This is a genomic window from Streptomyces sp. NPDC045968 (assembly GCF_056430475.1).
The window spans coordinates 1-54,816 of record NZ_JBWKLF010000017.1; the positions used below are offsets into that span (position 1 = coordinate 1).

The 54,816-nt window shown below is 70.8% G+C and carries 60 protein-coding genes and 1 riboswitch (1 of these 61 only partly in view); of the genes, 29 read left to right on the forward strand and 31 right to left on the reverse strand.

Translation table 11 applies throughout. From position 1 onward, the window contains the following. A partial coding sequence (locus tag AC07FA_RS32615) for an ABC transporter permease (protein ID WP_479079954.1) occupies nt 1–418 on the forward strand: 418 nt, incomplete at its 5' end. Nucleotides 419–524: 106 nt separating this feature from the next. Here AC07FA_RS32615 and AC07FA_RS32620 read toward each other — a convergent pair. From AC07FA_RS32620 to AC07FA_RS32635, 4 genes are all read right to left on the reverse strand, one after another. Continuing rightward, nucleotides 525–1,802 carry an LAETG motif-containing sortase-dependent surface protein gene (locus AC07FA_RS32620; RefSeq protein WP_479079955.1) on the reverse strand — a complete coding sequence of 426 codons (1,278 nt, stop codon included), beginning with the start codon at nt 1,800–1,802 and terminating at the stop codon, nt 525–527. Nucleotides 1,803–2,020: 218 nt separating this feature from the next. Next, the gene (locus AC07FA_RS32625; RefSeq protein ID WP_479079956.1) at nt 2,021–2,881 is read right to left on the reverse strand and encodes a 5-oxoprolinase subunit C family protein; all 861 of its coding nucleotides are present in this window, start codon (nt 2,879–2,881) and stop codon (nt 2,021–2,023) included. Nucleotides 2,882–2,913: 32 nt separating this feature from the next. Next, complete coding sequence (locus AC07FA_RS32630) at nt 2,914–3,585, reverse strand: 5-oxoprolinase subunit B family protein (protein WP_479079957.1); 672 nt, start codon at nt 3,583–3,585, stop codon at nt 2,914–2,916. After that, nucleotides 3,582–4,331 carry a LamB/YcsF family protein gene (locus tag AC07FA_RS32635; RefSeq protein ID WP_479080025.1) on the reverse strand — a complete coding sequence of 250 codons (750 nt, stop codon included), beginning with the start codon at nt 4,329–4,331 and terminating at the stop codon, nt 3,582–3,584. The genes AC07FA_RS32630 and AC07FA_RS32635 overlap by 4 nt, the downstream gene beginning before the upstream one ends. Before the next feature lie 93 nt (nt 4,332–4,424). On the opposite strand from AC07FA_RS32635, the gene AC07FA_RS32640 reads away from it, so the two are divergent. Continuing rightward, on the forward strand, nt 4,425–5,078 hold the full coding sequence (locus AC07FA_RS32640; RefSeq protein WP_479079958.1) for an HD domain-containing protein: 654 nt from the start codon (nt 4,425–4,427) through the stop codon (nt 5,076–5,078). 66 nt (nt 5,079–5,144) lie between these two features. Next, nucleotides 5,145–6,404: a Cmx/CmrA family chloramphenicol efflux MFS transporter gene (locus tag AC07FA_RS32645; RefSeq protein WP_479079959.1), complete on the forward strand. Its 1,260-nt coding sequence runs from the start codon at nt 5,145–5,147 to the stop codon at nt 6,402–6,404. A gap of 37 nt (nt 6,405–6,441) precedes the next feature. Here AC07FA_RS32645 and AC07FA_RS32650 read toward each other — a convergent pair whose 3' ends face one another. Together AC07FA_RS32650 and AC07FA_RS32655 are read right to left on the reverse strand one after the other, a co-directional pair. Further along, nucleotides 6,442–6,714 (reverse strand): DUF4031 domain-containing protein, encoded by a 273-nt coding sequence (locus AC07FA_RS32650; protein WP_479079960.1) that lies wholly within the window; start codon nt 6,712–6,714, stop codon nt 6,442–6,444. Next, on the reverse strand, nt 6,711–7,079 hold the full coding sequence (locus AC07FA_RS32655; RefSeq protein ID WP_479079961.1) for a hypothetical protein: 369 nt from the start codon (nt 7,077–7,079) through the stop codon (nt 6,711–6,713). Before AC07FA_RS32655 ends, AC07FA_RS32650 begins: the two co-directional genes overlap by 4 nt. A gap of 75 nt (nt 7,080–7,154) precedes the next feature. Between AC07FA_RS32655 and AC07FA_RS32660 the strand changes: the two genes are divergently transcribed. From AC07FA_RS32660 to AC07FA_RS32675, 4 genes are all read left to right on the forward strand, one after another. Further along, on the forward strand, nt 7,155–8,072 hold the full coding sequence (locus AC07FA_RS32660; protein WP_479079962.1) for a MurR/RpiR family transcriptional regulator: 918 nt from the start codon (nt 7,155–7,157) through the stop codon (nt 8,070–8,072). A gap of 79 nt (nt 8,073–8,151) precedes the next feature. Continuing rightward, nucleotides 8,152–9,132, forward strand: a complete 981-nt coding sequence (gene murQ / locus AC07FA_RS32665; protein ID WP_479079963.1) for an N-acetylmuramic acid 6-phosphate etherase — start codon at nt 8,152–8,154, stop codon at nt 9,130–9,132. Between the two features lie 49 nt (nt 9,133–9,181). Beyond that, entirely contained in the window at nt 9,182–10,687 is a 1,506-nt protein-coding gene (locus tag AC07FA_RS32670; RefSeq protein ID WP_479079964.1) for a PTS transporter subunit EIIC, read from the forward strand. 118 nt (nt 10,688–10,805) lie between these two features. Continuing rightward, complete coding sequence (locus tag AC07FA_RS32675) at nt 10,806–11,159, forward strand: PRC-barrel domain-containing protein (RefSeq protein WP_479079965.1); 354 nt, start codon at nt 10,806–10,808, stop codon at nt 11,157–11,159. 90 nt (nt 11,160–11,249) lie between these two features. Here the strand turns inward: AC07FA_RS32675 and AC07FA_RS32680 are convergent, their stop codons facing one another. From AC07FA_RS32680 to AC07FA_RS32690, 3 genes are read right to left on the reverse strand one after another with little or no spacing between them, the layout of a single operon-like run. Continuing rightward, nucleotides 11,250–12,212, reverse strand: a complete 963-nt coding sequence (locus tag AC07FA_RS32680) for a WGR domain-containing protein (RefSeq protein ID WP_479079966.1) — start codon at nt 12,210–12,212, stop codon at nt 11,250–11,252. Beyond that, nucleotides 12,209–12,445: a hypothetical protein gene (locus tag AC07FA_RS32685; RefSeq protein WP_479079967.1), complete on the reverse strand. Its 237-nt coding sequence runs from the start codon at nt 12,443–12,445 to the stop codon at nt 12,209–12,211. Before AC07FA_RS32685 ends, AC07FA_RS32680 begins: the two co-directional genes overlap by 4 nt. Continuing rightward, nucleotides 12,442–12,678, reverse strand: a complete 237-nt coding sequence (locus tag AC07FA_RS32690) for a hypothetical protein (protein WP_479079968.1) — start codon at nt 12,676–12,678, stop codon at nt 12,442–12,444. Before AC07FA_RS32690 ends, AC07FA_RS32685 begins: the two co-directional genes overlap by 4 nt. Nucleotides 12,679–12,792: 114 nt before the next feature. Here AC07FA_RS32690 and AC07FA_RS32695 point away from each other — a divergent pair, with 114 nt between their 5' ends. Both AC07FA_RS32695 and AC07FA_RS32700 read left to right on the forward strand, forming a co-directional pair. Next, nucleotides 12,793–13,635, forward strand: coding sequence for a helix-turn-helix domain-containing protein (locus AC07FA_RS32695; RefSeq protein ID WP_479079969.1), 843 nt, complete (start codon nt 12,793–12,795; stop codon nt 13,633–13,635). Then, nucleotides 13,616–13,882 carry a DUF397 domain-containing protein gene (locus tag AC07FA_RS32700; RefSeq protein WP_479079970.1) on the forward strand — a complete coding sequence of 89 codons (267 nt, stop codon included), beginning with the start codon at nt 13,616–13,618 and terminating at the stop codon, nt 13,880–13,882. Before AC07FA_RS32695 ends, AC07FA_RS32700 begins: the two co-directional genes overlap by 20 nt. Before the next feature lie 55 nt (nt 13,883–13,937). Here AC07FA_RS32700 and AC07FA_RS32705 read toward each other — a convergent pair whose 3' ends face one another. The 5 genes from AC07FA_RS32705 to AC07FA_RS32725 all read right to left on the reverse strand — a co-directional run bounded on the left by AC07FA_RS32705 (nt 13,938) and on the right by AC07FA_RS32725 (nt 19,322). Beyond that, nucleotides 13,938–15,116 carry a hypothetical protein gene (locus tag AC07FA_RS32705; protein ID WP_479079971.1) on the reverse strand — a complete coding sequence of 393 codons (1,179 nt, stop codon included), beginning with the start codon at nt 15,114–15,116 and terminating at the stop codon, nt 13,938–13,940. 81 nt (nt 15,117–15,197) lie between these two features. Continuing rightward, entirely contained in the window at nt 15,198–15,641 is a 444-nt protein-coding gene (locus AC07FA_RS32710; protein WP_479079972.1) for an AMIN-like domain-containing (lipo)protein, read from the reverse strand. 253 nt (nt 15,642–15,894) lie between these two features. After that, nucleotides 15,895–18,048 carry an RNA polymerase recycling motor ATPase HelR gene (gene helR / locus AC07FA_RS32715; protein ID WP_479079973.1) on the reverse strand — a complete coding sequence of 718 codons (2,154 nt, stop codon included), beginning with the start codon at nt 18,046–18,048 and terminating at the stop codon, nt 15,895–15,897. A gap of 132 nt (nt 18,049–18,180) precedes the next feature. Beyond that, complete coding sequence (locus AC07FA_RS32720) at nt 18,181–18,534, reverse strand: DUF1330 domain-containing protein (RefSeq protein WP_479079974.1); 354 nt, start codon at nt 18,532–18,534, stop codon at nt 18,181–18,183. Nucleotides 18,535–18,776: 242 nt separating this feature from the next. Beyond that, nucleotides 18,777–19,322 (reverse strand): MarR family winged helix-turn-helix transcriptional regulator, encoded by a 546-nt coding sequence (locus AC07FA_RS32725; protein WP_479079975.1) that lies wholly within the window; start codon nt 19,320–19,322, stop codon nt 18,777–18,779. A gap of 129 nt (nt 19,323–19,451) precedes the next feature. Here AC07FA_RS32725 and AC07FA_RS32730 point away from each other — a divergent pair, with 129 nt between their 5' ends. Both AC07FA_RS32730 and AC07FA_RS32735 read left to right on the forward strand, forming a co-directional pair. Beyond that, nucleotides 19,452–20,438, forward strand: coding sequence for an EamA family transporter (locus AC07FA_RS32730; RefSeq protein WP_479079976.1), 987 nt, complete (start codon nt 19,452–19,454; stop codon nt 20,436–20,438). Nucleotides 20,439–20,487: 49 nt separating this feature from the next. Further along, a complete protein-coding gene (locus tag AC07FA_RS32735) occupies nt 20,488–21,132 on the forward strand; it encodes an NAD(P)-dependent oxidoreductase (protein WP_479079977.1) in 645 nt (214 codons plus the stop codon). 13 nt (nt 21,133–21,145) lie between these two features. Here the strand turns inward: AC07FA_RS32735 and AC07FA_RS32740 are convergent, their stop codons facing one another. Then, entirely contained in the window at nt 21,146–22,024 is an 879-nt protein-coding gene (locus tag AC07FA_RS32740; protein WP_479079978.1) for an NAD(P)-dependent oxidoreductase, read from the reverse strand. An 84-nt stretch (nt 22,025–22,108) separates the two neighbouring features. Here AC07FA_RS32740 and AC07FA_RS32745 point away from each other — a divergent pair, with 84 nt between their 5' ends. From AC07FA_RS32745 to AC07FA_RS32755, 3 genes are all read left to right on the forward strand, one after another. Continuing rightward, nucleotides 22,109–22,744, forward strand: a complete 636-nt coding sequence (locus AC07FA_RS32745; RefSeq protein WP_479079979.1) for a TetR/AcrR family transcriptional regulator — start codon at nt 22,109–22,111, stop codon at nt 22,742–22,744. Nucleotides 22,745–23,001: 257 nt separating this feature from the next. Continuing rightward, nucleotides 23,002–23,823: a hypothetical protein gene (locus AC07FA_RS32750; RefSeq protein ID WP_479079980.1), complete on the forward strand. Its 822-nt coding sequence runs from the start codon at nt 23,002–23,004 to the stop codon at nt 23,821–23,823. A gap of 74 nt (nt 23,824–23,897) precedes the next feature. Next, nucleotides 23,898–25,166, forward strand: a complete 1,269-nt coding sequence (locus tag AC07FA_RS32755) for a hypothetical protein (protein ID WP_479079981.1) — start codon at nt 23,898–23,900, stop codon at nt 25,164–25,166. A gap of 30 nt (nt 25,167–25,196) precedes the next feature. Here AC07FA_RS32755 and groL read toward each other — a convergent pair whose 3' ends face one another. From groL to thrC, 4 genes are all read right to left on the reverse strand, one after another. Next, nucleotides 25,197–26,819: a chaperonin GroEL gene (gene groL / locus AC07FA_RS32760; protein ID WP_328905074.1), complete on the reverse strand. Its 1,623-nt coding sequence runs from the start codon at nt 26,817–26,819 to the stop codon at nt 25,197–25,199. 367 nt (nt 26,820–27,186) lie between these two features. After that, complete coding sequence (locus AC07FA_RS32765; RefSeq protein ID WP_003967346.1) at nt 27,187–27,393, reverse strand: cold-shock protein; 207 nt, start codon at nt 27,391–27,393, stop codon at nt 27,187–27,189. 409 nt (nt 27,394–27,802) lie between these two features. Next, on the reverse strand, nt 27,803–28,081 hold the full coding sequence (locus AC07FA_RS32770) for a MoaD/ThiS family protein (protein WP_479079982.1): 279 nt from the start codon (nt 28,079–28,081) through the stop codon (nt 27,803–27,805). 32 nt (nt 28,082–28,113) lie between these two features. Beyond that, nucleotides 28,114–29,406 carry a threonine synthase gene (thrC, locus tag AC07FA_RS32775; RefSeq protein WP_479079983.1) on the reverse strand — a complete coding sequence of 431 codons (1,293 nt, stop codon included), beginning with the start codon at nt 29,404–29,406 and terminating at the stop codon, nt 28,114–28,116. An 18-nt stretch (nt 29,407–29,424) separates the two neighbouring features. After that, a riboswitch (SAM riboswitch) is annotated at nt 29,425–29,552 on the reverse strand. Between the two features lie 153 nt (nt 29,553–29,705). Here thrC and AC07FA_RS32780 point away from each other — a divergent pair. The 3 genes from AC07FA_RS32780 to AC07FA_RS32790 all read left to right on the forward strand — a co-directional run bounded on the left by AC07FA_RS32780 (nt 29,706) and on the right by AC07FA_RS32790 (nt 32,367). Then, complete coding sequence (locus tag AC07FA_RS32780; RefSeq protein WP_479079984.1) at nt 29,706–30,656, forward strand: glucosyl-3-phosphoglycerate synthase; 951 nt, start codon at nt 29,706–29,708, stop codon at nt 30,654–30,656. Nucleotides 30,657–30,693: 37 nt separating this feature from the next. Continuing rightward, a complete protein-coding gene (locus AC07FA_RS32785) occupies nt 30,694–30,921 on the forward strand; it encodes a hypothetical protein (RefSeq protein WP_479079985.1) in 228 nt (75 codons plus the stop codon). A 66-nt stretch (nt 30,922–30,987) separates the two neighbouring features. Continuing rightward, entirely contained in the window at nt 30,988–32,367 is a 1,380-nt protein-coding gene (locus AC07FA_RS32790; protein WP_479079986.1) for an alpha,alpha-trehalose-phosphate synthase (UDP-forming), read from the forward strand. Here AC07FA_RS32790 and otsB read toward each other — a convergent pair. The 3 genes from otsB to AC07FA_RS32805 all read right to left on the reverse strand — a co-directional run bounded on the left by otsB (nt 32,344) and on the right by AC07FA_RS32805 (nt 35,079). Further along, nucleotides 32,344–33,195, reverse strand: coding sequence for a trehalose-phosphatase (gene otsB, locus AC07FA_RS32795; RefSeq protein ID WP_479079987.1), 852 nt, complete (start codon nt 33,193–33,195; stop codon nt 32,344–32,346). The genes AC07FA_RS32790 and otsB overlap by 24 nt on opposite strands. Before the next feature lie 330 nt (nt 33,196–33,525). Further along, a complete protein-coding gene (locus tag AC07FA_RS32800; protein WP_479079988.1) occupies nt 33,526–33,762 on the reverse strand; it encodes a DUF3263 domain-containing protein in 237 nt (78 codons plus the stop codon). A gap of 39 nt (nt 33,763–33,801) precedes the next feature. Further along, a complete protein-coding gene (locus AC07FA_RS32805; RefSeq protein WP_479080026.1) occupies nt 33,802–35,079 on the reverse strand; it encodes an ABC transporter substrate-binding protein in 1,278 nt (425 codons plus the stop codon). Nucleotides 35,080–35,275: 196 nt separating this feature from the next. Here AC07FA_RS32805 and AC07FA_RS32810 point away from each other — a divergent pair, with 196 nt between their 5' ends. The 3 genes from AC07FA_RS32810 (at nt 35,276) to AC07FA_RS32820 (ending at nt 38,463) form a co-directional block, all read left to right on the forward strand. Then, a complete protein-coding gene (locus AC07FA_RS32810) occupies nt 35,276–36,208 on the forward strand; it encodes an ROK family protein (RefSeq protein WP_479079989.1) in 933 nt (310 codons plus the stop codon). Continuing rightward, on the forward strand, nt 36,208–37,362 hold the full coding sequence (gene nagA, locus AC07FA_RS32815) for an N-acetylglucosamine-6-phosphate deacetylase (protein WP_479079990.1): 1,155 nt from the start codon (nt 36,208–36,210) through the stop codon (nt 37,360–37,362). The genes AC07FA_RS32810 and nagA overlap by 1 nt, the downstream gene beginning before the upstream one ends. A gap of 180 nt (nt 37,363–37,542) precedes the next feature. Beyond that, nucleotides 37,543–38,463, forward strand: coding sequence for a 1-phosphofructokinase family hexose kinase (locus AC07FA_RS32820; RefSeq protein WP_479079991.1), 921 nt, complete (start codon nt 37,543–37,545; stop codon nt 38,461–38,463). 83 nt (nt 38,464–38,546) lie between these two features. Here AC07FA_RS32820 and AC07FA_RS32825 read toward each other — a convergent pair whose 3' ends face one another. Together AC07FA_RS32825 and cdgB are read right to left on the reverse strand one after the other, a co-directional pair. Then, entirely contained in the window at nt 38,547–39,509 is a 963-nt protein-coding gene (locus tag AC07FA_RS32825; RefSeq protein WP_479079992.1) for a carbohydrate-binding protein, read from the reverse strand. 144 nt (nt 39,510–39,653) lie between these two features. Next, on the reverse strand, nt 39,654–41,309 hold the full coding sequence (gene cdgB / locus AC07FA_RS32830; RefSeq protein WP_479079993.1) for a diguanylate cyclase CdgB: 1,656 nt from the start codon (nt 41,307–41,309) through the stop codon (nt 39,654–39,656). Between the two features lie 393 nt (nt 41,310–41,702). Here cdgB and AC07FA_RS32835 point away from each other — a divergent pair, with 393 nt between their 5' ends. Further along, nucleotides 41,703–42,209, forward strand: a complete 507-nt coding sequence (locus tag AC07FA_RS32835; RefSeq protein ID WP_479079994.1) for a flavin reductase family protein — start codon at nt 41,703–41,705, stop codon at nt 42,207–42,209. An 88-nt stretch (nt 42,210–42,297) separates the two neighbouring features. On the opposite strand, the gene arfB is transcribed toward AC07FA_RS32835, so the two are convergent. Then, entirely contained in the window at nt 42,298–42,732 is a 435-nt protein-coding gene (gene arfB / locus AC07FA_RS32840; RefSeq protein WP_328905061.1) for an alternative ribosome rescue aminoacyl-tRNA hydrolase ArfB, read from the reverse strand. Between the two features lie 218 nt (nt 42,733–42,950). Here arfB and AC07FA_RS32845 point away from each other — a divergent pair, with 218 nt between their 5' ends. Together AC07FA_RS32845 and AC07FA_RS32850 are read left to right on the forward strand one after the other, a co-directional pair. Beyond that, nucleotides 42,951–43,526 (forward strand): TerD family protein, encoded by a 576-nt coding sequence (locus AC07FA_RS32845; protein ID WP_328905060.1) that lies wholly within the window; start codon nt 42,951–42,953, stop codon nt 43,524–43,526. 151 nt (nt 43,527–43,677) lie between these two features. Continuing rightward, nucleotides 43,678–44,196: a GNAT family N-acetyltransferase gene (locus AC07FA_RS32850; RefSeq protein WP_479079995.1), complete on the forward strand. Its 519-nt coding sequence runs from the start codon at nt 43,678–43,680 to the stop codon at nt 44,194–44,196. On the opposite strand, the gene AC07FA_RS32855 is transcribed toward AC07FA_RS32850, so the two are convergent. The 4 genes from AC07FA_RS32855 to AC07FA_RS32870 form a co-directional block, all read right to left on the reverse strand. Continuing rightward, nucleotides 44,186–45,625 carry a M1 family metallopeptidase gene (locus AC07FA_RS32855; RefSeq protein WP_479079996.1) on the reverse strand — a complete coding sequence of 480 codons (1,440 nt, stop codon included), beginning with the start codon at nt 45,623–45,625 and terminating at the stop codon, nt 44,186–44,188. The genes AC07FA_RS32850 and AC07FA_RS32855 overlap by 11 nt on opposite strands. A gap of 184 nt (nt 45,626–45,809) precedes the next feature. Further along, nucleotides 45,810–46,931, reverse strand: a complete 1,122-nt coding sequence (locus AC07FA_RS32860) for a YncE family protein (RefSeq protein ID WP_479079997.1) — start codon at nt 46,929–46,931, stop codon at nt 45,810–45,812. Beyond that, on the reverse strand, nt 46,928–47,539 hold the full coding sequence (locus AC07FA_RS32865; protein WP_479079998.1) for an ankyrin repeat domain-containing protein: 612 nt from the start codon (nt 47,537–47,539) through the stop codon (nt 46,928–46,930). Before AC07FA_RS32865 ends, AC07FA_RS32860 begins: the two co-directional genes overlap by 4 nt. A 45-nt stretch (nt 47,540–47,584) precedes the next feature. Then, nucleotides 47,585–48,142, reverse strand: coding sequence for a GlcG/HbpS family heme-binding protein (locus AC07FA_RS32870; RefSeq protein ID WP_479079999.1), 558 nt, complete (start codon nt 48,140–48,142; stop codon nt 47,585–47,587). Nucleotides 48,143–48,398: 256 nt separating this feature from the next. Here AC07FA_RS32870 and AC07FA_RS32875 point away from each other — a divergent pair, with 256 nt between their 5' ends. The 3 genes from AC07FA_RS32875 to AC07FA_RS32885 are packed head-to-tail and all read left to right on the forward strand — an operon-like array spanning nt 48,399 to nt 50,896. Continuing rightward, entirely contained in the window at nt 48,399–49,685 is a 1,287-nt protein-coding gene (locus AC07FA_RS32875) for a sensor histidine kinase (RefSeq protein WP_479080000.1), read from the forward strand. A gap of 19 nt (nt 49,686–49,704) precedes the next feature. Continuing rightward, nucleotides 49,705–50,343 (forward strand): response regulator, encoded by a 639-nt coding sequence (locus AC07FA_RS32880; RefSeq protein WP_479080001.1) that lies wholly within the window; start codon nt 49,705–49,707, stop codon nt 50,341–50,343. 52 nt (nt 50,344–50,395) lie between these two features. Further along, nucleotides 50,396–50,896, forward strand: a complete 501-nt coding sequence (locus AC07FA_RS32885) for a hypothetical protein (RefSeq protein ID WP_479080002.1) — start codon at nt 50,396–50,398, stop codon at nt 50,894–50,896. 27 nt (nt 50,897–50,923) lie between these two features. On the opposite strand, the gene AC07FA_RS32890 is transcribed toward AC07FA_RS32885, so the two are convergent. After that, on the reverse strand, nt 50,924–51,631 hold the full coding sequence (locus tag AC07FA_RS32890; RefSeq protein ID WP_479080003.1) for a pentapeptide repeat-containing protein: 708 nt from the start codon (nt 51,629–51,631) through the stop codon (nt 50,924–50,926). Between the two features lie 118 nt (nt 51,632–51,749). On the opposite strand from AC07FA_RS32890, the gene AC07FA_RS32895 reads away from it, so the two are divergent. Further along, nucleotides 51,750–52,943 carry an NAD(P)-binding protein gene (locus AC07FA_RS32895; protein ID WP_479080004.1) on the forward strand — a complete coding sequence of 398 codons (1,194 nt, stop codon included), beginning with the start codon at nt 51,750–51,752 and terminating at the stop codon, nt 52,941–52,943. 70 nt (nt 52,944–53,013) lie between these two features. Then, nucleotides 53,014–54,015, forward strand: coding sequence for a zinc-binding dehydrogenase (locus tag AC07FA_RS32900; protein ID WP_479080005.1), 1,002 nt, complete (start codon nt 53,014–53,016; stop codon nt 54,013–54,015). Between the two features lie 12 nt (nt 54,016–54,027). Here the strand turns inward: AC07FA_RS32900 and AC07FA_RS32905 are convergent, their stop codons facing one another. After that, the gene (locus AC07FA_RS32905; protein ID WP_479080006.1) at nt 54,028–54,504 is read right to left on the reverse strand and encodes an N-acetyltransferase family protein; all 477 of its coding nucleotides are present in this window, start codon (nt 54,502–54,504) and stop codon (nt 54,028–54,030) included. 167 nt (nt 54,505–54,671) lie between these two features. On the opposite strand from AC07FA_RS32905, the gene AC07FA_RS32910 reads away from it, so the two are divergent. Beyond that, a protein-coding gene (locus tag AC07FA_RS32910; protein ID WP_479080007.1) for a rhomboid-like protein crosses the window boundary here: on the forward strand, nt 54,672–54,816 show its beginning. 509 nt of this gene lie beyond the right edge of the window; 145 of the gene's 654 nt are visible here — the first part of the coding sequence; its start codon is at nt 54,672–54,674; the stop codon falls past the right edge of the window.

Below are 54,816 nucleotides of genomic sequence, written 5' to 3' on the forward strand. Positions count from 1 at the left end.
CAGCGTCGTCCTGGTCGCAGCCGTCGGCGTGGCCATCGGCTTCCGCTCCACCGACGCCACCGTCCTGGAATGGCTGGCCGCCTTCGGACTCCTCGCGCTCTTCGCCACGGCCCTCACCTGGATCGCGGTCGGCATGGGCCTCATCAGCCCGAACGCCGAAGCCGCCAGCAACAACGCCCTGCCGATGATCCTGCTGCCCCTCTTCTCCAGCGCCTTCATCCCGGTCGACACGATGCCCGGCTGGTTCCAGCCGATCGCCCAGTACCAGCCCTTCACCCCCGCCATCGAAACCCTGCGCGGCCTGCTCCTCGGCACCGAGATCGGCCACAACGGCTGGCTCGCCACCGCCTGGTGCCTCGGCCTCGCGGTCCTCGGCTACTTCTGGTCGACCTCGAAGTTCAACCACGACCCGAAGTGACCGCCATGACACCGGCACAGCAACGGGCCCGACACCACGTGGTGTCGGGCCCGTTGGGCTGTCGGCGCGGGGGCCGGGATGCCTGGCCGGCACCCCGCCTCACGCGTCAGGCGTGGGAGCCGGCCTTGCGACGGCGTACGACGAACACCGCGCCCGCACCGATCACCACGGCCGCGCCGCTCGCGAGGGCGAGCTGCGACGTGGCGGAGGACGAACCCGTGGCGGCGAGGGTGCCGTTCACGGGACTGGCCGACGCGCCGCTCTGCGGCTTGAGGTCCGGGGTCGGCTCGGTCGTGCTGGGCGTGGCGTCGACGACCTTGCCGGGCTTGGTGCCCGCGGCGGCGATCATGAACTCGTAACCCTCCAGGTCCGGGTTCCCGCCGCAGGTGCCGTTGTCGTTGAAGTAGTCACCGGCGACGAAGGTGACGCCGTTGCCCGCGGGGGCCGAGGCGTCGACCACGAGGCGCATCTTGACGTCGGCGTGGGCGCCGGCCTTCAGCGGGCTGATGGCGTCCATGTAGTGCTTGTTGTCGACGGTCTTCCACTTCGAGGACGAGGCGGACGACCACTGCAGGTGCACCAGGTCGTCGATGTCCTTGAGCCCGCTCTTGTCGGTCGCGTGGACGTAGGCGAACGGAAGCACCTCGTCCATCGTCTTGTCGGTGCCGTTGGTGACCCGGAGGTCGAAGGTGACCTTGGTGCCGGCGACGACTACCGACGGCAGACCCGTGACGATCGTGGTGAGCTTGGCCTCGGGGACGCAGTCCTCGTCGTCCTCACCCTCCTCGGCCTCCTCCTCCTTCGCCTTGGCCAGCGCCTCGTCGGCGGCGGTCTTGTCGGCGAGTGCCGCCTCCACGGCCTTCTTCGCCACACCCAGCGCCCGGGCCGCGGCGACCCGCGCGTCGCTCCACGCGTCCCCGGCCTCCACGAGGGCGGCATCGGCGGCGACCTTGGCCTCGGCGGCGGTCGCGGCGGCGGCCTGTGCCTCGGTGAGAGCCGTCGTCGCGGCGGCCTTCTCCTCCTCGGTGGCCGTCTCCGGGAGGCCGTCGACCACTGCCTGCGCGTCGACGACCGCCTGGTCGGCGTCGGTCTTCGCGGTGGCCGCGTCGGTCGCGGCGGCCTTCGCGGCCTTGTATGCCACGGCCAGGGCGGAGTCGGACTCGAGCGCTTCGAGAACCGCGCGGGCGGCACTCTGGGCCGCTACCGCGTCGTCGTACGCCTCCTGCGCCGCGGCGGCGGCCTTTTCCAGCTCCGCGATGGACGGCTTCTTCTGCGTCTGCGCTGCCGGCTTGTCGTCGGCGAACGCGGGGGTCACCGACAGCAGCAGGACGGGCGTGGTCACGGCGGCGGCAACAGCGGTGGCAAGAATCCGGCGAATCTTCACAAGAGCCCTTCGGGGTCCGAAAAAGGAGAAGGGGTCGCAGCGGAATGGGGCACGCATGTGCGACCGGAGGTGATCGTATGGCCGGGAAATCGGTCGGCCGTCACGAATTCTTCACGTGCTCCGGCCCCTACCGCGGCACCGGGACAGACAGAGAAGACGAATGGGTGCAGTTGCCCTCACTACCTGCCCTTTCGCTGTGAGGAATGCCACAGGACCCCTCACCCCCCGACGAACCGCACCCGCGTTCCCGGCACCGCCTGCGCCGCCGCCGCGAGCGCACGCTCCGGCACGACGCCGACCACCGGGTAACCCCCGGTCGTCGGATGGTCGTTGAGGAACACCACAGGCCGCCCGTCCGGCGGCACCTGGATCGCGCCGAGCACCATGCCCTCGCTGGGCAGCTCGCCCTCCCGTGCGCGGTGCAGGGCGGGGCCCTCCGTGCGCAGGCCGATGCGGTTGCTGTGCGCCGAGACCGTGTACGGGGCCGTGGTGAGCGTGCGCAGCGCGGTGTCCGTGAACCAGGTGTGGCGGGGACCGAGGCGTACGGGGAGGACGAGTTCGGCGGGCGCCCCCGGCCAGGGCACCGGGTCGGGGGCGGCCGGACGGACGCCCTCCGGCCTACCGAGCGGCAACACGTCACCGTCCCGCAGAGGCGCCGGTCCCAGCCCCGAGAGCAGGTCCGCCGACCGGCTGCCGAGCACCGCCTCCGGCACCAGACCGCCCGCGAACGCCAGATAGCCGCGCACCCCCCGCACCGCGGGCCCCGCCTCCAGAACCGCCCCTTCCGGTACGCGGACGGGGGCGCCCCACGCCACCGGCCGGCCGTCGACGGTCACCCGGCACACCGCGCCGCCCACCACGGCGACCACGGACCGGCCGGGCCGGACCGCGCAGCCGGTGACCGTGGTCTCCAGCACCGCCGCGGTCACCGGGTTGCCGACGAGCCGGTTGGCGAGGCGGTGCGCGGGGGCGTCCAGGGCCCCGGACCGCCCCACCCCCAGATGCGCCCAGCCGGTCCGGCCCTCGTCCTGCACCGTGGTCAGGGCCCCGGCCCGCACCACTTCGAGCCCCCCGCTCACGCCCGCACCTCGGCTCACGCCCGCATCACCGCTCACGCCCGCACCTCCACGAAACGGACCCGCGTGCCCGGAACCAGGAGCGCGGCCGGTTCGCGTGCCGGGTTCCACAGCTCGCCGGGCTCGGGCATCCGCCCGATGAGCTGCCAGCCGCCGGGCGACGCCCGCGGGTACACACCGGTGTACGGCCCGGCGAGGGCCACCGCGCCCGCGGGGACGCGCGTACGGGGCGTCGAACGCCGCGGTACGCGCAGAGGCGCGGGGAGCCCGGTGAGGTAGCCGAAGCCGGGGGCGAAGCCGCAGAAGGCCACGCGGAACGCCGTCCCCGCGTGCGTCCGCGCCACCTCGGCGACGCCCACACCCCACGCCTCGGCCACATCCGCGAGGTCCGGGCCGTCGTACACGACGGGCAGCTCGACGGCGGGACCGTCCTCCCGGCGCAGCTCGGGTACGCGCCAGGACGCCAGCTCCGCCGCGAACCGGTCCCGTTCGCGCGCCCCCTCCCCACCCGCGTACGTGATGCCGTCGAGCAGCACGGTCCGCGCCCCGGGAACGACATCGCGCACGGCGGGCAGCTCCCCCCGCGCGCGCCGCCGCAGCAGCTCGGCGTGCAGGGCCTCCGTCTCCTCGCCGGACGCGCACTCGATCAGCAGGGCGTCGGACCCGACGGGCAGCACCCGCATCCCGGAGGCGGCCGGCGTACTCATGCGAAGGGCCGCACGCTGACGCCCGCGTCCTCCAGCGCCGTTCTGATCCGGCGGGCGAGCGCCGCCGCGCCCGGGGTGTCTCCGTGGACGCACAGGGATCGGGCGGCGACCGGGACGCGCGTACCGTCGGCGGCCGTGACGCTCCGGGCGACGGCCATCCCGAGGCTGCGGGCCACGACCTCGTCCGGTTCGTCCACGACCGCCCCGGGCTCGCCGCGCGGGACGAGCGTGCCCCGCGGGGTGTACGCCCGGTCGGCGAACGCTTCCTCGACCGGGGTGAGCCCGGCGGCCTCGGCGTGGGCGAGCAGCCGGGACCCGGGCAGACCGAGCACCGCGAGCCTGCCGCCCGCCAGCAGGACGCCCGCGACGACGGCGGCCGCCTGCTCGTCGTCCCAGACGGCCCGGTTGTAGAGGGCGCCGTGCGGCTTCACGTACGAGACCGCCGATCCGGCGGCTTCCGCGAAGACCCGCAGGGCCCCGATCTGGTAGGCGACCTCGGCGGTGAGTTCGGCGGCCGGCACGTCCATCGAGCGGCGCCCGAACCCGGCCAGGTCGCGGTAGGAGACCTGCGCCCCGATCCGTACGCCCCCGGCGGCGGCGGAATCGCAGACGCGCCGCATGACGGAGGCGTCGCCCGCGTGGAATCCGCAGGCCACGTTGGCACTGGTGACGGTCGCGAGCAGCGCGTCGTCATCGGTGAGCGTCCACTGACCGAAGCCCTCACCGAGGTCGGCGTTGAGATCGATGTCTGTCACCACCGCAAGCTAGCGACTGACCAACCGCGCGACAAGGACACACTCCAGCGAGAAGGCGGGAAGGACAGACCCTAGAGTCGCCCCATGACCGACAGCGCCCAGAGCCGCCTCCGTGACCGCTGGCAGGAAACCCTCACCGCAGTCCGGCGCGGCGCCGACGGCCCCGACCCGCTGCCGTACGCCGACAACCTCCTGGCGCGCTGGGCCGAGCCCCAGCGGCGCTACCACACCACCGCCCACCTGGTCGCGGTCCTGGACCGCGTCGACACGCTCGCCGACCACGCGGCGGACCCGGACGCGGTGCGGCTCGCCGCCTGGTTCCACGACGCGGTCTACCGCCCCGACCGCTCCGAGAACGAGGAGCGCAGCGCCGTGCTGGCCGAGCGCGCCCTGTCCGAGGCCGGTGTCCCGGACAGCTCCACCGCCGAGGTGGCCCGCCTGGTGCGCCTCACCGTCACCCACGATCCGGCGGACGGCGACACCAACGGGGAAGTGCTGTGCGACGCGGATCTGGCGGTCCTGGCGTCCGGCCCGAAGGAGTACGCGGAGTACGCGGCGCAGGTGCGCGAGGAGTACGCCTTCGTCCCCGACGAGGCGTTCCGGGAGGGCCGGGCTGCGGTGCTGCGGCAGCTCATCGGACTGCCCCGGTTGTTTCGTACACCGCACGGGATCGCGGAGTGGGAACCGAGGGCGCGGCAGAACCTGACGACCGAGCTGGAGCTGCTCACGGGAATGTGAGCAGCCGGACGGGTGTTGCCGAGTGTCATGCCCGACTCCGTTTCCAGCCGTCCCCGTCGCGCCCCCATGCCCCTGGCCGTATACATCCTGGGTCTCTCGGTCTTCGCCCTCGGTACCAGCGAATTCATGCTGTCCGGGCTGCTGCCACCGATCGCCGAGGACATGGACGTGTCCATTCCGCAGGCGGGACTCCTCATATCCGCCTTCGCGATCGGCATGGTGATCGGCGCCCCGCTGCTCGCCGTGGCCACGCTGCGACTGCCGAGGCGTACGACGCTGATCGCGCTGATCTCGGTGTTCGGGCTCGGCCAGATCGCGGGTGCGCTGGCTCCGACGTACGAGGTGCTGTTCGTTTCGCGTGTGGTCAGCGCCTTCGCCTGTGCGGGTTTCTGGGCCGTCGGCGCGGCCGTCGCCATCGCGATGGTGCCGGTGAACGCGCGGGCGCGGGCGATGGCCGTGATGATCGGCGGGCTCTCGATCGCCAACGTGCTGGGGGTGCCGCTGGGCGCCTTCCTCGGTGAGCACCTGGGCTGGCGGTCGGCGTTCTGGGCGGTGGGGGCGGCGTCCGCCGTGGCGCTGGCCGGGGTGTCGACGCTCATCCCCCGTATCCCCCTCCCCGACAAGAAGCCGCAGCTCAAGCGGGAGATGTCGATCTACCGGGACCGGCAGGTCTGGCTCTCCGTCGTGATCACGGCACTCGCGGCGGGCGGTGTCTTCTGCGCGTTCAGCTATCTCGCGCCGCTGCTGACGGATGTGGCGGGTCTTGGCTCGGGCTGGGTGCCGTGGGTGCTCGGGCTGTTCGGGATCGGTGCGCTGATCGGTACAACGATCGGCGGCCGGGTCGCGGACGCGCACCTCTTCGGGGTGCTGCTGAGCGGGATCACGGCCTCCACGGTCTTCCTGGTGGCGCTGGCCCTGTTCGCCTCCAGCCAGGTCGCCGTGGTCGCGCTGGCCTTCCTGCTGGGCCTCTCGGCGTTCTTCACGGCGCCCGCGCTCAACGCCCGTATGTTCAACGTGGCGGGCGCGGCCCCGACCCTGGCCGGTGCGACGACGACGGCCGCGTTCAACCTGGGCAACACGAGTGGCCCGTGGCTCGGCGGCACGGTGATCGACGCGGACTTCGGTTTCGCGGCGACGGCGTGGGCGGGGGCCTCGATGACGGTGCTGGCGCTGGTGGCGGTGTTCTTCTCGCTCCGGCTGCACCGGGGGTCGGGCACCCCGTCCCGCCTGGTCGCGACGGCGAGGTCCACGGAGAAGTCCCCGGGGAAGGGCCCGTCCGGAACGGACCTCGACCCCGCCGCGCTCGGCGCTTCCGACAGGATCTGACGGCCGGCGGCCGCCGGACCCCCGCTGCCCCTCGTCGCTACCCCGGCGCGGGGCGCCCCTTCGGCCTGCGCAGGCCGGCGGCCGTGAGCCGGCGCACGAGCTCCTTCGACCCGACCTCCCGCGCCCCGGCGCTCACCGCCTGCGCGTAGCGCGCCGCCGGTACGTCGTAGTGGTCGCGTTCGAAGGCACGCGGAGGGCAGCCGATCGAGGCCGCGAAGGCGTGCAGCTCGTCGAACGAGACATCGCTCACCAGGTGCGACCAGAACAGGCCGTGCCCCGGCCAGTCCGGCGGGTCGATGTAGAGCGTCAACGGCCCAGCACTCCGCTCAGCGCACCCACCCGGGCCACCCGCACGGTCGCCTTCGTGCAGACCCAGTGCGGGTCGGGGCCGAGCTCCGGCTCGACGTCGAGCGCGTGCGGGCCCTCCTCGACGCAGACCGGGCACAGGGGCCAGCGGCCGTACTTCTCCAGCAGCGCGTCCTGTACGTCCTGGGCGATCAGACCGACGACGAAGTCCGCGCCCTCGGGCCACTGCTCGACCCACCAGCGCCGGTGCGTCACAGCGTCCTCGACCAGCGAGACGATCTCGGCCTCGGCGACGTCGCCCGCGACAAGATCGGCCATGACGAGTGCCCGGGCCGTGTGCAGCGCCTGTTCCAAGGGGTTCATCTCCATGCAGCCATTGTCCCTCGAAGGAATGGGGACCAAAGGGGGGTTGACGACCCACCCCATTGAAAATATCTTTCAAATGTGACCAATGAAGTGAAGGAAAGTTTCAAGGGCGATTCGCCGCCCGCCCCTGCCGCGCTGGCCGCCAAGGTCCGGACCCTCGCACCGTCCATGACCCGCTCGATGCAGCGGGTCGCCGAAGCCGTCGCGGGGGACCCTGCCGGGTGCGCCGCCCTCACCGTCACCGGTCTCGCCGAGCTCACCGGCACCAGCGAGGCCACCGTGGTCCGCACCGCCCGCCTCCTCGGCTATCCCGGCTACCGCGACCTGCGCCTCGCGCTCGCCGGTCTCGCCGCCCACCAGCTGTCCGGCCGGGCACCGGCCGTCACCGCCGACATCACGGTCGACGACCCGATCGCCGACGTGGTCGCCAAGCTCGCCTACGACGAACAGCAGACCCTCGCCGACACCGCGTCCGGACTCGACACCGTGCAGCTCGGCGCCGCCGTCGCCGCCGCGTCGACCGCCCGCCGCATCGACATCTACGGCGCCGGCGCCTCCTCCCTCGTCGGCCAGGACCTGGCGCAGAAGCTGCTCCGTATCGGCCTGATCGCCCACGCCCACACGGACCCGCACCTCGCCGTCACCAACGCCGTGCAGCTCCGCTCCGGCGATGTGGCCATCGCGATCACCCACTCCGGCTCCACGGGCGACGTCATCGAGCCGCTGCGGGTCGCCTTCGACCGGGGTGCGACGACCGTCGCGATCACCGGCCGCCCCGACGGCCCGGTCTCGCAGTACGCCGACCACGTCCTGACCACGTCCACCGCCCGCGAGAGCGAGCTGCGGCCCGCCGCCATGTCGAGCCGCACGAGCCAACTCCTCGTCGTGGACTGCCTGTTCATAGGCATCGCGCAGCGCACGTACGAGACGGCCGCCCCGGCCCTCGCCGCGTCGTACGAGGCGCTCGCCCACCGCCACAACCCGCGCACCCGCTGACCACCGGCCCGCGCGCCCCCGCACCACCGCACTGCCGAACCGCTGAACGTACGAGATCGAGAAAGCAGAGCCGCTCTCCATGACCTCATCCGCTGACACCGACACCACCTCCGGCGCCGGAGCCACCACCCCCGCCGGATACGGGGAACTGCGCGCCGAACTCGCCACGCTCACCACAGAGGCCTTCCGGCCGGAGCTCGCCGACATCGACCGGCTGGCCACGCAGGAGATCGCCCGGATCATGAACGGCGAGGACACCACCGTTCCCGCCGCCGTCGCCGAGCAGCTGCCGCAGATCTCCGCCGCGATCGACGCCACCGCCGAGCGCATGGCGCGCGGCGGCCGGCTGATCTACGCGGGCGCGGGCACGGCGGGCCGCCTCGGCGTCCTCGACGCCAGCGAGTGCCCGCCCACCTTCAACACCGACCCGTCCGAGGTCGTCGGCCTCATCGCGGGCGGCCCGACCGCCATGGTCAAGGCGGTGGAGGGCGCCGAGGACAGCAAGGAGCTGGCCGCCGCCGACCTCAACGCCCTCGGCCTCACCGAGAACGACACCGTGGTCGGCATCTCCGCCTCCGGCCGCACGCCGTACGCGATCGGCGCCGTCGAGCACGCCCGCGCCCACGGCGCGCTCACCATCGGTCTGTCCTGCAACGCGGACTCCGCGCTCGCCGCCGCCGCCGAGCACGGCCTCGAAGTCGTCGTCGGCCCGGAACTGCTCACCGGCTCCACCCGCCTCAAGGCCGGTACGGCACAGAAGCTCGTCCTCAACATGATCTCGACGATCACGATGATCCGGCTCGGCAAGACGTACGGGAATCTGATGGTCGACGTCCGCGCCTCCAACGAGAAGCTGCGGGCCCGCTCCCGCCGCATCGTCTCGCTGGCCACCGGCGCGTCCGACCAGGAGATCGAGGCGGCGCTCGCCGCCACCGACGGCGAGGTGAAGAACGCGATCCTGACCATCCTCGGCCAGGTCGACGGCCCCACCGCCGCCACGCTCCTCGGCACGTCGGGCGGCCACCTCCGCGCCGCCCTCGCCGCCGTACGCACCACCTGACCCACCCGCACCACGCCCGCACCCCCCGCACAGCAAGGCACCACGCCCCATGGCTACTGAAGACAAGAACCGCGCCACCGCCGCCGCGATCCTTCCGCTCGTCGGTGGTGCCTCGAACGTCAGCTCCATCGCCCACTGCATGACCCGGCTCCGCCTCGGCCTGCACGACCGCTCGCTGGTCGACGACGAAGCGCTCAAGGCGATCCCCGCCGTCATGGGCGTGGTCGAGGACGACACGTATCAGATCGTCCTCGGGCCGGGCACCGTCGCCCGGGTCACCCCGGAGTTCGAGCGCCTGGTCGAGGAGGAGCGGGCGGCCTCCCCCGCCGTCCACACCTCCGAGGAGCTGGCCGCGCAGGGCGCGGCGCTCAGGGCGCGGCAGAAGGCGAAGAACGCCACCCCGTTCAAGCTGTTCCTGCGCAAAATCGCCAACATCTTCGTCCCGCTGATCCCGGCCCTCATCGGCTGCGGCATCATCGCCGGCCTCAACGGCCTGCTGGTCAACCTGGAGTGGCTGCCCGCCGTCACCCCCGCCCTCGCCGCGATGGCCTCCGGGTTCATGGCGCTGATCGCGGTCTTCGTCGGCTACAACACGGCGAAGGAGTTCGGCGGTACGCCGATCCTGGGCGGTGCGGTCGCCGCGATCATCGTCTTCCCGGGCGTCGCCAACATCGAGGCGTTCGGCCGGCATCTCTCCCCCGGCCAGGGCGGTGTGCTCGGCGCGCTGGGCGCGGCTGTCCTCGCGGTGTACGTGGAGAAGTGGTGCCGCCGCTGGGTCCCCGAGGCCCTGGACGTGCTGGTCACCCCGACCCTCACGGTCCTGGTCTCCGGCCTGGTGACGATCTTCGGCCTGATGTACGTGGCGGGGGAGATCTCCTCCGCGATCGGTACGTTCGCCGACTGGCTGCTGTCCAACGGCGGCGCGGGCGCGGGCTTCGTCCTGGGCGGCTTCTTCCTCCCGCTGGTGATGCTGGGCCTGCACCAGGCCCTCATCCCCATCCACACCACGCTCATCGAGCAGCAGGGCTTCACCGTCCTGCTCCCGATCCTCGCGATGGCCGGTGCTGGCCAGGTCGGCGCGGCCGTGGCCGTCTACTTCCGCCTCCCCCGCAACGAGTCGATCCGCCGCACCATCAAGTCGGCCCTCCCGGCGGGGCTGCTGGGCGTCGGTGAGCCCCTGATCTACGGGGTCTCGCTGCCGCTGGGCCGCCCGTTCATCACGGCGTGCGTCGGTGGCGCGTTCGGCGGCGGCTTCGTCGGACTCTTCAACCAGCTCGGCGACACGGTCGGCTCCACGGCCATCGGCCCGTCCGGCTGGGCGCTGTTCCCCCTCCTGGACGGCAACCGCGGCCTGGGCTCGACGATCGCCATCTACGCGGGCGGCCTGGTGGCCGGATATGTCGCCGGCTTCGTCGCGACGTATTTCTTCGGCTTCGGCAAGGAACTCCTGGCGGAGTTCAACGTCTCCCAGGAACAGGCCGTTCCAGCGGTCGCGGCCGCCGGCCCTAACGACCCCACCCCCGGCACCCCCACCAAGGAGCCGGCGGCGGTCTGATCGACGGACGCAGGTATGAAGCCCCGATATCCGGGCACGCGATAGAGCGAGCGGCTCCCGCCACCCTTTCGGTGGGGGTCCACATGCCGAATTGCGTCTTCTGGAAAGGAGCCAAAAAATGAGCGACAACCTGTGGGGTTACCAGCCTTCGAGCGGCCACACCGCGGGCGCCGATCTGACCGGATATTCGGTCGAGGCGACTGACGGAAGCATCGGCAAGGTCGACAAGCACTCCGACGAGGTCGGCTCGGCCTACCTGGTCGTCGACACCGGAGTGTGGATCTTCGGGAAGGAAGTCCTGCTGCCTGCGGGCACGGTCCGTGGCATCGACACGGAAAACCGCACGGTATTCGTCGACCTGACGAAGGACCAGATCAAGGACTCCCCGGAGTTCGACAAGCACAAGCACACGGATGACCCGGGCTTTCACGAGCAGATCGCCGGCTACTACGGCAGCTACCGGCTCATGTGACCTGGCGCGCACCCGAGAGGCGGCGGGCCCGACCCTGAAGAAGGGCCGGCCCCGCCGTCCGGCTGTGCGGAGACGAGATCCCGACTCGTCTCAGCCGAGGAGGAACGCGGTCAATTCAGCGACGGACATCGCGCTGTCAGGGGTGAATCGCCTGATCTCACCCCGGAACGACCGGGCTTCCAGCCAACTCTGCGGTGTCGCATCCGGCAGTACGGCCATAAGCCTTTCGACATCAGTGGACCGGTAGACCTTGAACGTCTTCTCCCGCCGGTATTCGGAAGGTTCAATGTCGAACCGGAGGTCGACGACCGGCCGCGGCTCACGGCCCCAGTCGCTGTAAGGCAAAGCGCCGTGACCATGAATGCGGGCGTCAACGAGAACCTCCGGGTCCGCGTCACCGATCTCGCAGTCGAATATCGGGAAGGCTGTCGCGACGCGGGCCGAGATGGCGGGATACGCCTGGCATGCCTGGCCGAGCGACGGCGCGCAGAACAACGCGTGGCTGAATCGTCCGACCGGCCCCGGCATGGGCACCTTGTGGTGCGATCGCCCGTCGAAGGCCAGGTCACGCCGGGCACACACGAAGTCCAGGAAGGCGGATACCGCGCCGGCATCATGGCTCTTCCCCCGTACGACGAAACGTACGGCGCTACGCCCCTGCTCGCGCAGGATGACGTACTCGTGAAAGCCCATCACATGACCAGGATGGGCCCGGCAGTACACCTCGTCGAAGCCATCGACCGGCAGATACTCGGAGCCCGATCCGGCTGCTGGGGCACCGCCTCGGAGCACGTCGAGGACAAGCGACTCCTGATCGAGTTCCGCATCGTCACACAGCGGGGCGACCTCGGTGAAGCCCTTCCTGAGCAACGCGTTGATCTTGCGCGCGGCATGACGCCTCGCGTGCTCCTCATCATCGAGCGTCGACGTGCTGGCCTTGCCGTTCCCACCGACGGAACCCCACCGGATGAAACAGCGGATCCCTTCCTGGCGGATCTCCCGGTACTCGGACGTACCCTCCGCCAAGAGCTCGAACCGCCGCCATCCCGTCATCTCGGCAACTGCCCTTCTTTGTTGATCTCCGTCACCCGGGCCCGCAGCACCACCCCCGGCGGCGCCGACCGGACGAGGGCCGGCGGACAGTCCCACTCGGCACCCCCACCCGGCGGCCGCAACTGTACGTACGGTCCGACGCGCCCCATCACGCGACCCACTCGCCCGTCCCTGGCGTCCACGGCGTACGAACCCGGCTCCGGCGTACACGGCTCAAGCACCTCACCGGTCACGGACAGGCTCCCTTCTCCGCCAGGACCTCGCACAGCCGCTGCGCCGTGTCGAGGTTGCAACAGCCGAGGTCGACCAGCGGCGAGGGCTCGTTCCCCGCACACGACACGGGGTCGATCCGCAGCGAGGGAAGCTTCAGACCGACCCCCGCGAAGCCCTCCCTCAACCGCTCCACCGCGTCCTCCGCCATCCGCACCCTGTCCGCCGCCGCCCGGCGCCGCTCGGTCGCTGTCATGCCGTTCCACCTTCCACGCTGAGTAATGGGAATGCCTACCCAGAGTGTCCAACGCGCGGCTAGCCTGGAAGAGGCGCAGTTCCAACAACCGCACGTGTGTCACAGGGAGTTGCCATGCCAGGTCCCCGGAAGCTCGACCCCTCCTCGTCGCCCCGCGCACTTCTCGGCGCGGAACTCCGTCACAGACGGGAGCGAGCGGGTCTCTCGCAGGACGATCTCGGGGCCCCGCTCTTCGTCAGCGGCTCGTTCATCGGGCAGTTGGAGATAGGGGTACGGCGGATGCAGCTGGACCAGGCGGAGAAGCTCGACGAAGTCCTGCGGGCTGACGGCTTCTTCGTACGGAACTGTGCGGCGCTGAAGAAGTCCAAGTATCCGGACCACTTCGCCGAAGCCGCTGACGCGGAAGCCCTCGCGGAGTCCATCAAGGAGTACGCGCCGCTGCTCATCCCGGGGCTGTTGCAGACGGAGGGGTATGCGCGGGCAGTGTTCCGGGCTGGCCTGCCAACAGCGGTCGACAGCGCGATCGACGATCTGGTGGCCGCGCGACTGGAGCGGACGCAGCTCCTCGACGATCCAACCAAGCCCATGTTGTGGGCAGTTCTCGATGAGGCAGTGTTACGCCGGGTGGTAGGCGGACGGGTGGTGACCGCAGAGGCCCTGCACCACATCGCCAGGCTGATCAGACAGCACCGCATCATTGTGCAGGTGCTGCCGTTCTCAGAAGGCGGGCACGCAGCCATGGGCGGCGGCCTCAAGCTGATGGCCTTCCCGGACGCACCGCCGCTCGCCTATCTGGACAGCCTCGGTTCGGGCCAACTTCTGGACGATCCGCTCACGGTCCGGAAATACGAGCTGACCTACAATCTCCTTGTGGCCAGCGCAATCTCGCGGGAGGCGTCCCTGGCCTTGATCGAGGCCGTGGCGGAGGATTACGACCATGAAGCTCAGCAGCTCTGACTACGACCTGTCCACGGCGATCTGGCACAAGTCCTCGTACAGCGACGGAAGCGGCGGCAACTGCCTCGAAGTCGCGACCTGGCGCAAGTCCACGTACAGCGATGCAAGTGGTGGCAACTGCCTCGAAGTCCTCGACGGGCTCCCCGACGCCGTCCCCGTCCGGGACTCCAAGATGACCGACGGCCCGGCGCTCGTGTTCCGGACCGAGGCGTGGACGACCTTCGTCGGCGGCCTCAAGCGCGACTGACGCACCCGCCCGCGGCGACCGGGAGCCACCCGGTGCCGCGGGCGGGCGTGAGGCGTCACCGGTCCCGTCCGCTCCCGGCCTGCGTCCTGGACGGCGCCCCCACGGGCAGGGACGACTGGTGCTGGGACGACGACTGCTGCGAGACCGTGCCGGGGCTTCCCTGCCGGAGGCTCGCCGCCGCGGCGACGGTGAAGGCCGGCGGGGAAACGCTGCGGGACGAACGGTCCGAAACCGGGCTGGTCGGAGTCGTCGGAATGGGCCCCGCCTCCATCACGTTGACCCCGGCGGCATCCATCAGATGCCTGTCGTTTCCGATGTTCCTCATCTGCTCGGCAGGCGAGCGGGGCACGATCGCCTTCTTGTAGTACACGAACGGATACTCGGTGTTCCGGGCCGCGTGACTGGTGAAGGCATCCACCTCCCCGGCGTATCCGTACTGGGTGACCTGTTGCCCCCGGTCGCTCTTCGTCCAGAACCGCACGCCGTCGCCCTTGTTGTAGACGGCGTCCGTGGAGATCCGCGCGTTGGGGAATTCGCGCTGCATGTTCTCCGCGAACTCCTGAAACCGGCACTTGCAGCCGTTGCACGGGCCGATGTTGCTGACGAACTCAACCTCGATACGGCTCGTCGTGTCCGACGTGTAGTTCTGGCTCAGGTACTTGTGCACCGCGTCGAGAGCGCCGACCTCCGCGTCCCTGTGCGATACCCGCATCTCGTCCCCCAGCGCGGCCACCTCCACATCGGCGTAGGAAGTCCCGTCGCCCTTACCGCCCCCGTTGCGGCCCGAGCCGAAGACCGCCCCGTCGGCGACCGTGATGTGCCGGTCGTCCACCAGGAGGATCGGTTGGACGTGGACACCCCTCCCCGGCTGGAACACGGCGTTCATGGCATGCATCCGCAGTTCGCTGAGGCTCGGCCGCTGCGGTGCGGCCTGGGGCGCGTGGTCCGGGGGCGGAGCGGCCTGCTGGTCCTGGCCGAGGTCGGTGGCATAGGGCGCTGCCCACACCACCTCCCCCTGCGCATTGGTCGTGTAGCACGGTCGCTGGGAGTCGCTCTCGTGATACCAGGTGATGTGCTGCTCGTCGGCCTGCACACCGGCCATGCGGTGGACGGCGTCCCAGTGGTAGTACGTCCCCTGCGACTCCTGCCAGCCGACCATCGTCTCGCCGGAGTAGTAACAGGTCCGCTGGGCCTGCTCGTCCCAATGGGCCACGACATCATTCGGAGTGGTCACTGCAATGCCCCCTAGGCACTGTGGATGTGGGCAGTTCCCACAACGCGGCCCATGGGGACAGGGTTCAGCCGACCGGCACGGCTACCGGTAGACGTCGACGACGACCCGGTCCGGCTGGGTCAGGTGGAAGACCTTGTAGCTGGTCGAGGGGCCGAGAGAAATGCCGAACTGGGCCCGGGCCGCGTGAAAGCTCGTCAGCTGGACGCCCTTGATGGTGGGAAGGCCCAGAGCCTTGTTCAGGACCACATCAGAAGCCGGGTGGATGGGGTCCATCGTGAGGTAGAGGTACGAGGTGCCCTTGACGTCCAGGTAATGGGTCTGGCCGTCCATCGGGACGAATTCGCCTGTCGTGTTCGTGTACGTGTTGGTGACCTGGGTGCCGGCCGTGAGGTCGAAGACGAGCCGGTCGTGGTCGGCATGTGTCGCGGCACGGATTCCCGTGAGGCAGGGGTCGTCGTAGCAGGTGACAGCCGCGGCGGCGGTGCCTGCCTCTGCCGAGTTCGCGGCGGAGGCCGCCGGCGCCATGAAGAGGGAGAAGAGAGCGGTGGCAGCAAGAGGCGTGACGATTCGAGCCCACCTACGTCGTGATGCACGCACGATATTAAAACCCTTCACAAATGGAATTTCCGTCGGGGTGAAACGGAATGCGTTCACTCGCTTTATAGGGCGCGAGTCTCGCTCGACAAAAGCGATCGAACAATACATCGACCATTAAAAGGCGGGCGGGCCGTGGCTTGAATTAATGGAGAGATTGGCCGGAAGGTGACCAATGGCGACATCAGGAGCTGGTGAGAATCACGAGTTGCTGGGTTGCCCGGGTCATCGCGACATAGCGGTCGACCGCTCCTTCGATGCCCTTGCCGAAGCCCTCCGGGTCGATGAGGACGACCAGGTCGAATTCGAGCCCCTTCGAGAGCCCCGGGGTGAGTGACCGGACGCGCGACGACGTCGTACGGAAGGTGGGAGCGCCGATGACGCAGGCGGTCCCGTCGGCGTGAGCGGCGAGCCAGGTGTCGAGGACCTGGTCGAGGTCCGAGGCAGGTCCGTGCACGACGGGGACGCCGTTGCTGCGGATGGAGGTCGGCACGTTGGCGTCCGGGAGCGCGGTCCGGATGACCGGCTCGGCTTCCGTCATGATCTCTTCCGGCGTCCGGTAGTTGATGCTCAGGGAGGCCAGGCTGATCCGGTCGAGCCCGACCCGCTCCAGCCGTTCCTGCCACGACTCCGTGAAGCCGTGCCTGGCCTGGGCGCGGTCCCCGACGATGGTGAAGCTCCGCGACGGGCACCGGATCAGCAGCATCTGCCACTCCGCGTCGGTCAGTTCCTGGGCCTCGTCCACGACGACGTGCGCGAACGGACCGGCCAGCAGGTCCCGTTCGGTGTCGGACGAGGACGCGGTCCCGTCGATCAGGGTGTCCTTCAGGTCCTGGCCGCGCAGCATCGTCAGCGCGCCTTCGCCGTCCTGATCGGTTTCGATCAGGACGTCGATGACCTTGGCCATCTGCTCGCGTTCGGCGGCGACGGTGGCGTTGTGCCGACGTCTGCGGCGCGAGGTGTCCGGGTCGCCGAGCCGCTGCCGTGCCGCGTCCAGGAGCGGCAGGTCGGACACGGTCCAGGCCTGGGCGTCCTCCCGCTGGAGTCGCGACACGTCGTCGCGGCCGAGCCAGGGGGCGCACTTGCGCAGGTAGGCGGGTACGGACCACAGGTCCCCGACGAGGTCGGCCGCTTCGAGCAGCGGCCACGCGTTGTCGAAGACCGCGAGCAGTTCCCTGTTCTTATGAAGCGACTTGCGGAGCTGCTCGGCGGTGTCCTCGTCGTCGTGCTTGTCCACCAGGATCGTGAGCAGTTCCTCCCAGATCTGGTCGCGCGCCTCGTTGTGCGGGATTCCGGGTGCCGCGTCGAACGCCACGGCCCAGTCGGCGGCGGTCAGCCGGATGTCGGACCAGTGGGTGGTGACGGTCATGCCCTGGGTGGGCGGCTCCTCGTAGAACCTGACGGCCGCCTCGATCGCCTTCACCAGGTCGGCGGACGACTTCAGACGGGCCACCTCCGGGTCGGCCTCGGCCCCTGCCGCGGCCCCTTCGGTGACGAGGTCCCGCAGGGTGCAGGTCTGTACGCCCTCCTCTCCGAGGCTGGGGAGGACATCGGCGACGTACCCCAGGTACGGCTGGTGCGGACCGACGAACAGGACGCCGCCCCGGCGGTGTCCGAGCCGCGGGTCGGAGTAGAGGAGGTAGGCGGAGCGGTGCAGGGCGACGACGGTCTTGCCGGTGCCCGGGCCGCCGTCGACGACGAGAGCGCCGCGCGAACCCGCGCGGATGATGGCGTCCTGGTCGGCCTGGATGGTGCCGAGCACATCGCGCATCCGGGGCGAGCGGTTGCTGCCCAGGCTGGCGATGAAGGCGGACTGGTCGTCGAGCGCGGCATGCCCGTCGAACCCGTCCGAGGTGAACACCTCGTCCCAGTAGTCGCTGATCCGGCCACGCGTCCAGCGGTACCTGCGGCGGCTCGTCAGACCCATCGGGTTGCCGTGGGTCGCTCCGAAGAACGGCTCGGCGGCGGGCGAACGCCAGTCGAGCAGCAGCCGACGGCCGGCGCTGTCCGTGAGACCGAGCCGTCCGACGTACACGGGCTCGGAGTCGTCCGCACCGACCATGTGCCCGAGGCACAGGTCGAGCCCGAAGCGACGCAGTGCGCGCAGGCGAGCGGTCAGCCGGTGGATCTCCATGTCCCGGTCCATCGCCTGCTGGCCCAGGCCGCCGGGGGCCTTGCGTGCGGCGGTGAGGCGGTCGGAGAGCTCGGCGATCGACTGGTCCAGGCACTCCGCGATGGCAGCGAAGTGCTGCTCGTCACCGGCGATGAGCGTCGGATCGGCCTTGGAGGAGAGACGCTCGGGAAGGTCGAAGGCGCTGGTGGTCAGTGAAACACGCACTGAGTGAATCTCCCGTTTCCGCAGGTTCTTCTGGCTACAGCGAGTGATTCTGAGGGATGACCGGGGCCTTGCCGCAAGCCCCCCTGTGCGCTATAAGTTGAGAGTGGAAAGAGGTGGGTACTCCCTCTTCCTTCAGCTCCGCTCCGCAGGCAGGGCCTCTCGCACCGCCTGTGCGGTGGCTCGCGCGTCGTAACCCTCCGGGACACCCGCCACCAGAATGATGTCGCCCTTGATGTGCCGTGAGCGCAGCGGGGCGATCTCCTGGTACGCGGGCGAGTCCCACCAGGCCCGCGCCTCGGCGATCCCGGGGAACCCGATCATCACGACGGCCCCGGGCCAGCTGCCCTCCAACACCTCGTGCGGCGTGACGTGCACGAGGAAGTGTCCTCCGTACGGCTCGAAGGTGGCGGGGATGCGCTCCATGTACTCGGCGATCTCCGGGTGCGGGGCGGCGTCCTGGAGATGAGCGATGGCGTAGGCGGGCACGATGGTCCTTCCGGTCGGTGAGGTCGGTCTCCGTACGCCGAGCTTGGCATCGCACCGCACCGGGGTCGATTACCTCGCGGGTCATGACCCACCCGCCCGGCAACCGGGCGCCGCGACGTGCTCGGCGTTGTTCAGCATGAGCGTGGCGACCCGCGGGTCGCACCGGCGCACGCGGGGCACCAGGTGCGGCTCCGGCCCGGCCCGGACCTGGACGCGCGTTCACCGCACGGCCTGACGGGCCCTCAGCCCAGATGCCGGTCCCCCAGTGACACCAACAGCCGCCGCAGCGCGCCGTCGAGCGCCTGGCGGTCCTCGGGCGTCAGAGCCTCCAGCATCCGTTCCTCGTTGGCCACGTGGTCGACCACCGCCCGGTCGACGAGTTCCAGGCCGGCCTGCGTCAGGCGGACGCGGATGGCCCTGCGGTCGGCGGGGTCGGGGTGGCGTTCGATCAGGCCCTTGCGTTCCAGCTTGTCGAGACGGTTGGTGATCGCACCGGAGGTCACCATCGCCGACTTCAGGAGTCCGCCCGCGGTGAGTTCGTGCGGGGCGCCGACCCGGCGCAGGGTGGCGAGCACGTCGAACTCCGCGAACTCCAGACCGTGTTCGGCGAAGACCGGCTTCATGCCCTTGCTCAACAGGTGATCGGCACGCTTGATGCGGCCCACCAGGGCCATCGCGTCCAGTCCGGCGAGGCTCATGTCCGGGCGCTCGCGACGCCACTGGCCGCGCAGCTCGTCTATGGCATCGGAGTCCGTGCCGGGCTGCCGCTCCGCCTCGCGCTCACTCATTGCCGCGTTCCTCCCTCACCTGAGCCAGATCTCTCAACGTTCAGATACTTGACGTTCGCAGACCCCGTGGCTCACACTTATCTCAACGTTGAGAATAACAGCGTTGAGGGGAAATCCAAGGGGAGCGCCATGTCCATCACCAGCACCACACCCGCCGCGGGCACCACACCCACCACGCCCCACAGCAGCGGCACCCGACGCCCGGCCGCCCCGGGGCCCCGCACCTCCACCTCCCCCAAGGCGGCCCTGGGCATCGCCGCACTCGCCGCGATCGGGCCCGCCACCTGGGGCACCACCTACGTCACGACCACCGAACTCCTGCCCCCGGACCGCCCCCTGCTCGCCGCGGCCCTGCGCGCTCTGCCCGCCGGGCTCATCCTGCTCGCCCTCACCCGGCGCCTGCCGCGCGGCGACTGGTGGTGGAAGGCATCCGTGCTCGGGCTGCTGAACTTCGGGGCGTTCTTCCCGCTGCTGTTCTTCGGCGCCTACCACCTGCCAGGCGGCGTCGCCTCGACGGTCAGCGCGCTCATGCCGCTACTGGTGGCCGGATTCGGGGCCGGCGTGCTCAAGGTCCGGCCCACGCGCCGTACGTTGACCGCCGGACTCGTCGGGTTCGTGGGCGTCGGACTGCTCGTCCTGCGCGGGAGCGCCGAGGTCGACCTCGCGGGCATCACGGCCATGCTGACGGCCACCGTACTCATGGCGCTCGCCGTCGTGCTGAGCAAGCGGTGGGGGCGCCCCGAAGGCGTATCGCTGCTCGCCCTCACCGGCTGGCAGCTGACCGTCGGGGGCCTGGTGCTGGCACCCATCGCCCTCACGGCCGAGGGCCTGCCCGACCACTTCACCGGCGCGAACGTCGCCGGCTACGCCTACCTCGGCCTGATCGGCACAGCGGTCGCGTACGCCCTGTGGTTCCGCGGCATCGAACGCCTCCCGGCCTCCTCCGTGTCGTTCCTCGGCCTGACGAACCCGATCGTCGCCACGCTCGCCGGACTGCTGTTCCTCGGACAGACCCTGACCGCCTGGCAGATCGGCGGTCTGGCCCTGGTGGTCGCGAGCGTCGCACTCGGCCAGAACCTCCGCCCGGCCCGGCGCCGCACCACCCCGGCCGCCTGAACCGCACCCGCACCCACGCCCACACCCACACCCACAAGGAGCCGATCCCATGCGCATCACCGTCTTCGGAGCAGCCGGAAACGTCGGCAGCCGCGTCGTCACCGAGGCACTCACCCGGGGCCACGAGGTCACCGCCGTCGTCCGCGACCGGGCCCGCTTCACCGCGCTGCACCCCGACGCCACCCACCGCACGGGGGACGCCGGAATCCCGGACCAGGTGGCGGAGCTGAGCGCCGGACAGGACCTCGTGGTCAACGCCACCCGCCCCGCCCCCGGCCACGAGGACGAGCACGCCGCCATCAGCCGGGCGTTACTGTCCGGCCTCGCCCGCACCGGCGTCCGGCTGATCATGGTCGGCGGGGCGGGCAGTCTCACCGTGCCCGGCACCCGGGGCGTCCTCGCGAGCGACGACCCGGCCTACGTCCCCGCCGCCTGGCGGCACATCGCCCTGGCCTCCAACGCCCAGTTCGACGCGATCCGCACCGCCGGGACGGAGGTCGACTGGGCGTATCTGAGCCCGTCCGCCCTCCTGGAGCCGGGCCGCCGCACCGGCACCTTCAGGCTCGGCACCGACGAGCTCCTGGTCGACGCCGAGGGCAACTCGGCCATCTCCATGGAGGACTTGGCGGTGGCACTCCTGGACGAGGCGGAACACCCCAAGCACCACCGCACCCGCTTCACCGCCGGATACTGACGGCCCCGCTCCCTCAGCGGACCGCCGGGTTCCTGATCACTTCGAACAGGCTGGTGAAGCTGTCGTCACCATGACCGGCCGCCATACCGCGCTCGAAGTGCTTCAGGACCGCGGCGGGCAGCGCGGTGTCGATGCCCGAGTCCTTCACCGTGTGGACGACGTGGTCCATGCTCGCCACACCCATGGCCAGCCGGTCCACTTCGCCCCGGTGGTCCCCCGCGTCGATCCGCGGCGTGTAGTACGCCAGGAAGTCCGGCATCGTGGCCATCGTCGACGAGGCGTACGGCAGGATCTCCGCGGCGGTGATGCCGTTGGCCTCCGCCAGCGCCACGGCGTGCAGCCAACTCAGTGCGGACGTCCAGAACATGTCCATCTGGATCTGGTAGAACAGCGCGGCGAGCCCCGGGTCCTCGCCGCGGTAGTCGGTGCCGGTGAGGGTCTCCAGCGTTTCCCGGTGCGCCTCGAAGACCTCTTTCGGGCCGCTGTAGAAGGTGGAGGAGTCGCTCCGCCCGATACCCGCGGGTGACACCCGCACTCCACCGGTCAGGTGCTGGGCGCCGTGCCCGGCGGCCCACTTCGCCGCCTCCCGGGCCTTTTCCGGCGTGTCCGAGCTGAGGTTGACCAGGACGCGCCCGGACAGCGCGTCGGCGGCCGGTTCGAGAATCGCGTACATCGCGTCGTAGTCCGTCAGGCTCAGCACCACCAGCTCACTGGCAGCCACCGCCTCCCCGGCCGAGCCGGCCAGGATCGCCCCCTTCGCCACCAGGTCGTCGGCCTTGCTCGCGGTCCTGTTCCACACGGTCACCCGGTGTCCCCGGTCCAGGAACGCGTCCGCCATCGCCTTGCCCATCGGGCCGAGTCCGACCACGGTCACCGCTGCGTGCTTACCCATGAGTGCCTCCTAGAACGAACGCTCTATCTAGTCAGGAACGTAGCACAGTTCTAAAACGAACGCTCTACCCATTAGATTGGAGGGGTGAAGACAAAAACGTCAGACGCGGCAAGCTCCCTCGGCACCCGGGAACGGATCGTCCGGGCGGCCTCGACGCTGATGCAGCGCCAGGGGTTCGACGGCACCGGGATCAAGCAGATCTCCCTGGAGGCCGGGGCCACCCTCGGCTCCGTCTACCACTTCTTCCCGGGCGGGAAGCAGGAGCTGGCCATCGCGGCCGTGCACCACGGGGACCGCGAATTCGCCGACCTGCTGCGCGAGATCCTCGACGGCGAGGAAGACCCGGGCCGGGCGATCACCGCCTGCACCCGCAGCCTCGCCGAGGGGCTGCGCGCCTCGGACTGGATCGAGGGCTGCCCGGTCACGGCCACCGCACTCGGGACGGCGGGCCGCTTCCCCGACATCCAGCAGGCCGCCGCCGAGGCGTTCGCCCGCTGGCAGTCCATCGTCTTCGAGAAGCTGCGCGGCGCCGGCATCCCCGAGGACGACGCGAACGACCTCGCCGCCACGGTGATCAGCACGCTGGAAGGTGCCGAACTCGCGGCGCAGGTCTCGCGGGACGCCCGCCCCCTGGATGTCGCGGGCCGCCACCTGGCCCAACTGATCGCGCTCCACCGGAATGCACCCGGAGCTCAAGCAGCGAGTTCCGAGCGCTCTTAACAAGGATTGGGGGGATGGGTCAGTTGTCCCACCCACCCACCCTGCCTGGCGAGTTGACTTTTCGTGACCGACTTGCCACGGATGGTCATCACGCTCTAGCGTGCGTCCCGGACAACAAAAAACGACCCCCGCCGGTGCTGGAACACCTGACAGGGGTCTGACCAACAAGATCGAAAGCGAGTCGATCCATGGCTGACACTCAGCTTAGTGCTGCCCCCTGCGCCCCGCACGTATCTCCGTCCGCGACTCCGCACCCGATGGCCAACCCGGGTTACGGAAAGCGCACGGCGCCGTACGAACGCCCCCGCACCGAACGCGACTTCGCGCACCTGCTCCCCCGTGACGGCGCCATCGCCGCGTACATCGACCGGCTTCCGGACGGCTCCGACATCTCCGTGAAGGCGCTGGCCAAGGCGCTCCCGTACGGGCAGTGCGCCGTACGGACCTCGCTCAACCGGCTCCAGGAGGCCGGCCATCTGCGCCGGGGCAGCGAGTGCGTCGCCACCGAGCAGGTCCTGCTCTGGGTGACCCGGACGTTCTTCTCCCGCACGGCCCGCGACGACGACTGGTGGGCGGCGTTCACCAGGGGCGACGTACCGCAGGAGCCGCAACGGCCCACCCGATCCCGGGCGTTCATCCTGCTGGCCTCGCTCGGCCGGACCGCGTCCAGCCTGTCGCTCTCCGCGGCGGACTGCGTGGACCTGGAACCGCAGGTCAGCGAGTGGTTCGAGCGGGGCGCCACGGAAGAAGAACTCCTCCGCGCCCTCACCGCCGGCCTGCCCAACCCGGTTCACCACCCCGCGTCCCTCGTCGGCAGGCGCCTGCACGACAAGATGCCACCCGAACGAGTCACTCCGGTCCACCGAACCGTCCTGCGCACCCTGGAATGCAGCGAGTGCCGCGCCCCGGGCACCCCCGAGGCGCTCCTCGGCGGCCGATGCGCGCCCTGCCGGGGGACGGACCCGGCCCCCCACTTCGGCCCGCCCGGAGCGGTACAGGCGGGGCACGTGCGCGCGCGCATGAGCGAGGTGCGGGCGGCGCTGATTCCGCGCCCCGAGCGGCCGAGCGTCAGGCGCTGACACCCGCCCTGCCAACACCTGCCCCCGTCTCCCTCGTTGGCCGTGTCGACGATGCCGCCTTTCGAAGGACGCCCATGCGCCGACGCTTCACCAGGTACCGTGCCGGAATCCTCTGCGCGGTGCTCGTCATGGCCACCTTCGTCGGGTTCCAGCTGACGTCACTGACCGGACGGGATTCCCCCGACTCGAAGAACTACCTCTCCTACGCCCTCCGGCTGAGCGGCGAAAGCCGAGCCTCGGCCACCGCTCAGGCCATCGACTACACCTGCGCCGACGAGGCCGACCGTCCCCTGGTCCGGGAATGCGTGCGGAAGCTGACGCGATCGACCGCGTACTGGACGCGGCACGGCAACACCACCGGCATGACCGGGCCCTTCTTCAACGCCCGCTTCATGGCGATCTACGAAGCGCGGCCCGGATATCCCTTGTTCCTGGTGCCGTTCATCGCCGTGTTCGGACTCGTCCTGGGCGTCTGGCTGGCCGGTGTGACCGTCGCCCTGGCCGGCAGCCTCTTCGTGCTGGCGACGCTGCGCGCCGCCGGTGCCCACTGGCCGGCCGCGTTGTGCGGGCAGATCCTCTTCCTGACCCTGCCCACCGGGGCCGTCGCGATGCTCCCCATGGCCGACGGACTCACCCTGGCCTGCACGGCGGCGGTCGCACTCGGCTGCACGCTGACCCTGAACGGGGAGCGCCGCAGGGCCGGGACCGCCCTCGTCGCGGGCGGCCTCCTCGTGGCCTTCCTGGCGCGCTACTCCCAGGCGCTCCTGCTGGCCGCCGCCCTCACGGCCGCCTTCGGCGGACTCGCCTGGTACCGCAAGCGCCGCCACCGCCCGCACCGGCCGGCGCTGGGCCTCCTCGTCCTCTGCGGCGGCCTGGCCCTGGCCATGCAGCTGACCACGTACGTACTGGGCTGGCCCTCCGGACACGACAGCGCCCAGGACCTGCTGACCCACCACTACCAGCGTCCGGACGTGCCCGACCCCTGGCCCGGGTTTTTCACCCAGGAAAAGATCTTCTGGTCGGCCTGGGCGGACCACCAGCTCAAGGACCCCTTACTTCTCATCACCCTGGCCCTGGCCGCGTGCTCCACGCTCCGACGCCCCACGTACCTCGGCCTGCTCGCCGCCGCCACGGCCGCGGGCGGCGTACTCAACCAGGCCGGACACCCCAACCTCGACATGCTGGCCGGTCAACGCCTCATCGTCCTGATCTGGTTCCTCCCGGTCCTCACGATCCCGCTGCTCCTCACGGCACGGCGTGGGACGAGCGGACGCGGAACGGCCCCGGCCCCCGGGACGAATCCCAGGGGCCGGGGCCGGCAACGTACTGCTGCGAACAGCTGAACAGCTATGGAGCTACTGATCCGGGAGGGATCAGAAGTCCATGTCACCGCCCGGCATGCCGCCCGGGGCGGCCGCGCCGGCCTTCTCGGGCTTGTCGGCGATGACGGCCTCGGTGGTGAGGAAGAGCGCGGCGATGGACGCGGCGTTCTGCAGAGCGGAGCGCGTGACCTTCGCCGGGTCGATGATGCCCTCGGCGATCATGTCGACGTACTCGCCGGTCGCGGCGTTGAGGCCGTGACCGATCGGCAGGTTGCGCACCTTCTCGACGACGACGCCACCCTCAAGACCACCGTTGACGGCGATCTGCTTGAGCGGGGCCTCCAGCGCGAGCTTCACGGCGTTGGCGCCCGTGGCCTCGTCACCGGTCAGGTCGAGCTTCTCGAAGACGGCCGTGGCCTGGAGCAGAGCCACGCCACCACCGGCGACGATGCCCTCCTCGACGGCGGCCTTGGCGTTGCGCACCGCGTCCTCGATGCGGTGCTTGCGCTCCTTGAGCTCGACCTCGGTCGCGGCGCCGGCCTTGATGACGGCCACGCCGCCGGCCAGCTTCGCGAGGCGCTCCTGGAGCTTCTCGCGGTCGTAGTCCGAGTCGGAGTTCTCGATCTCGGCACGGATCTGCTTGACGCGACCCTGAACCTGGTCGCTCTCGCCCGCACCGTCGACGATCGTGGTCTCGTCCTTGGTGATGACGACCTTGCGGGCGCTGCCGAGCAGGTCCAGGCCGGCGTTCTCCAGCTTGAGACCGACCTCCTCGGAGATGACGGTGCCACCGGTGAGGATGGCGATGTCGCCGAGCATGGCCTTGCGGCGGTCACCGAAGCCCGGAGCCTTGACGGCGACGGACTTGAAGGTGCCACGGATCTTGTTGACGACCAGGGTCGACAGGGCCTCGCCCTCGACGTCCTCCGCGATGATCAGCAGGGGCTTGCCCGACTGCATGACCTTCTCCAGCAGCGGAAGGAGGTCCTTCACGTTGCTGATCTTGGAGTTGACGATCAGGATGTACGGGTCGTCGAACGACGTCTCCATACGCTCCATGTCGGTGGCGAAGTACGCCGAGATGTAGCCCTTGTCGAAGCGCATACCCTCGGTGAGCTCCAGCTCCAGACCGAAGGTCTGGGACTCCTCGACGGTGATGACGCCTTCCTTGCCGACCTTGTCCATAGCCTCGGCGATCTTGGCGCCGATCTCGGTGTCAGCAGCGGAGATGGAGGCGGTCGAAGCGATCTGCTCCTTGGTCTCCACGTCCTTCGCCTGCTCCAGCAGAGCGGCGGAGACGGCCTCGACGGCCTTCTCGATGCCACGCTTCAGAGCCATCGGGTTGGCACCCGCGGCGACGTTGCGCAGACCCTCGCGGACGAGAGCCTGGGCGAGAACGGTGGCGGTGGTCGTACCGTCGCCGGCGACGTCGTCCGTCTTCTTGGCGACCTCCTTGACCAGCTCCGCACCGATCTTCTCGTACGGGTCCTCGAGCTCGATCTCCTTGGCGATGGAAACACCATCGTTGGTGATCGTGGGCGCGCCCCACTTCTTCTCGAGGACGACGTTACGGCCCTTGGGGCCGAGGGTGACCTTGACGGCGTCGGCGAGCTGGTTCATCCCGCGCTCGAGACCGCGCCGTGCCTCCTCGTCGAACGCGATGATCTTGGCCATGTGAAGTGGTCCTCCCGGACAGGGGTGGATTCTCCGGACCGAGAGGCGCCCGCGACGGACGGCCAGCGTGCTGTGTGGTTCCTTGCCCCACGCAGCCTGCGGGCCTCACCGGCCCGGTCCAAGTTTCTGTCACTCTCACCTGGAGAGTGCTAACGCCAATGATTAGCACTCGACCCCTGCGAGTGCAAGCGTCCCCCTCCGGATGTGGACAACCGGGCGCGTCCGGAAGAGCGGCGATCACGGGGCCGCACAGGGGGCACCGGCCGTACGGACCCACGGGGTCGTACAGACGCACGGAGGGCCCGCACCCCCTTGGGGGTACGGGCCCTACGCGCGTGAGTAGTGTCGTTGGCCGACTGCGCCGAGCTCAGCCGACGGCGAGCTTGACCATGTCCGCCTGCGGCCCCTTCTGGCCCTGCGAGATCTCGAATTCAACTCGCTGACCCTCTTCGAGGGTGCGGTACCCGTCCATCTGGATCGCGCTGTAGTGGACGAAAACATCCGCACCACCGTCGACCGCGATGAAGCCGTACCCCTTCTCCGCGTTGAACCACTTGACGGTGCCCTGAGCCATGCCTAACTCCCCTATTACTGGCCCTTGCACAGGACCGCACTTCGCGGGCCCGGGTCAGAACTCACCCTCCGACAGGAGAGGGTGTGTGCGCCGGAACGCGTCGACCGCGGCCGAATGTATCTGCCCAACTGCCCTCTGCAACAGGTCAATCGGACGAGAATTCTGGGCACAGCCGATCGCCCCTTTATGGGGAATTCATGAGATTCCTGGGCAAGTCGGGCCTGACAAAGGCCACTTATGGCTCAAGGGGGTCGCACACTTTGGCTGCTTCTTATCGGGGCCGGGCGCATTCTCATATGCGGGCGGCACAGGCAGCGGAGGGGACTTCCCAACTCTACCGCGCCTAACCATGCAGAATTGCCCCCTCCGCTTCTCTCGCGGAGGGGGCAATGGTGGTGACGCTGCGAAGTCAGCAGCCGCCTGCGACGGCCGGGATGATCGAGACACCGGCACCGTCCGGGGTGGCCGCGTCCAGGCCGCCCTCGAAGCGCACGTCGTCGTCGTTGACGTAGACGTTCACGAAGCGGCGCAGCTTGCCCTGGTCGTCCAGGACGCGGGCGGCGATGCCCGGGTGGTTCTTCTCCAGGGAGTCGATGACCTCGGAGAGGACCGCGCCCTCGGCCGAGACCTCGGCCTGGCCGTCCGTGTAGGTGCGGAGGATGGTGGGGATGCGGACCTTGACGCTCATGGTGGGTGCCTTCCTCGGGTCTCGGCGGGTGGTCAGCTGGTGGCGAGGCCGGCGGCGCGGAACGCGTCCAGGCTCGGCCGGATCGTCGCGGTCGCCTGCGAGGTCGCGGCCACCGCGTCGAGCGTCTTGAGGCCGTCACCGGTGTTCAGGACGACGGTGGTCAGGGTCGGGTCGAGCAGACCCGCCTCGATCAGCTTCTTCGTCACGCCGACCGTCACCCCGCCCGCGGTCTCCGCGAAGATGCCCTCGGTGCGGGCCAGCAGCTTGATCGCGTCGACGATCTGCTCGTCGTTCACGTCCTCCACGGCCCCACCGGTACGGCGGGCGATGTCCAGGACGTACGGCCCGTCGGCCGGATTCCCGATCGCCAGGGACTTGGCGATCGTGTTCGGCTTCTGGGGGCGCACGACGTCGTGACCGGCCTTGAAGGCCACCGACACCGGGGAACAGCCCTCGGCCTGCGCGCCGAAGATCTTGTACGGCTTGTCCTCGACCAGACCGAGCTTGATGAGCTCCTGGAGCCCCTTGTCGATCTTCGTGAGCTGCGATCCGGAGGCGATCGGGATCACGAGCTGGTCGGGCAGCTGCCAGCCGAGCTGCTCGCAGATCTCGTACGCGAGGGTCTTGGAGCCCTCGCCGTAGTACGGACGCAGGTTGACGTTGACGAAGCCCCAGCCCTCGCCGAGCGGGTCGCCGATGAGCTCGGAGCAGAAGCGGTTGACGTCGTCGTAATTGCCCTCGATGCCGACCAGCTCACCGCCGTACACCGCGGCCATGACGACCTTGCCCTGCTCCAGGTCGTGCGGGATGAACACGCAGGACCGGAAGCCGGCGCGGGCGGCGGCGGCGCCCACCGCACCGGCGAGGTTGCCGGTGGAGGAGCAGGAGAGGGTGGTGAAGCCGAACGCGCGGGCGGCCTCGACGGCGATCGCGACGACCCGGTCCTTGAAGGAGTGCGTCGGGTTCCCGGAGTCGTCCTTGACGAACAGTCCACCGGTGACGCCCAGTTCACGGGCGAGGTTGTCGGCCTTGACCAGCTTGGTGAAGCCGGGGTTGATGTTGGGCTTGTCCGCGACATCGGCGGGGACCGGCAGCAGCGGCGCGTAACGCCAGATGTTGTTGGGTCCGGCCTCGATGCGCTTCTTCAGCTCGTCGGGAGAGCCGCTCGGCAGGTCGTACGCCACTTCGAGCGGCCCGAAACAGGACGCGCAGGCGAACAGGGGGCCGAGCTCGAAACGCTCGCCGCACTCGCGGCAGGAAAGCGCCGCGGCGGGACCGAGGTCCACAGTGGAAGGGGTGTTCGTCAGTTCAGTCTGGACAGCCATGCTGGCGGAGGCCCTTTCTCCTCATCTTCCTCATGGCGCATTTCGCCATGAGACGGATTTGGCACCTTCCCCACCGTGACCTCGCGGTCGATGGGGGGGTTGCCGGGACTTCAACGGGCCGTTCCCTCAGTCCCTCTGGATGAGCGCTGTGGCACTGGATCACCGATCCAGGCGTTTGTCGGCGGGCGGACCCCGAGATGCGAGGGTCGTCCGCGTTGCTCAAGACTGTAACCGAAGCCTCGGACGGTGGAGATAGTCGTCCGAACCGCGAGATGGATCACACGCAGGGAGATTCGACCGTGATCGAAGAGGTGGAACGTTGGCTGACCAGGCGTTCCTGGTCGGCCGCCGATCGTCCGCTGGATCGTCTCGCGGCCGCCAGGGCCCGGGACCCGCTCCGTGGAAGCATCAGCGTCGTCCTGCCCGCCCTCAACGAGGAGGAGACGGTCGGCGACATCGTGACGACGATCCGGCGCGAGCTCATGGAGCGCGTGCCGCTGATCGACGAGCTGGTGGTGATCGACTCCGGTTCGACCGACGCCACCGCGCGGGTCGCCACGGAGGCAGGCGCCCGGGTGGTGCACCGGGACGCGATCCTGCCCCGAATACCCGCCGTCCCCGGCAAGGGCGAGGTGCTGTGGCGGTCACTGCTGGTCACCAGCGGCGAGATCGTCTGCTTCATCGACGCGGATCTGAAGGATTTCTCCGCGGACTTCGTCTCCGGGACCGTCGGGCCGCTGCTCACCGACCCCTCGGTGCAGTTCGTGAAGGCGATGTACGACCGCCCGCTGGGAAACACCGCTGGTCAAGGTGGCCGCGTCACTGAACTGGTGGCACGCCCCGTGCTCAATCTGCACTGGCCGCAGCTGGCCGGTTTCGTCCAGCCGCTGGGCGGCGAGTACGCGGTGCGGCGTTCCCTGCTCGAACAGCTGCCCTTCCCCGTCGGTTACGGAGTGGAGCTGGGCCTGCTCATCGACTCGCTGCACCTGGTGGGGCTGGACGCGCTGGCACAGGTCGACGTCGGCGTACGCAAACACCGCCACCAGGACGGTCAGGCGCTGGGCCGGATGGCGGCGACGATCTACCGCACCGCGCAGCTCCGGCTCTCCCGGGGCCATCTGGTGCGGCCGGTGCTGACCCAGTTCGAGCGGGGCGAGAACGGCTTCGTGCCGTGCACCCATGTGGTGGACACGGAGGAGCGGCCTCCGATGCGTGACATCGAGGAGTACCTGTCCCGTCGCGCGGCGTAACCGATGAAGTCATAAAAGTTCCCTACATTTCACTTTTATGACTTTTCCTCGACTGGGGGCCGCTCCGCGCCGGTGGCGCCGGCTGCCCTCGTACGCCACCCCCCTGGCCGTGCTCGGCTCCGTCGCGCACGGCTCCCTGGCCGAGACCGGCGGCGACAGTGAGCGGCTGTGGCTGCTCGGTGGCCTCGGGCTCGCCCTGACCGGGGCCGGGGCGGTCGCCCGCGCGGCGGCCCGCGGCCGTGGGCGCGGACGCGACCGCGGCTGACCGGCGGAACGTGAGCGCGGCCGGACTCACGTTTGGGGGGTTACGGAACGGGCTAGGTTCCGGTACATGGTCTCCGAGCACGCTGCCCAGGTCCTCGTCGCGTCCAACCGCGGCCCGGTGTCGTACACCCGGGGCGAGGACGGCTCGCTCACATCGAAACGGGGCGGGGGCGGCCTCGTCTCCGGCCTCAGCGCCGTCGACGACAAGCTGTGGGTGTGCGCGGCCCTGAGCGACGGCGACCGGGAGGCGGTCAGGCAGGGGGTCGCCGAACCGGGCGTCCGGATGCTCGACATCGACGCCGCTCTCCACGCCGACGCGTACAACGGCATCGCCAACTCGGTGCTCTGGTTCGTCCACCACATGCTGTACCAGACGCCGTTGGAGCCCACGTTCGACGCGGAGTTCCGGCGGCAGTGGGCTTCGTACGAGGCGTACAACCGGGCCTTCGCCGAAGCGCTCGCCGAGGAGGCGGGCGAGGGGGCGGCGGTCCTCGTGCAGGACTACCACCTGGCGCTGGTGCCGGGCATGCTCCGAGAGCTCCGCGCCGATCTGCGGATCGGCCACTTCTCGCACACCCCGTGGGCGCCCGTCGACTACTTCCGCCTGCTGCCCGACGACATCGGCGAGCAGTTGCTGCGGGGCATTCTCGGCGCCGACCGGGCGGCGTTCCTCACCCGGCGGTGGGCCGACGCCTTCATCGGCTGCTGTACGGAGATCCTGGGCGGCACCGGCCGGACCCGGATCGGGGTGCACGGGCTGGGGGCGGACGCGGAGTTCCTGCGCCGCCGCTCGCACGAGGCGGACGTGGACGAGCGGATGGCGGCGCTGCGGGAGCAGGTGGGTACCGGCCGGCGGACGATCGTGCGGGTGGACCGCACGGAGCTCTCCAAGAACATCGTGCGCGGGCTGCTCGCGTACCGGGAGCTGCTGGAGGAGCACCCGGAGTGGCGCGAGCGGGTCTCCCATATCGCGTTCGCCTATCCCTCGCGGCAGGACCTCGCGGTGTACCGGGAGTACACGGCGGCGGTGCAGACGCTGGCCGACGAGATCAACGCGGCGTACGGGACGCCCGGCTGGACGCCGGTGATCCTGCACGTCAAGGACGACTTCGCGCGGTCCCTGGCGGCGTACCGGCTGGCCGACGTGGCGCTGGTGAACCCGATCCGTGACGGGATGAACCTGGTCGCCAAGGAGGTCCCCGTGGTCTCCGACGACGGCTGCGTTCTGGTGCTGTCGCGGGAGGCGGGGGCGTACGAGGAGCTGGGCGACGCCTCGATCGTGGTGAACCCGTACGACGTGTCCGCCACGGCCGAGGCGCTGCACCAGGCGCTGTCGATGCCGCACGACGAGCGGGCGGACCGCACGAAGGCGCTGGCCGCCGCTGCGACGGCGCTGCCGCCGCAGCAGTGGTTCCTGGACCAGCTAGACGCGCTGCGCGAGGGCTGACAGGAAACGGACGACGTCGGCCGGGCCCGGGACCACCAGGTCGGCCCGCTCGGCGAGTTCGGGCACCTCGGCGCCTCCGCTGCAGATCAGCAGGCCGGGGATGCCGTCCGGGCCCTCGGTGCGGAGCTTCTCCACCGCGCCGTAGGCGGCGAGGTCGCCGAGGTCGTCACCGGCGTACAGGACGGACTCGGCGTCCATCGCCCGTACGTACTCGGCGAGTGCGATGCCCTTGTCCATGCCGGGCGGGCGCAACTCCAGGACCTGGCGCCCGGGTTCGACGATCAGGCCGTGCCGGGCCGCGAGCAGGCCGAGGGGTTCGCGCAGCGACTCGAAGGCGGCCTGCGGGTCGTCGGCCCGGCGCGTGTGTACGGCGACGGCCTGGCCCTTCTCCTCGACCCAGGCACCGTGCCAGAGGCCCAGCTCATGGAGCAGGCCGGGCAGTTCGGCGCGGACGGCTGCGACGCCGGGGTGCGGGGCGGGGGCGTGCACGGTGCCGGAGACGGCGTCCCAGCGTTCGGCGCCGTAATGGCCGAGGACGACGAGGTGATCGAGACCGGGCACCCCCGCGAAGCCGCCGTACCGCACGGCGACACCGGCCGGCCGGCCGGTGATCACGGCGACGGACGCGACGCGCGGCGCGAGCGCGGCGAGCGCGGGGACGGCGCCGGGGTGGGCGCGGGCCTGTTCCGGATCGGGGACGATGTCGGCGAGCGTGCCGTCGAAGTCGAGGGCGACCACGGCTCGGTCGGGCCGAGCGAGGATCGCGGCGAGACCTTCGCGGCCGGCCGGGGTGGTGGGGGTCGGCAGGTGATCAAGGTTGCTGCCCATGCCTCGACCCTATAGCCCGCACCCCACTCGCGGGGCTCCGCGCCTTCAACCACCGCCCGGGCCCCACACGACCGCACCGCCCTGGTCCGGCACCGGTTCCGTCCTCAAACGCCGGACGGGCTGGATTCGACCGCCCCCGCAACCCCAGCCGAGGCCGGCAACCCCCAGCCCGCCCGGCGATTGAGGGCATCTTTCAGCCCAGCCGGCACCGGACCGGCTGGATTCGGCCGAGGCCGGCAACTCCCAGCCCGCCCGGCGATTGAGGGCATCTTTCAAGCCCGTCCGGCGTTTGAGGACCGGGGTTCGGGGCGGAGCCCCGAGGGGGGGCGGTCAGCGGCGGGTTCGGCGGGTGGCTCGTACCGCGCGGAGGCGGTTCACCGTGACCGGGTCCTCCGCCAGCGCCCGCACATCGTCGATCAACGCGTTCAGCAACTGGTAGTACCGGACCGGCGACATCCCGAGCTCCTCACGGATCGCCCGTTCCTTCGCCCCCGGACTCGCCCAGGAACGCCGCTCCAGGGCGAGCATGGCTCGGTCCCGGTCGGAGAGTGGGGCGGCTTCGGTCATATGAACAACCTAATCGGCCCCACGGACAACCGCCCCCGGCTACTCCGCCTGCTCCGCCTGCTCCGCCCTCTTGGCTATGCCGGCCAGCACACCGGCCGGGTCCCCGTTCGGCTCCACCGCAGTGCCGATGCTCTCCTTGATGGCCTCGCTGGCCTGCGCCCAGGACGTCTTGGCGAACGGGTAGAACTGCGAGTTCGGCAGCGCCGCCAGGAACTCCCGCAGCGGCTTGTGCCGGGCGTCGGTCTCCATCGACGCGGAAGCGCTGTCGGTGACCGGCAGCATGTCGTACTCGTCCGCGAACGCGAGCACGTTCTCGTCGTTGTATGCGAAGTCGAAGAACTTGCCGATCTCCGCGCGGTGCTCGTTCTGCTTGAAGCCCATCATCCAGTCGGCCACACCCATCGAGCCCCTGGTCGGCCCGTCGACGCCGGGCAGCGGCACCATTCCGACCTCGACGCCCTCCTTCTCGGCGTCCTCCATCAGCGTCGGGTGCCCGTTGAGCATGCCCACCTGGCCGCGTGTGAACGCGTCGAACGCCTTCGCCCGGTCGAGCTTGCCCGGGGCGACGGGCCCGGTGAGCCCCTTGCCGACGAGGTTGTCCTTCAGCCAGGTGAGCGTGGCGATGTTCTCCGGGGAGTCGATGTTGTAGCCACCGACGTCGTCCGTGTAGCCGCCACCGCCGCTCAGCAGCCACATCAGGGTCTCGGCCTGGGACTCCTCGGGGCCGAGGGGCAGCGCGAAGGGGTAGCGGACACCGCGCTGCTTGAGCAGGGTGGCGTCCCGCTGGATGTCGGCCCAGGTCTTGGGCGCGTCCAGCCCCGCGTCGCTGAAGAGCTTCTTGTTGTAGAAGAGCAGCCGCGTGCTGGCGATGAACGGCAGCCCGTACTGCTCTCCGTTGACCATGCCCGCATCGCTCAGCGAGGGAAGGAAGTTGGCCTGCGTACGGATCGCCAGCATCTGGTCGGCCGAATAGAGCTTGTCCTTCTTCGCGTAGTCCGCGTACGCGCCGATCTGCGCGATGTCCGGGGCCTTGTCCTCCGCCACCATCTCGGCCACCTCGCGGTCGACGTCCTTCCACGCGTACACGTGGACGTCGACCTTGATACCGGGGTGGGCGGCCTCGAAGTTCCGGGCGAGGTTGTTCCAGTACGTCTCGGACGTGTTCGCCGCGCTGGTGCCGTAATCGGCCGCCACGAACTTCAGCGTCACGTCACCGGAGCCACTGCCTGTCCCGCAGCCCGACAACGTTGCCGTCATACCCAGTGCGGCCACCGCCGCGGTCACACCCAAAAAGCGCCGCTGCACGGCCTCGCCCATCCTCATCGAATACATCGCTTGCATATCGCTCACATCGCCCCGCCGAAGGGCGATTTTCCCCCACGTTCATCGAGAGGTCTACACCACGCCAGTCTCGCTTCGGCAACGTATCGGCACCGTCCGATTTTGTATGGAGCCGCAACAAACCGAGATAGTGGACTAGACCTTTTGCGGCCGGGGGGCGAAACTGTCTCCCGTGAGACATGTCATCGCCCTCGATGTGGGCGGCACAGGAATGAAGGCCGCACTGGTCGGGGCCGACGGAACCCTGCTCCACGAGGCGCGGCGGGCCACCGGCAGGGAGCGCGGTCCCGACGCCGTCGTGGAGACGATCCTCGCGTTCGCCGCCGAACTGCGCGCGTACGGCGAGGAGCACTTCGGCACCGGCGCGGTCGCCGCGGGCGTCGCCGTGCCCGGCATCGTCGACGCCGAGAACGGCATCGCGGTCTACGCGTCGAACCTCGGCTGGCGCGACGTACCCATGCGCGCCCTGCTCGCCGAACGGCTCGGCGGCGTACCCGTCGCGCTCGGCCACGACGTCAGGACCGGCGGCCTCGCCGAGGGCCGGATCGGCGCGGGCAAGGGCGCCGACCGCTTCCTCTTCGTACCGCTGGGCACCGGCATCGCCGGCGCCATCGGCATCGCGGGCTCCATCGAGGCGGGCGCCCACGGCTACGCGGGCGAGATCGGCCACATCGTCGTCCGGCCGGACGGCCCGGACTGCGGCTGCGGCCAGCGCGGCTGCCTGGAGACCCTGGCCTCCGCCTCCGCGGTGACCCGGGCCTGGGCCGCCGCCTCCGGAGACCCCGACGCGGACGCCGCGGACTGCGCGAAGGCCGTCGAGTCCGGCGACCCGGCCGCCGTACGGGTCTGGCAGGACGCGGTCGACGCCCTCGCCGCCGGACTGGTCACCGCCCTCACACTGCTGGACCCCCGCACGCTCATCATCGGTGGCGGGCTGGCCGAGGCGGGGGAAACCTTGTTCACACCACTGCGTGCGGCTGTCGAGGAACGCGTCACGTTCCAGAAGCTGCCTCACATCGTTCCGGCGGCCCTCGGGGACACCGCCGGATGCCTGGGCGCAGGGCTGCTCGCCTGGGATCTTCTCTCCACGGAGGTATCCGCCTGATGGCCGGACGCGCAGACAGCACCGTTCTCTCAGGCGCCCGGGTGGTGCTGCCGACCGGGACGGTGGAGAACGGCCGGGTGATCGTCGAGGGCGGCAGGATCGCCGGCAGCACGACGGAGGACGCCCGCACCGTCGATCTGACCGGCCACTGGGTCGTGCCCGGCTTCGTCGACATGCACAACCACGGCGGCGGCGGCGCGTCCTTCACCTCCGGCACCGTGGACGAGGTCCTGACCGGCGTCCGTACGCACCGCGAGCACGGCACCACCACCCTGGTGGCCTCCACCGTCACCGGAGAAATGGACTTCCTCGCCCAGCGGGCCGGAGTCCTCTCCGAGCTGGTCCAGCAGGGCGACCTGGCCGGTATCCACTTCGAGGGCCCGTTCATCTCCCCGTGCCGCAAGGGCGCCCACAGCGAGGCACTGCTGCGCGACCCGGACCCGGCCGAGGTCCGCAAGCTGATGGACGCGGCGCACGGCACGGCGAAGATGTTCACCCTCGCCACCGAACTGCCCGGCGGCATCGACTCGGTGCGCCTGCTCGCCGAGCACGGGGTGATCGCCGCGATCGGGCACACCGACGCGACGTACGAGCAGACCGTCGAGGCGATCGACGCGGGCGCCACCGTCGCCACGCACCTCTACAACGCGATGCCGGGCCTCGGCCACCGCGCGCCGGGCCCGATCGCGGCCCTCCTGGAGGACGAGCGGATCACCGTCGAGCTGATCAACGACGGCACGCATCTGCACCCCGCCGCGCTCCAGCTGGCCTACCACCACGCGGGCGCCTCCCGCGTCGCGCTGATCACGGACGCGATGGACGCGGCCGGGTTCGGTGACGGCCGGTACCAGCTGGGCCCGCTCGCGGTCGAGGTGAAGGACGGCGTCGCCCGCCTGGTGGAGGGCGACTCGATCGCCGGCTCCACGCTCACCCTGGACACCGCCTTCCGCCGGGCCGTGACCATCGACCGGATCCCCGTCGGCGACGTCGTCCAGTCCATCTCCGCCAACCCGGCGCGACTGCTCGGCGTGTACGACAAGGTCGGCTCCCTGGAACCGGGCAAGGACGCGGACCTCGTGGTCCTGGACGAGGACTTCGTCCTCAAGGGCGTCATGCGCAAGGGCGAGTGGATCATCGAGCCCCGGCTCGCGTGACCTCGCGGCCGGGCGGCGCGCCCAGCCGGTAAGGCAGCGCCCAGCGCGTAACGAAGAGACGGCGGTTGCCCCGGACACCTGGGACGACAGCCGTCTCTTTGGCATGATCACCAAGGCATTGACCAAGAGAGGGAAAGCGCGTACTACGGGGCGCTACACAGGAATCGGAGACCGGCACAGGTGATCCTGACCGTCACACTCAACACGGCGCTCGACCTGACGTACGCCGTCCCGGCCCTCGTCCCGCACACCAGCCACCGGGTCACCGAACTCTCCGAGCGCCCCGGCGGCAAGGGCCTCAACGTCGCCCGGGTACTCGCCGCACTGGGCCACGAAACGGTCGTCACCGGCTTCGCGGGCGGCCCCACCGGAGCCGTCCTGCGCGACCTGCTGGCTCCGCTCCCGCCGCGCGACGCACTCGTCGGCGTCGCCGGGAACACCCGCCGCACCATCGCCGTCGTCGACGCCGCCACCGGCGACACCACCCAGCTGAACGAACCGGGCCCGCACATATCCGCCGAGGAATGGGCCCGCTTCCTTCGTACGTACGAGGAACTGCTCACCGGAGCCGAAGCGGTCGCCCTCTGCGGCAGCCTCCCGCCCGGCATCCACGTGGGCGCCTACGCCGAGCTGGTCCGCCTCGCCCGCACCGCCCGGGTCCCCGTCCTCCTGGACACCAGCGGCGAGCCCCTGCGCAGGGGCATCGCCGCCCGCCCCGACCTGATCAAGCCCAACGCCGACGAACTGGCCCAGCTCACCGGAGCCCGCGAACCCCTGCGCGCCGCCCGCGACGCCTGCCGCCGCGGCGCACACGGCGTGGTCGCCTCCCTGGGCGCGGACGGCATGCTCGCCGCCACCCCGGACGGCATCTGGCGCGCCTCCCCGCCCGCCGCCGTGCGGGGCAATCCGACGGGCGCGGGCGACTCCGCGGTGGCCGGGCTGATCTCCGGCATCGCCGAGGGCCTGAGCTGGCCTGACCGGCTGACGCGGGCGGTGGCCCTGTCGACGGCGACCGTGCTGGCTCCGGCCGCGGGTGAGTTCGACAGCGCTGCCTACGCGAAGCTGCTGACGGGTGTCCGCGTGGAGCAGCAGGCGGCCTGACCTCCGAGCCCACAAACGCCTCGTCCCGGCTCGCGCGAGGCGAAGACCGGGACGGGGGCGGTTCCTGAACGGACCGGGCGGGGCTACTTGATGTGGCCCGCCTTCAGCGAGAGCTGGTCGAGATTGGCGTCGCACTGGTCGCCCGTCTCGCACGAGAGCTTCAGTGTGTTGGAGCCCTTGGTGAGGTTGACGTACGCGTACGTGTTCGTCCACCCCTTCTCCAGATCGCCCTCCGCGGCGTGCGCGAAGTTCGTCATGTTGATCGAGCGGGGCGCCTCGGCGTTGACCGTGAGGGTCGTCTTGGCGTCCTTGCCGGGCACGCCGTACGTCACGTACAGCGTATAGGGCCCGGCCTCCGGCACGTCGACCGTCCACGTCGCCGAGCGGCCGACCTCGTTGAGGCTGATGTACTGGCCGTTCGCGCTCTTGGCGCCCTTGACGGTGTTCTCCAGGGCCGCCGTACCACCGAGCGTCAGCGTCGCCGCGTCCTGCTTCGGGAGGTCGGCCGGCTTCTCCGGCTTCTTGGACTCCTCCGCCTTCGGGGTCTCCTCGACCTCACCGGCGGGCCCGGCCGACGTAGCGGCCTCGTTCTTCTTCTTGTCGGCGTCGCCGTCGTCGGAGAGAAGAGCGGCGCCGATGCCGATGAGCACGACCGCGACCACCGCGACCGCCGCGATCAGCAGCGCCTTGGTGTTGGGGCCGCCCCTGCCGGAGCCGCCACCCCTGCCGCCCTGCTGCGGGATCTGCGCCGTGCCGCCGGGATAGGTCTCGGGGGCCGCGTACTGCGGGTGCGGCTGACCGTACGGCGCCTGGGGCGGCTGGCCGTAGGCCTGCTGATGCGGAACCTGCTGCCCGTACTGGCGCTCGCCCACGGTCCGCACCTGGTTGTACGAGGTTCTGGGCACGCCGGGCTGAGCGGCCGGACCGGGGTAGCCGTAGCCGCCCTGGCCGGGCGCCTGGGCGCCCGCCGCCTGTCCGTCCGCGTACAGGTAGCCGAACGGATCGTCGTCCTCGGGTTTGCTCGTGCCGTTGTTCCCGGCCGTCATCCCTGGGTCACTCCTCACCATGTCGCCAGCCGTCGCCGACCGGCCGAGCCTACCTCGAACGGAGCACGGCTCTCATTGCCGCTGCACCCTCCTGGGGGGCATCGGAAACCGGGGCGGGGTAGGGGGATGGCCTTGCCGTAAACCTCAGCCGGCTCTGCGGTGAACCTTCGACCGGGAGCGCTTTTCGACGTACATCCGCTGGTCGGCGGAGCGCAGGACCTCTTCAGCGGTCATTCCGCACTCGGCCCAGCCGATGCCGAAACTCGCACCTACCCTGACCGCCCTGCCGTCCACCCGGATGGGCGGAATAATGGCATTACGCAAGCGTACGGCCAGATCTGCGGCATCCGCGGCCCCGAGGCCGTCCGCGAGGACGACGAATTCGTCACCTCCGAGCCGCGCGACCGTGTCCCCGTCCCGCACACAGGTGGTGAGCCGCCTGGCCACCTCGATCAGGACGGCGTCCCCGGTGTGATGTCCGAAACGGTCATTGATCGACTTGAAGCCGTCGAGGTCGCAGAAGAGGACCGCGAGGCCCTTCGAACCGTCGTCGTGCTCGGTGTCCGGCGCCGCCGTGTGCACGTGGTGGTCGTACGGGCCGCCGCCCGGCACCGGGTCCGCGTCGTAGCCGTCGGCCTGGTAGCCGTGCACCCGGGAGGCCTCGGGATCGCCGTACGCCGCGTCCAGCGCCTCGATCGCGGTCGAGGCCACCGAGTGGGGACGCTCACAGAGCCGGGCACCGAGCCTGGCCCGCAGTTCGGCGCTGTTGGGCAGGCCGGTGAGCGCGTCGTGCGAGGCACGGTGCGCGAGATGCAGCTCGTGACGCTTGCGCTCCTCTATGTCCTCGACGTGGGTGAGGAGGAAGCGGGGGCCGTCGGCGGTGTCCGCGACGACCGAGTTGCGCAGCGAGACCCAGAGGTACGTGCCGTCGCGGCGGCCGAGCCGCAGCTCGGCCCGGCCACCCTCGGCCGACGTACGGAGCAGGGTGCCGATGTCCTCGGGGTGGACGAGGTCGGCGAAGGAGTAGCGGCGCAGTACGGAGGCGGGGCGGCCCAGGAGACGGCACAGGGCGTCGTTGGTGCGGAGCAGCCTGCCGTGCTGGTCACCGCCCATTTCGGCGATGGCCATACCGCTGGGCGCGTACTCGAACGCCTGCCGGAAGGACTCCTCGCTGGCCCGCAGCGCCTGCTGTTCGCGTTCGAGCCGGACCAGGGCCCGCTGCATGTTTGCTCGGAGGCGAGCGTTACTGATCGCAATCGCGGCCTGTGACGCGTACATCTGGAGCGCTTCGCGGCCCCACGCGCCGGGCCGGCGCATGTTGCGCGGCCGGTCGACGGATATCACGCCGAGGAGGTCGTGCCCGCCACCTGACGCGTACATCGGCGCGTACAGCCGGTCCAGGGGGTGCCACTCGTCCTCGAAGCGGGGCTCGGGGCCCTCGGTGTGCCACTGGGGCACGTCGTCTTCGAGGAGGACCCAGCCCTGGGTGTGGGGTATGAAGCGGAGCTCGTCCCAGGCCTCGCCCATGGCCAGCCTGCGCTCCCAGGACTCGCGGGAGCCGACCCGTCCGGTGATCAGCGCCTCGGCCGCGGAGTTGCCCGCGAACGCGGCGACGACGAGGTCGCCGTCGGGCCGCACCAGGTTCACGCAGCCCAGTTCGTAACCGAGGCCGGAGACGATCCCGTCGGCCACGGTCTGCAGGGTGTCCGCCAGACTCCGAGCCGTGTTGAGATCAGCGACGGCCTGGTGCAGCTGCCGCATGGTCGCAAGGCGGACGTAGGGTTCCGACTCGGCCTCCATTGCTCGCACTCCCCGAGACCTCGACAGCAACTCCAGGTTTCATATCGACGTACTTGTTGCAGTGTCACGGCCACTGAATCACAGTGAGCTGTGCACCCGGTACACAGGGTCAACAAAAACTGCCCTCTGTGAGCCAAGTCACAACAGGGGATGAAGGGGCTGCGGAGCACCTCCGGGACCTTCCGTCGTTTTCTTGAACGCAAATCTGTACGTTGCAGTCCGTTGCGCCCGGGCGCGCGGGCCACCGCGGCGCGTGGCCTGATTCCGGGGTCCTAGGACCCGCCTGGTCCCCTGGTCCGATGCGGGCGGGCGCGGCACCGGACTAGCGTGCCGGGTGTGTTGCAGACGAAGCCCCCCACGCCGCGTTCCGAGCCCGTCCCCCATGCTGAGGGGGTGAGCAACGACGAGTTCCGCGCCGCCCTCGGCCGACTGGCCGCGGGTGTCGTGCTGGTCACCGCCCAGGAGCCACCGCTCGACGAGCACGGCCGGGGCGAGGACGTCGGCATGACGGCGACAGCCTTCATGTCGGTCTCCCTCGACCCGCCCCTGGTCATGGTCAGCCTGCGCAACGACTCCCGGATGGACGACCTGCTGGCCGAGCAGCCCCTGTGGGCGGTCTCGGTCCTCGCGGAGAGCCAGCGCCACATCGCGGGCCGGTTCGCCATGAAGGGCCGGATCAGCGACCGGCTGCTGTTCGCGGACATCCCCTACACCCGGGGCGAGGTGACCCAGGCCCCTCTGATCGGCGGAGCGCTCGCGACGCTGGAGTGCCGGACGGAGCAGCGGGTGCTCGCGGGCGACCACACCCTGGTGATCGGGCGGGTGCTGACGGCCGGTCTGCCGAGCGCGGACGGCGAGCCGCTGACGTACTTCAAGGGCCGCTACCGCCAACTGGGCTGAGGCACTGCCGGGTGGCGTCGCGGCCGCTCGGCCTGGCCTCACCGGTCGGGGCTCAGCCCGTTCTCACAGGCCGGGGCTCAGCCCGTTCTCACCAGTCGCGGCCCGAGCGGCCGCGCTTCGTGTCGCCGCGCTGCTTCTTCTCGCGCAGCCGGCGCTCGTTGATCCCGCGCGGAATCCTGCGCTTGACGCGCGCCTTGGGGGGCGGTGCCGTGGCCTCGGCGAGCAGTGCGGCGAGCCGGACGGCGGCCGTTTCGCGGTTGCGCCACTGGGAACGGTGCTCGGACGCCCGTACCACCACCACCCCGTTGACCAGCTTGTTCGCCAGCCGTTCCAGCGCACGTGCCTTCCACACCTCGGGGAGCGACTCGGTCGCCGCGAGGTCGAAGCGGAGTTCCGCCTGCGAGTCGCTGGTGTTGACGTGCTGCCCGCCAGGCCCCGAGGACCGCGAGAAACGCCACATGAGCTCGGCCTCCGGCAGGGAGACCGCACCGCGGATGACATAGGGCCCGGACATGACACCCATGTTCCCCGGCTCACGGCCTGTTCGTCACCTTCTTTTGCCGGTCCACTGCCGGACCGCCGCCGACCGCTTTCCCGGACCCGCGTTCGGATTGCGCCAGAAGTTCGGCAAAGAAAGTAAAGCGAACAGGAACCTCGTGGTCTGTTGCCTGCGTTATGACGGGTGACGGTAGCTTTCGTGAGGGCACGAAAGCCCGTATACGACGAGGAAAGGGACTTCCCATGGCAGTAAGCCTGTCCAAGGGCGGCAACGTCTCGCTCACCAAGGAGGCACCGGGCCTTACCGCCGTCACGGTCGGCCTCGGCTGGGACGTCCGCACCACCACCGGCACCGACTTCGACCTCGACGCCTCGGCGATCGCGGTCAACACCGCCGGCAAGGTCTTCTCCGACGGTCACTTCGTCTTCTTCAACAACAAGGCGACGCCGGACCAGACCATCGTCCACACCGGTGACAACGTCACGGGCCAGGGCGAGGGCGACGACGAGCAGATCAACGTCAACCTGGCAGGTCTGCCGGCCGACATCGACAAGATCGTCTTCCCGGTCTCGATCTACGACGCCGAGACCCGCAGCCAGAACTTCGGCCAGGTCCGTAACGCGTTCATCCGCATCATCAACCAGGCCGGTGGCACGGAGCTCGCGCGCTACGACCTGAGCGAGGACGCCGCCACCGAGACCGCCATGGTCTTCGGCGAGCTCTACCGCAACGGTGCCGAGTGGAAGTTCCGCGCGGTCGGCCAGGGTTACGCGTCGGGTCTGCGCGGCATCGCCCAGGACTTCGGCGTCAACCTCTGATCTCACCGCTCGGGCATCCTCGGCGCCGAACCGCCGGGGCTCACCCCAGTGCTCCGGGAGCCCCCGGCCGCGTCCTGTCGGCCGGGGGCTCCCGCGCGTCGCGCGCGAAGGGCCCCGCACCCCGTTCGCCGGCCGGTCTAAGGTGCGCCGCATGATCATCGAACCGCTGGCGCCGGTCGACCACGACATCCCCGGCCCCCTGCTCACCGAACTCACCGCGCTGTACGCGTCGAACCGCGCCTTCCAGCAGCTCAGCGGCGACTTCCCGGACCCGGACGACATCCGTCCCGAGCAGGTCGCCGCCGCCCTCGCCGCCGAACTGGCGCAGCCGGACGCCGAAGTGCTCCTCGCCCGGTCGCGCGGCCGCCTGGTGGGCGTCGCGATCACCCTCGCGCACCACCCCGACCCGGCCGACCCCGACCCGTGGATCGGCCTGCTGATGGTCGACGCCGGTGAGCACCGGTCCGGGTACGGGAGGGAACTGGCGGAACGCGTCGAGGAACGCTTCCGCGCGGCGGGGCGGCAGGGGGCACGGCTCGCGGTCCTGGAGAACAACCCGAAGGCGCTCGCCTTCTGGACGGCGCTCGGCTACGAGATCATCGACCACCGCCCCGACCGCCACCTGAACCGCCCGTGCGCCGTCCTGCGCAAGACGCTGGTCACGGCCTGAGCGGCGCGTCCGGATCGTCCGGGCGGCCGTCGCCGTACAGCCAGGTGTCCCACAGTCCGCTCAGGTCCAGGCCGGTCCGCCGCTCCGCGTAGGCGGTGAAGTCGTCCGTCGACGCGTTGCCGTGCCGGTGCGCCTTCGCCCACCCCCTGAGCAGGCCGAAGAACGCCTCGTCGTCGTCCACCGTCTGGCGGAGCTTCTCGATCACCATGGCGCCGCGCCCGTACACCGGCGGGGCGGAGAGTTCCGCGGCGCTCGGCGGAACCGCGGGCGGGAACGCCCAGTTGTCGTCGTCCACGAAGGCCGCGTCGAAACTCTCCCGCGTCGGGGTGCCCTCGACATCCTCGGCCCAGAGCCACTCCGCGTACGTGGCGAGGCCCTCGTTGAGCCACATGTCCCGCCAGGTCTCGGGCGTGACCGAATTACCGAACCACTGGTGGGCCAGCTCGTGGACGAGGAGGCCGGTGGTGGGCGCGCCGGGGAAGACCGGCCGGTTCTGGGTCTCCAGCGCGTATCCGGCGTCGTCCGGCCGGTCGATGACCGCGCCGGTGGAGGAGAAGGGGTAGGGGCCGAACTTCCCTGCCGCCCACGTCATGACGTCGGGGACACGGGCGAGGGCGGGGGCGCTCGCCCTGGCCACCTTCGGGTCCACGGCGGTGAAGACCTCAAGGCCCTCGGGGGTCTTGGAGCTCTTCGTCGTGTAGCGGCCGATGGCGACCGTCGCGAGATAGCTCGCCAGGGGCTCGGCGGTGCGCCAGCGGTAGGTGGTGCGGCCGCCGGACGTCCGGCGGGAGACCGGCTCGCCGTTGGATACGGCCGTCAGGCCCTTCGGGACAGTGACGGCGATGTCGTACGACGCCTTGTCGCTCGGGTGGTGGTTGCCGGGGAACCAGGTCATGGACCCGGTCGGCTGGCCGAGCGCCAGGGCCCCGTCCGCGGTCTTCAGCCATCCCTCCCGCGACTCGTCCCGGTCGGTGATCGTCTGCGGGGCGCCGGAGTAGTGGACCACCGTGCGGAACGTCCGGCCCTTGCGCAGGCGGTCCTCGACGTCGGCGGCCGGGCGCAGGGTCAGTTCGCTGCCCGCGCGGTTCACGGCGGCCGGGCGCCCCTCGACGCGCGCGCTCGCGACGTCGAGCCCGGCGAGGTCGAGGTTGAAGGCGCTGAGGTCCTGGGTGGCGCGGGCGGTGATCCTCGCGGTACCGCGCAGTTCGTCCCGGCCGGGACGGACGTCCACGTCCAGATCCAGGTCGTAGTGCGTGACGTCGTAGCCGCCGTTGCCGAGCCTCGGGAAGTACGGGTCGCGCAGCCCGGCCGCGCCGGGCTTGCCCTCCACCCCGGCGGTGACAGCGGTGCAGGAAGTGGCGACGGTGGTCAGGGCGAACAGGAGGGCGACGGCGGACGCCGGGCGCCGTATCGGAGTTCGGTGATCCACACCGGTGATCCTATGTACGGAATGTCGGGTGGGGCACGTCGGTGGGTGGTGACGGAGGACAGACTCGGAGAGGGTCTCGGCCCCGGCCCCGGCCCCGGCCCCGGTCCCGGCCCCGGTCCCGGTCTCGGCCCCGGTCTCGGTCGGTCTCGGTCGGTCTCGGTCGGTCTCGGTCCCGGAGGCGGCCTCAGAGGACGGCGATGCCGAGGGGGCGCTCGCCGCCGCCGGTCCTGACCGGCTTCCGGTCTCCCGTGAGGTCGACGACGGTGATCCCGTCCCAGTACCCGTCGCGGGTGAAGCCCCCGGTGACGTACGCCGTCCGGCCGTCCTTCGACACCGCCACGTCCTCGTGCGGCCCCTCCAGGGGAACGAGGCGCTCCTTGCCGTCCGGCGTACGGATGGTGAGGGAGGGGGCGTGGTCGTCGGAGGCGATCGGACCGGTACCGACGACCAGGAGGGTGCCGTCGGGAGCGAGGGCCACGCCGTGCTGGTGGGTGTTGGCGCTCATGTCCTCGATCGCGACCTTGCCGGTGCGCGGGTCGAGGACGGCGAGCCGCTCACCCTCGAAGGGCAGGAGCAGCCTTCCGTCATCCGGGCGTACGACGGCGTAATGCGGTTTCAGCCAGGAGGCGAGCCCGCCCTCGGTGCCGTACGGAGCCACTTCCATGCGCCGGCTCTTCAGCGAGTCCGTGCGGACCGCCGTGACGTCGAACGAGTCGTGGCCGGTGGCGTACACCTCGCGGCCGTCGGCCGAGACGTCCACGTCGAAGGGGCGGCGGCCGACCGGGACGGTGCCGGTCACCTCGCGGGTCGCGGTGTCGATGACCTCCAGCCTCCCGTTGCCGCCGGGGACATTGACTCCGACGTAGACGTGCCGGCCGTCGGGCGCGAGGGCGATGCCCATGCCGCCGCCCCGGTATTCGCCGGTCGTGACCGGTCCGGTCTCCGTCTCGTACGGGATGAGGGCGAGCCGGGTCCGGGTGGCCGTGTCGACGACCGCGACGCCTTCCGCGGTCGCCACCCAGGCCCGGCCGTCCGCGCCGACGGCGAGACCGTACGGGGCGGTGCCGACCTCGACGGAATCCCCGGCGGAGTCGCGGGGCGCGGAATCGGCGCCCGGGTTCAGGAACGTCACCGTGTCACTGCCGAAGTCGGTGACGAGAAGGGTGCCGTCGGGGACGGATGTGGCGGCGGGGGCGCTCGGCGCGGTCGTCCCGGTTGCCTCCGTCGCCCCGTTCGTCGTGTCCGCCGCGCACCCCGCGAGGACGGCGGCCGCCGCGAGCGCCGGCAGCGCTCGGCGCAGGCTCATCGGTTACTCCCGGCTCCGGCGTCCCGGAGCAGCGCCGCGATCTCCGTGAAGCCACGCCGTTCCGCGTGCGCCAGCGCGGTGACCCCGTCCCCGTCCGGCAGACCGGGCGTCGCGCCGGCGGCCAGCAGCAGCGCCACGATCTCCTGGTGCGCCCGGCCGCCCTCGCCGAGGATGACGGCCTCCAGCAGGGCGGTCCAGCCCAGGCGGTTGACGTGGTCGACGTCCGAGTCCGTCAGGCGCAGCACCTCACGTACGTACGCGACATGGCCGCGCTCGCTCGCCGGGATGACGGAGATACCGCCGAACCTGTTGCGGAGCTTCAGGTCGGGACCGGCCGGCAGCAGGACGTGCAGCATGGCGACGCTGCCGGTGACACCGGTGGCGAGCCACGGGCTCTCCTCCCGCCGGTCCTGCGCGTCGGGGTCGGCCCCCGCCGCGACCAGGACCCGGGCCACTTCGACGTGGTCGCCGAGCACGGCGAGGAGCAGCGGCGTACGCAGCTCCTCGTCGCGGACGTCGACGCGGGCGCCGCCCTCGATCGCGGCCCGCACACCGTCGGTGTCGCCGGTGCGGGCGGCTTCGAGCAGCTTCTGATCGAGGGCCTTCATGCGCGGTCTCCTGTCTCCCCGTCTCCGAGGGCGAGCGGTGCGGTCCTACCGGTTGAGGGCGGCGACGCCGGCCTTGGCGAACTTCTCGTCGAGGTCGCCGCTCGGGGCACCGGCGACACCGATGCCGGCGACCGGGGCGCCCTTGACCTGGACCGGGGCGCCGCCACCGAGGAAGAGGGTGCCGGGGATGTCCTTCAGGTTCGGGGTCTGCTCCAGGCGCTTGACCAGCTCGGAGGTGGGCGCGTTCCAGGAGACGGCGGTGTACGCCTTCTTCACGGCCGACTCCGGCGACTGCGGACCGGCACCGTCGCCGCGCAGCTCCACGATGGTGTTGCCGTTGCGGTCGACGACGGCCACGGAGACACGCTGGTTCTCCTTCGCCGCGGCGTCGAGGGTGGCCTGCGCGGCCTTGGTGGCGGCGGCCACGGTGAGGTGCGTGGTCTGCTGGAGGTTCCTGTTGGCGGCGTCGGCCTGGACGGCCGCGGCGGGGGCGGCGGCCGGGGTGGTGGCGTTCGCGGACATCGCGCCGAAGGTTCCGGCGCTCAGGGCGGCGGCGGCGACGGCACCGGTCAGGACACGGGTACGCAGCGACATCTTCTTCATGGTGGCTCCTCGGAGTGAGTCGTTCGGCTGTTTCGCTCTGCTATCGATCCTCCGGCCGGAACCGGGCCCGTACCGTCGGCGTACCGGCTCGACGCGGCGCCCGGAACGGTTGACGGCCCCATCGGCCGATCGGTTGATGCGGGAGTCGTACCAAGGGGTCACCATGGAGGTGTTCTGCGCAGGTCAGCGCAGGTCAGCGCAGGTCAGCAGGTCATCACCGGTCATCACAGGTCATCGGCAGGGACGGGGGTAAGCGGTGCGGCACCGAACCGAACACCGAACCGAACCGGACCTGAGCGCCGACCCCGACGCACGGTGGCTCGCGCTTCTCATGCACGCCGCGTTCTTCCTGCTGCTGAGCGCCTCGCTCGCCCGCTTCCTGCTCCGCCACCCCGGCGAGGCGCGCACCCCGTGGATCATCGCACTGTCGGTCGTCCTCGCCCTGCTGTACCTCCTGGGCCCGGTGCTCGGCTCCCGGCCCACCCCCCGCCGGCTGGTGTGGCTGAGCGTCCTGGTCGTTGTCTGGATGGTCCTGGTCCTCCTCGCACCGAGCTACGCGTGGTGCGCGGTGCCGCTCTTCTACACCGGGCTGCGGATTCTGCCGCCCCGTGCGGCGTACGCCCTCGTCGCGCTGCTGACCGTGTTCGTCGTCGTCGCGCAGCTGAGCCTGGCCAAGGGTTTCGATCCCAACCTCGTCCTGGCCCCGCCCGCCGTGGCCGCCGTCGCCACCGCCGTCTTCGTCCAGATGCAGCGCCAGGCGGCACGCCAGCGGGAACTGGCCGCACAGCAGCGCGAACTGATCGACGCCCTGTTGCGTACGCGGCGCGAACTGGCGGCGACCGAGCGACGCGAAGGGACCCTCGCCGAGCGCCAGCGGCTCTCCATGGAGATCCACGACACCCTGGCTCAGGGCCTGTCGAGCCAGCAGATGCTGCTCCAGGCCGCCGACCGCACCTGGGACGCCGACCCGTCCGCCGCCCGCCGCCACGTCCTCACGGCGACGGGCATCGCGGAGCGCAATCTCGCCGAGGCGCGCCGCTTCGTCCACGATCTGGCCCCGGCCGATCTGGCGGAGGGAGGCGGTCTGGAGGCGGCGCTGCACGCGCTCGCCGCCCGCGAGACGGTCCAGGGCCGGATCACCGTCCACTGCCATGTCGAGGGCACCCCGCACACGGCACTGCCCGACCGGGTCCAGTCCGCGCTGCTGCGGATCGCCCAGGGGGCGTTGTCGAACGTACGCGAGCACGCGGAGGCGACGGCCGCGGCCGTGACGCTGACCCACCTCGGTGACCGGGTCGTCCTCGACATCGCCGACAACGGCCGCGGCTTCAGCCCATCCGCGCCGGCGGCCCGGCCGCCCGGCAGCCTGCGCGGCCACGGGCTTCCGGCGGTCCGGGCACGCGTCCAGCAGCTCGGGGGAACCCTGACGATCGAGTCCGCACCGGGCGAGGGCACGGTCCTGACGGCGTCGATCCCGCTCTACCCGGCGCCCCCGCCATCGCCACCGCCCGCCCCGCCCCTGCCACCCGAGGAACCCGTATGACCTCGACGAAGGACCCCGTATGACGTCGAACGCACCCGGAGCCGTACGCATCCTGCTCTGCGACGACCACGCCGTCGTACGCGCGGGGCTGCTCGCCCTGCTCGGCAGCGAACCGGACATCGAGGTCGTCGGTGAGGCGGGCAGCGGCGAGGAGGCCGTCGCGCTGGCCGCCCGGCTCACCCCGGACGTCGTGCTGATGGACCTGCAACTGGGCCAGGGAATCGACGGCGTCGAGGCCACCCGCCGCATCGCGGCCACCGGTGGCACCCACGTCCTGGTCCTCACCACGTACGACACGGACGCCGACATCACGCGCGCGATCGAGGCGGGCGCCACCGGCTATCTGCTCAAGGCCGAACGCCCTGAGGAACTGTTCGCGGCGATCCGCTCGGCGGCACAGGGCCGCACGACGCTCTCCCCGCCGGTCGCCAGCCGGGTCATGGCCCGGATGCGCAAGCCGCTGCCGACCCTCACCGAGCGGGAGCTCGACATCCTGGGCCAGCTCTCACAGGGGCTCGGCAACCGCGACATCGCCCGCGCGCTGTTCATCAGCGAGGCCACGGTCAAGACGCACCTGGGCCGCATCTACGACAAGCTCGGCGTCGACACCCGCGCGGGCGCGGTCGCCGTGGCGAAGGAACAGCGCCTGCTGTCGTAGGCGGAGACCGAGCCCGTCCGGCGTCTGGTGCCGGGCATGACACCATCGACATGTGCTCGACATCGGCTACTCCCTCTCCCGACGCTTCCCCGATCCTCCGCAGACCGACTACCGCCGCGCGGACGTCCGTGCCCTGCGGCACGACCTGTTCTCCGGGGACGTCTATCTCGCGGACACCAAGGCCGACCGCGAGGTATCCACAGCCTGGGGATGGGTTCCGGTGCTCGACTTCGCGTGGGCGCTGTGCGACATCGTGGAGCAGATCGACCAGGACCCCCGCGGCAACCGCTCGCACCGCCAGCAGTACGCCGAGCTGGACTTCACCGAGTCCTCGGACCGGATGATGTTCGAGCGCCGCTTCGGCTGGGTGGACGTCGAGGCGGACTGGATGCCCGGTGACGAGCCCCCGCTGACCTTCAGCCACTCGCTCCTGCGCCGCGAGGCCCGCGATTTCCTGCACGACCTGATCGCCGACCTGGCCGACATGCACGAAGGCCTCGCCGACAACCCCATCGTCTGGGACCTCCAGGCCCGCTTCCCCCGCCTGCGATGACCGGCCCGCGAGGCCCCCGCCCCCGCGTCACGCCTCCACCCGCACGCCGATCTGGGCCGCGAACGCCGGGGCCAGCTCCATCAGCTGCGACGGGCTGATCACCGCCCCCGCCAGCTGCTCCACGCCCCGCGCGATGTCCAGCTCGGCGACCGTCCGCAGATCCACCGACTCCATCCGTACGGCACTGAAGTCGGCCCGCTTCAGCACACAGTCCCGGAACTCCACCCGGACCAGATGGGCGCCCCCGAAGTCCGGCTCGGACAGCACACAGCCCTCGAAGACCACGTCCTTGAGCCGCGCCTTCCGCAGATTCAGATAGTCGATCTTCCCGCCGCGCACCAGCACCCGCTCCAGCGCCGCGCCGTGCAGCTGCACCCCGCCCAGCCGCGCGTCCACGATCTCCACGTCACGCAGCGACGCCCCCGCGAGGTCGGTGCCCACGCCCCGTACGCCCGTCAGGACCGAGTCGATGAACCGGGATCTGGTCAGCTCCGTACGGTCCAGGGCGCAGCCGTCCAGCGAGCAGTCCATGAAGCGGGCGCCGGGACCCGACTGGTCGGCCAGGTCCACCGCCTCGAAGTGCACGCTGTCGTAGTCCCCGTCCGGCTCCAGCTCCTCCCCGTCGTACGCGATGAGCGGCGGCAGCCTGACCTCCGCCCGCCGCGCCGCCGCGACGCCGTCCTTCCTGGCCCCGCCCTTGCCGCTCCTGCTGCTCCTGCTGGTGGTTCCTGCCATGCCCCCATCGTGACGCACGCCACTGACAGCACCCCGGCGCGGATGTCACGAACCCGGCCCCGCCAACCGTCCTCTACGCAGAACCACCCCCAGTCGCCACGGTCAAGGAGCTCCGGCCATGCAGCGCATCCACGTCGTCGGCGGAGGTTTCGCCGGTCTCACCGCGGCCGTCACCGCCGCGGAATCCGGCGCCCTCGTCACCCTCCACGAGGCCCACCACACCCTCGGCGGGCGGGCCAGGACCGCCGAAGGCCCCTACCTCACCAACGAAGGACCGCACGCCCTGTACTGCCGCGGCCCGCACTGGACCTGGCTCAGGCAGCGCGGTCTCCTCGGCGCGACCGCCTCCGTACCGCCCCTCGAAGGCGCCCGCTTCCGCTTCCGCCGCGACGGCGTCAGCCGCAGGACCCCGCCCCTGGCCATGCTGAGGCTGAGCCGCCGCAGCCCCCGGCAGGCCCCCGTCGGCCGCGACTTCCTCGGCTGGGCCACGGACCAGGTCGGCGAACAGGGTGCCCGCGCCGCCGCGCACTACATGGGAGTGGCGCTCTTCCACCACGACCCCGGCTCGCTCTCCGCCGCGTTCGTCCAGGAGCGGCTGCACCGGGCGGCGGCGCTGCCGCCCGAGGCGCGCTACCCGGTCGGCGGGTGGGCGCAGATCATCGACCGGATGGCGGCCCACGCCTGGAACCTGGGCGTACGGATCGAGACCACCGAGCGCGTCGACGCCACCGCGCTCGCCGCCCTCGCGCAGAACGGCCCGGTGATCGTCGCGACCTCCCTCGACGCCGCCCGCACCCTGCTCGACGACCCCACGCTGGCCTGGGAGAGCGGCCGTACCGCCCTGATCGACCTCGCGGTACGGACCCGGCGGGGCGACGCGTTCGTCGTGTCCGACCTCGACGCACCCGGCTGGATCGAACGCTTCACCGCCCAGGACCGCACCCTCGCCCCGGCCGGCGAGCAGCTGGTCCAGGGCCAGATCCCGATCGCGCCCGGCACCCCCAGGGCGGACGGCATCGCCCGCGCCGAGCAACTCCTCGACCTCGGCTTTCCCGACTGGCGCGAGCGCACCACCTGGCGGCGCGAGGCCCTGGCCACCGGCCGGACGGGCGCGGTCGACCTGCCCGGCACGACCTGGCGGGACCGGCCGGCCATCGACCGGGGCGACGGGATCTTCCTGGCGGGCGACCAGGTCGCCGCTCCCGGGCTGCTCAGCGAGGTGTCGTTCAACAGCGGGATCGAGGCCGCGGTGCTCGCCCTCAAGGGGGTGGCCCGGCGTTCCGGAAGAGGGCTTGACCTCAAGGGCGCTTGAGGTCGGAGGCTGGACGCAGCAACCGAGAAGCCGACGGATCCGACCGTCGGCACCGCCCCGGGGAGCCCTCATGCACGCCATCCGCCTCCACGCCTTCGGCCCGGCCGAGAACCTCACGTACGAGCGGACGGAGGACCCCGTCCCCGCCCCCGGCCAGGTCCGGATCGCGGTCGCCGCGGCGGGGGTGCATCTCCTCGACACCGCCCTGCGCGAGGGTATGACCGGCCCGTACCCCGCCCCCGCGGAACTGCCCACGATCCCCGGCCGCGAGGTCGCCGGAACCGTCGAATCACTCGGTGAGGGAACCGATCCCGCCTGGCTCGGCAGACGCGTCGTCGCCCATATCGGCATGGTGCCGGGGGGTTACGCCGAACTGACCGTCGTCGACGCCGACAAGCTCCACGAGATCCCGGCCGGACTCGACGAGGCCGAGGCGGTCGCCATGATCGGCACCGGCCGCACCACGATGGGCATCCTCCAGTTCACCGAACTCGGCCCGGAATCCGTGGCGATCGTCCCGGCCGCCGCCGGAGGCATCGGCACCCTGCTCGTGCAGTACGCCAAGAACGCCGGAGCCACCGTCATCGGCCTGGCGGGCGGCCCCGCCAAGGTCGCCTCCGTCCGTGCGAACGGCGCGGACCTCGCGGTCGACTACACCCTCCCCGACTGGCCCCGCCGGGTCCGCGACCACCTCGACGGGCTGGGCCGCGGTGCCACGGTCGTGTACGACTCGGTGGGCGGCGCCACCGGCCGTGCCGCCGTCGACCTCCTCGCCGAGGGCGGCCGGCACATCGTCTTCGGCTGGTCGGGCGAAGGACTCCACGACGGCCAGGCGCTCACCTTCACCCCCGAGGAGCTCGCCGAACGAGGCATCACGTCCGAGGGCGTGCTCGGCCCCGTCATGATCCAGAAGGCGGGCGGCCTGCGCGCCCTGGAGAACCGCGCCCTGGCGGAGGCGGCGGCGGGCCGGCTCCGCCCCGCGGTCCAGCGCTACCCGCTCGCGGAGGCCGCCGCCGCCCACCGCGCCCTGGAGAACCGCGGCACGATGGGCAAGGTCGTCCTCGTCCCGTAGAACGGGACCCCGCTACCGCCCGCCGAGCTCCGCCAGCGCACCGTCACTGAGGCGGTACACCGTCCACTCCTCCTGGGGCCGGGCGCCCAGCGACTCGTAGAAGGCGATGGACGGTGCGTTCCAGTTCAGGACCGACCACTCCAGGCGCCCGTAACCCCGCTCCGCGCAGATCCGCGCCAACTCCGTGAGCAGCGCCTTCCCGTGACCCCCGCCGCGCCGCTCCGGGCGGACGTACAGGTCCTCCAGGTAGATGCCGTGCACCCCGCGCCAGGTCGAGAAGTTGAGGAACCACAGCGCGAAGCCGACGACCTCGCCGTCCTCGTCTGACACGGCGATGTGCGCGTACGCGGCGGGCCGCTCACCGAACAGCGCTTCGTGCAGCTGCTCCTCGGTGGCGTTGGCCTCGTCGAGGGCCTTCTCGTACTCGGCCAGCTCACGGACCATGGCGTGGATGGCGGGGACATCGGCGGGAGTAGCGATACGAATCATGGAGGCAGCGTAAACACCCGGCCCACGAACACTCCTGCGGATTACACACCCTCCAGCACGGCGGCGAACGCCCGCCCGGCCGCACCGGCGTATGTGGACAGAGTGGCGATCCGCTCATCCGGAATGTCGATCACACCCGCGATCGCGGGGCCGTGCGTCAATCGCCTATGCCCCGAAAACGTCCGGCCGCGCGCGTCCTCACCGCGGCCCTCCGCTGGATCACCGGCGCTCCGGGTACGTACACCTGGCTGACGCTGCTGCTCGTCACCACCGTCGTCCTGCACCGGCTGCCCCCGGACTTCGGGCAGGAGT

Coding starts and splice junctions, on each gene's coding strand:
- AC07FA_RS32725 (WP_479079975.1), bottom strand. CDS start 19,322: ATGAGTGAGCGCGAGGCGGAGCGGCAGCCCGGCACGGACTCCGATGCC.
- AC07FA_RS32905 (WP_479080006.1), bottom strand. CDS start 54,504: ATGATTCGTATCGCTACTCCCGCCGATGTCCCCGCCATCCACGCCATG.
- AC07FA_RS32640 (WP_479079958.1), top strand. CDS start 4,425: ATGACCGACAGCGCCCAGAGCCGCCTCCGTGACCGCTGGCAGGAAACC.
- AC07FA_RS32730 (WP_479079976.1), top strand. CDS start 19,452: ATGTCCATCACCAGCACCACACCCGCCGCGGGCACCACACCCACCACG.
- AC07FA_RS32695 (WP_479079969.1), top strand. CDS start 12,793: ATGCCAGGTCCCCGGAAGCTCGACCCCTCCTCGTCGCCCCGCGCACTT.
- AC07FA_RS32735 (WP_479079977.1), top strand. CDS start 20,488: ATGCGCATCACCGTCTTCGGAGCAGCCGGAAACGTCGGCAGCCGCGTC.
- AC07FA_RS32825 (WP_479079992.1), bottom strand. CDS start 39,509: ATGACGGCCGGGAACAACGGCACGAGCAAACCCGAGGACGACGATCCG.
- AC07FA_RS32755 (WP_479079981.1), top strand. CDS start 23,898: ATGCGCCGACGCTTCACCAGGTACCGTGCCGGAATCCTCTGCGCGGTG.
- AC07FA_RS32690 (WP_479079968.1), bottom strand. CDS start 12,678: ATGACAGCGACCGAGCGGCGCCGGGCGGCGGCGGACAGGGTGCGGATG.
- AC07FA_RS32860 (WP_479079997.1), bottom strand. CDS start 46,931: ATGAGCCTGCGCCGAGCGCTGCCGGCGCTCGCGGCGGCCGCCGTCCTC.
- AC07FA_RS32740 (WP_479079978.1), bottom strand. CDS start 22,024: ATGGGTAAGCACGCAGCGGTGACCGTGGTCGGACTCGGCCCGATGGGC.
- AC07FA_RS32900 (WP_479080005.1), top strand. CDS start 53,014: ATGCACGCCATCCGCCTCCACGCCTTCGGCCCGGCCGAGAACCTCACG.
- AC07FA_RS32805 (WP_479080026.1), bottom strand. CDS start 35,079: ATGGGCGAGGCCGTGCAGCGGCGCTTTTTGGGTGTGACCGCGGCGGTG.
- AC07FA_RS32770 (WP_479079982.1), bottom strand. CDS start 28,081: ATGAGCGTCAAGGTCCGCATCCCCACCATCCTCCGCACCTACACGGAC.
- AC07FA_RS32645 (WP_479079959.1), top strand. CDS start 5,145: ATGCCCCTGGCCGTATACATCCTGGGTCTCTCGGTCTTCGCCCTCGGT.
- AC07FA_RS32675 (WP_479079965.1), top strand. CDS start 10,806: ATGAGCGACAACCTGTGGGGTTACCAGCCTTCGAGCGGCCACACCGCG.
- AC07FA_RS32670 (WP_479079964.1), top strand. CDS start 9,182: ATGGCTACTGAAGACAAGAACCGCGCCACCGCCGCCGCGATCCTTCCG.
- cdgB (WP_479079993.1), bottom strand. CDS start 41,309: ATGGAGGCCGAGTCGGAACCCTACGTCCGCCTTGCGACCATGCGGCAG.
- AC07FA_RS32790 (WP_479079986.1), top strand. CDS start 30,988: ATGGTCTCCGAGCACGCTGCCCAGGTCCTCGTCGCGTCCAACCGCGGC.
- AC07FA_RS32845 (WP_328905060.1), top strand. CDS start 42,951: ATGGCAGTAAGCCTGTCCAAGGGCGGCAACGTCTCGCTCACCAAGGAG.
- AC07FA_RS32630 (WP_479079957.1), bottom strand. CDS start 3,585: ATGAGTACGCCGGCCGCCTCCGGGATGCGGGTGCTGCCCGTCGGGTCC.
- AC07FA_RS32895 (WP_479080004.1), top strand. CDS start 51,750: ATGCAGCGCATCCACGTCGTCGGCGGAGGTTTCGCCGGTCTCACCGCG.
- AC07FA_RS32785 (WP_479079985.1), top strand. CDS start 30,694: ATGACTTTTCCTCGACTGGGGGCCGCTCCGCGCCGGTGGCGCCGGCTG.
- AC07FA_RS32700 (WP_479079970.1), top strand. CDS start 13,616: ATGAAGCTCAGCAGCTCTGACTACGACCTGTCCACGGCGATCTGGCAC.
- thrC (WP_479079983.1), bottom strand. CDS start 29,406: ATGGCTGTCCAGACTGAACTGACGAACACCCCTTCCACTGTGGACCTC.
- arfB (WP_328905061.1), bottom strand. CDS start 42,732: ATGGGTGTCATGTCCGGGCCCTATGTCATCCGCGGTGCGGTCTCCCTG.
- murQ (WP_479079963.1), top strand. CDS start 8,152: ATGACCTCATCCGCTGACACCGACACCACCTCCGGCGCCGGAGCCACC.
- AC07FA_RS32880 (WP_479080001.1), top strand. CDS start 49,705: ATGACGTCGAACGCACCCGGAGCCGTACGCATCCTGCTCTGCGACGAC.
- AC07FA_RS32765 (WP_003967346.1), bottom strand. CDS start 27,393: ATGGCTCAGGGCACCGTCAAGTGGTTCAACGCGGAGAAGGGGTACGGC.
- AC07FA_RS32890 (WP_479080003.1), bottom strand. CDS start 51,631: ATGGCAGGAACCACCAGCAGGAGCAGCAGGAGCGGCAAGGGCGGGGCC.
- AC07FA_RS32800 (WP_479079988.1), bottom strand. CDS start 33,762: ATGACCGAAGCCGCCCCACTCTCCGACCGGGACCGAGCCATGCTCGCC.
- AC07FA_RS32850 (WP_479079995.1), top strand. CDS start 43,678: ATGATCATCGAACCGCTGGCGCCGGTCGACCACGACATCCCCGGCCCC.
- AC07FA_RS32750 (WP_479079980.1), top strand. CDS start 23,002: ATGGCCAACCCGGGTTACGGAAAGCGCACGGCGCCGTACGAACGCCCC.
- AC07FA_RS32710 (WP_479079972.1), bottom strand. CDS start 15,641: ATGGCGCCGGCGGCCTCCGCCGCGAACTCGGCAGAGGCAGGCACCGCC.
- AC07FA_RS32865 (WP_479079998.1), bottom strand. CDS start 47,539: ATGAAGGCCCTCGATCAGAAGCTGCTCGAAGCCGCCCGCACCGGCGAC.
- AC07FA_RS32680 (WP_479079966.1), bottom strand. CDS start 12,212: ATGACGGGATGGCGGCGGTTCGAGCTCTTGGCGGAGGGTACGTCCGAG.
- AC07FA_RS32655 (WP_479079961.1), bottom strand. CDS start 7,079: ATGGAGATGAACCCCTTGGAACAGGCGCTGCACACGGCCCGGGCACTC.
- otsB (WP_479079987.1), bottom strand. CDS start 33,195: ATGGGCAGCAACCTTGATCACCTGCCGACCCCCACCACCCCGGCCGGC.
- nagA (WP_479079990.1), top strand. CDS start 36,208: ATGGCCGGACGCGCAGACAGCACCGTTCTCTCAGGCGCCCGGGTGGTG.
- AC07FA_RS32870 (WP_479079999.1), bottom strand. CDS start 48,142: ATGAAGAAGATGTCGCTGCGTACCCGTGTCCTGACCGGTGCCGTCGCC.
- groL (WP_328905074.1), bottom strand. CDS start 26,819: ATGGCCAAGATCATCGCGTTCGACGAGGAGGCACGGCGCGGTCTCGAG.